Consider the following 57,467-nt stretch of genomic DNA (forward strand, 5'->3'; position numbering starts at 1 on the left):
GGTTGAAGGCACCGGTCTTGAAAACCGGCGACGCGAAAGCGTTCTAGAGTTCGAATCTCTACTCTTCCGCCAAATTCAAATAAACCCGCGCATGTCGCGGGTTTGTTGTTTTCAGCGTTTGGCAAAATGTCATTGCTTCGTTAAGCCTGCTGAATCCAAAAGAAAAACAGCGCCTATTGGCGCTGTTTTTTGTCTGTAGTTTATCCCTCAAATCTTACTGAAGCTTTATGTTGTTAGCCCTTGTAGATTTTCGGGTTGAACACATCGCGCAGCCAGTCACCCAGCAAGTTAATCACCAGCACCAGCAGTACCAAGCACACGCCGGGGAAGGCGGTGATCCACCACGAGCCCGAGAAGATGTAGTTAAAGCCAACGCTGATCAGCGAGCCCAGCGACGGTTGGTCAACCGGCATCCCTAAGCCCAAGAACGACAGCGCCGCTTCACTCATGATGGCGTTTGCCACCTGCACAGTGGAGATCACCAGAATCGGCGACAAGCAGTTTGGCAGAATATGGCGGAACATGATGCGCGGGGCGCGAAAGCCCATTACCTTGGCCGCTTCCACGTACTCTTTTTTCTTCTCCGCCAACACCGAGGCGCGCACCGTACGGGCATATTGCGGCCATTCGGCCACTCCGATAATCACCACCAGCATCACAATGGCGTATTTAGAGAAAAACTCGGAGCCAAAGGTCGCCTGAAAGATTGCCGAGATGATGATGGCCACCATCATGGTGGAGAACGACAACTGCACATCGGCAAAACGCATCAGTAAGTTGTCGATTCGGCCACCGGAGTAACCCGCGGTCAGCCCGATCACCACGCCCAGTAGCATCTGCAGGGCTACGGCAAAAATGCCGATCGCCAGTGAGATGCGTGAGCCGTACAAAATGGTGCTCCAGATGTCACGGCCTTGGTTGTCCGTGCCGAGCCAAAAACGCGGATCGCCACCGTCGAGCCATGATGGCGGCATTTCGGCATCCATCAGGTCAAAACTGGTTGGGTCATACACGTTGTGCGGTGCAATCCAAGGTGCCAGCATCGCCGCCAGCACATACACCAGAAAGACCACGAAACAGAATATCGCCACTTTATCGCGCAGGAAGTAGTACACGATGTCGGAGTTTTTAAAGCGCGCCCAGCGGCTGGTGGTTACGGCCTGAGTCATACTTACCCCTTGGCGGTCAGGTTAACAGTTGGGTTGATGAAGCCGTATAGCAGGTCGACCAGCGTGTTGGTCACCACAAACAGCAGTCCGACAAAAATCACGTAGGCAGTAATCAACGGGGTATCCACGCGGTGTATAGCTTCCAAAAACAGGAAACCGGTTCCCGGCCACTGGAAAACACTTTCGGTCAAAATGGTGTAGGCCACCATGGTACCAATCTGCACACCGCCCACGGTGATCACCGGCAGCATGGTGTTTTTCAGCGCGTGGCGGTAATACACCTGATGATCATTAAGCCCTTTGGCGCGGGCGAATTTGACGTATTCCGATGACAGCTGCTCCAGCATCTCAGAGCGCACCAAGCGGATAAACAGCGGCAGCATGATGGAGGAGAGGGCAATGCTTGGCAGGATCAGGTGTTTAATCCCATCCCACGTAAAGAAGCCCGAATCCCAGCCCAGTACATTGGCGGTTTCCCCGCGGCCATAAGCCGGTAGCCAGCCAAGTTGAATCGAGAACACATACATCAGCATGATGGCGGTCAGGAATACCGGAATGGAGATGCCGATACTACTGGTGGCCATGATGAATTTGGTCAGCATGCTGCGCGGGCGGATCGCCGAGTACACACCAAGTGGGATGGAGACAAAAATAATCAGCAACGTAGCGCCGAAAACCAGCTCCAAGGTGGCGACCAGCTTATCCAGAATCACTTCCAGAGCGGGGCGCTTAAAGAAATAGGAGGTGCCCAGATCGCCATGAATGGCGCCTTGCAGAAAACGGGTGTATTTCACCAAAAAAGGATCATTCAGCCCCATCTGATCGCGCAGGATCTGGCGCTGCGCCTCGGACACTGATTGGCCCACCATTTCACGCAGTGGATCGCCGAGATTGTCTTGGATGGCAAAAGCCACCAGACTGATCACGAACATCACGATCACCGCCTGATAAAAACGTTTGAGCAGAAATGTAAACATACGCGTCCCTTTATATGGCCTGCTTTATCGATGCAGGCTTTTACAGCGAGCGGAGACCTTGCGGCCTCCGCCGTTTCCCTGATGGTCACAGACCCATGCGGGCGGACCTTATTGCTTGATCACCAGATCGCCAAAGTACGGGAAGTTCATCACGTTCATGACAGGCTTGATGTCAGCATTTTTCTTCGCGCCATAGGCCAGATTTTCCCAGTGCAATGGCACAAACGGGGCATCATCGGCCAAAATGGCTTCTACTTTCTGCAGCATGGCTGCGCGCTTGGCCGGATCGGTTTCGTTATTGGCGTCGACCACCAGTTTGTCCGCTTCGGCATTGGCGTAACCGGAGCAGTTGTACTGGCCCATGCCGGTTTTGGCATCTTTGGTGAAGGTCAGGAATTCGAAGAAGTTGGCGCTATCTTCGGTATCTGAGTGCCAGCCAATCATCTGCATATCTGCCGCGCACTTGTCGAACTCCGGCCAGTACTGGGCTACCGGCATGGTCTTCAGATCCACTTTGATGTTGATCTTCGACAGCATGGCGGAGATAGCTTGCGCGATTTTCACGTCGTTCACGTAACGTGCCGATGGGGCGATAAAGGTGACTTTAAAGCCATTTTCATAGCCGGCTTCTTTCATCAGTGCCTTGGCTTTTTCCAGATCGTAACGTGGCGTCAGTGCTTCGTTATGACCGGCATAGCCTTTCGGGCTCAGCTGACCGGCTGGGGTACCGAAGCCTTTGTTGATCTTCTGAACAATCGCTTCTTGGTTGATGGCGTATTCAATCGCTTGACGCACACGCTTGTCTTTCAGCGCTGGGTTGGTGTTTTGGTTCAGCTCGACCACAATGGCGCGGGTACCCGGCAGGGTCACCAGTTGGGTATTTTGACCTTTCTCCACACGCTCCAGATCGTTTGGCGCAACTGGATAGATCACGTCCACATCGCCACCCAGCAGGGCTGCTACACGGGTGGCATCTTCTTTGATAGGCACCAGAGTCAGGTTGTCGACGTTACCCTTGGAGGTTTTATCCCAGTAATTTGGGTTACGGGCATACTCCAGCTTCACACCTTGCTCACGGAATTTCACGGTAAAAGGACCGGTACCAGAAACGTTGGTGGAGGCAAATGACGCGCCGTTTTTGATGATCTCATCTTTTGGCTTACCGTTAGAGGCGGTGCCGCTGTAGAACTTAGAGTCCATCGGGAAGATGTAGGTCGCGGTTTGCAGCACCAGCGGATAAGGCTTGCTGGTGATCAGATCCACGGTGTAATCATCCACCTTCTTGGCTTCGGCGATCGGGTCGAAAATTGCTTTGTAGTCAGGGGAGTTTTTCAGACGGTTAACTGTCCACACCACATCATCGGCGGTAAAGTCGTTACCGGAGTGGAATTTCACCCCTTTGCGCAGGTGGAAGCGCATGGTTTTATCGTCGATACGCTCATATTTTTCGGCCAGACGCGGGTCGAATTGCAGCTCCTGATTCCAGCGGATCAGCGGATCGAACACCAGATGCGACATTTCCAATGTCTGATTCGACAGCTGCTCTTGCGGGTCCAGTGAGGTTGGATCGGAGGCTACGGCCACCTTGATGTCAGCGGCGGCAACGTTAAAGGCCATTCCGGCTGCCAGCAGCGCCAGCGCAATTTTGGATAATCCTTTTTTCATCTTGTTCTCCATGCTTTTGTGTGTCTCTTGCGGTTTCAGCTTGCGATATCCAGTCCCTCACGGGACATTCCCTTGAACTCCGGCATCAGCGAGATCAGCTTGCGGCTGTACTCATGCTCGGCATTGGTAAACAGTTTTTCGGTTTCCGCCACTTCGACCAGATGACCGTGGCGCATCACGCCGATGCGGTCGCACATTTGGCGGATCACCGGCAGGTCATGGCTGATGAACAACATGGTCAGCCCCAACTCTTGTTGTAAATCTTTCAGCAGGTTCAGGATTTGCGCCTGTACTGACACATCCAGCGCCGAGGTCGGCTCATCACAGATCAGAAAACGTGGACGGGTAGCCAAGGCGCGGGCAATCGAGATCCGCTGGCGTTGACCGCCAGAAAACTCATGCGGGTATTTCACTCCGGCATTGCGGCCTAAGCCCACGTGATCGAGCAAATCCCCCACAATCTGCTCAATTTGGCGCTCAGAGCTGGCCAAACGGTGAAAGCGAATTGGCTCGGCGATGATGTCACGCACCTTCATGCGAGGGTTCATCGAAGAGTAGGGGTTTTGGAACACCATCTGCATCTGGCGGCGCAATGGGCGGCGTTGTTGCTCATTTTTCAGCGCGGTCAGATCAATGCCTTCAAAGACGATGCGGCCATTATCAGGCGGATATAATCCGGTCACCGCGCGGGCGATAGTGGATTTACCTGACCCGGATTCGCCCACCAGACCAAACGTTTCCCCTTCGAAAATCTCGAAGCTGATATCACTACAGGCCTGTACATATTCACGCCGCGATGGGAAAAACGAATCTTTGGTGACGAATTTCAGATTCACGTGCTCAACGCGCAGCAGGGCGCCTTCATAAGCGCGCTGATCTTGGCTTTGGCCAAGCCAGTGGGTTTTCAGATCAATGTGCGTGTCTGGCGTACCGGCATCTTCGATATACGAAACCAGTGGGAAGCGTACCAGTTTGACGTCAGAGCGCGGCACCGCCGAAATCAGGCTACGTGTATACGGGTGTGATGGCGTGCCCAGCACTTGGGTAGTCGTGCCGAATTCCACCAGATCGCCGCGGTACATTACCGCCACTTTATCGGTGATATTGGCCACCACGCCCATGTCGTGGGTTACCAGCATACAGCCGACTTGCCGCTCTTTGCACAAGCGGCGGATCAGTTGCAGAATTTGATCCTGAATCGACACATCCAGCGCCGTGGTTGGCTCATCGGCAATAATCAGCTCTGGATCGCCGGACAGCGCGATTGCAATCACCACCCGCTGGCGCATCCCGCCGGAGAATTGGTGTGGATACTGCTTGATACGCAGCTCTGGCTGCGGAATACCCACCGCTTGCATCAGCTCCAGTGCTTTGGCCAGCGCTTGCTGATGATTGAGCGAGGTATTAGCTAATATGGTTTCCACCAGTTGCTGCTCTACCGTGAACAGCGGATTGAGCGATGTCATCGGGTCTTGAAAGATAAAACCGATGTGCGAGCCGCGGATCGCCTGCATCTCTTTTTGCGTTTTGCCAGAAATCAGCTCGCCGTTCAGGTAGATATCCCCCCGAGCAATGTGGCCGGGTGGGCTGAGCAAATCGATAACAGCGTTACCAATGGTGGATTTACCGGCGCCGGATTCTCCGACTACGCCGACGATTTCCCCTTTTTCAATGGAGAATGAGAGATCCTTAACAGCGGCGTGTACCCCGTAGCGGGACGGGTACTCGATCCGCAGGTTCTTTACTTCGAGCAAGGACATGGTTACCTCTGCGGGGGACATCCGTCCCTGACAAATTCATCCGTAAACTGACCACAGATGCCGGTTATTAGCAGGCTTTAACAGGCTCACTTCCTGTGAAAGACAAACCAGCGATCCGCGCGGGTTTTTTGCATTTTTTTGGAATAACCCGCCTGTAACGTAAACTGTTTGCCGTAGGCTGTAAATGATGCTCCGATACAATTCATCAACAGTTAGTGTGATTTAACTCACTTCACCTAGTCGAAAATGTGATTCACAGCAGCATGAATAGTTAAAAACACCAATAAAATTCTGTTTACCAAAGATGTGATTCAACATTTAATCAACAAGCAGCAGCTCGCGTTTTTTTACTGCTAGAGGAATTTGTTGCACTAACAGTGAATTTTTATGCATACCAGATCTTCGGTAGCACAATCCTCGATAGAACAAATAATCAACAGAAAAATACGGGGAAGATGAAAGCAGAGGGCAAGCTGAACAAAAGATGAATAGTTCCCTCATTTCCGATTAAGTCGTAAAGGGGTTTACTCTGATAATCCGAACAGGCTCGCGGTATTGTTTTGCGTAGTAAATTGCGCTGTGTGGGCTTTTTTGCGGTCAATCAACGGCAGTGTCAGTGACTCTGATACACTGCCGACAGTCCAACACTCTAGCTACGTAGACAGGTTGTGTTATGAACAGGATTGGGCGGTGGTGTGCCGTCACTTTGACAGTGCTAATGATGACGGGGTTTGTGGCCAGCCAAACCGGTGCCGATCCGCTCCCCGAGTTAGAGCTGGATGATGACGTGCAGGATACGGCGCTGGCGGCAACCCAAGCCGGACTGATTCAGCCATATAGCCTGTTATTACAGCAGGTTGAGCGAGATCTGAATGGCCGGATCATCGAAGTGGAGTTGGATGAAGATGACGGCGTTTGGGAGTACGAGCTAAAACTGCTGGGCGCGACCAACAACGTCATCAAGGTCAAATACAACGCCACCACGCTGAAAATTCTCAAAATTAAAGGCCATGATCTGGATAGCGTACTACGTCATGGCGTGGATTTGAGTCAACTGGACGATTAGCAATATCCGAGTTGCAGAGTATTGTTGCTTATGGCACTCAGTGGCTAATACCACAATCAAACACTCAGTTAAAAACCGTTCAGAATCAGTAAAATAACAATAAATGCACCAGAGCCAACGGACAGCCAGATGAAAGCCCTAATTGTTGAAGATGACACCTTACTGGCGCGCCAGATAGAAACGGCGCTAGAGCAGCAACAGTGGATTTGCGACATTGCCCGCGATGGCATTGACGCCTTATACCGCGCCACCAGTGAAAACTGGGATGTGATTGTACTGGATTTGGGTCTGCCTAAGCTCGATGGGCTGACAGTGCTGCGCAGTTTGCGCCAAGAGGGTAATACCACGCCGGTGATTATTCTCAGTGCCCGTGGCGAGTTGCATCAGCGCATTGAAGGGCTCAATGCGGGGGCGGATGATTACCTGACCAAGCCGTTCGAGATGGTTGAATTATTGGCTCGGCTGTCGGTGCAATTGCGCCGCTCTTCTGGGCAAGCTGCGCCACAATTGCAGGCGGGCGATTTAACGCTGGATTTGAGCGCCGCGCGGGTGTTCTGGCAAGGTCAGCCGATTGAGCTGACATCGCTTGAGTACAAAGTACTCGTGTATCTGATGCAAAACAAAGGTCGGGTGATTTCGCGCACCGAGCTGGTGGAAAGTATCTATCGGCAGGATTTTGATCGCGACTCCAACACGGTAGAAGTGTTTATTGGTCGTATCCGGCGTAAAACTGACAGCCGAATTATTCAAACCGTGCGCGGCTTAGGATATCGGATCAATGCAGATTGATCGCTTTAGCCTGCGTCAGCGGGTACTCGGTGCGACCATGGGCTGGCTGCTACTGGTGTTAGTCAGTGCGGGCATGGTGGTGCCGGAGATTTTGCGCCACTATTTGCAGCAAGAAGCCAGTCAGTCGATGCGATTGTATCTGGATGAGCTCAGTGCGCGGCTGGAAGTGAACAGCCAAGGCGTGCCGGAAGTTAGCGGTTTACTGAGCGACCCGCGTTTTCGTCAGCCTTACAGCGGGTTGTACTGGCAAGTCACATCTCCGGCTGGGGTGCTGCGTTCGCGCTCGTTGTGGGATAGCGGCATGCAGGAAAGCGAAGGGCAGTGGACCGGTCCCAAAGCGCAGCCTCTGCTACGTGTCAGCCGAGAGTTGACCTTACCAGATTACCCGCATCCCTTAACGTTGGTGATCGCCCAAAGCGAAGTGCCGTTACACCAAACTTTGGCGCGGTTAACGCATCTGTTTTGGGGCATTTTAGCCGTTACCGGGATGGGGATCTTGGCCATTATCGGCGTGTTGATTGGTTGGTCGCTCAAACCGTTACGTCGCGTGCAACAGCAACTGATGCAAGTGCGGCAAGGTCATCAAACCCAGTTAGAAGGTGCGTTACCCAAAGAGTTAGCCCCATTAGCGGCGGATCTGAATGCGCTGCTGTTTCACTATGGCGAGCTGCTAAATCGCGCCCGTCATCATACCGGTAATCTAGCCCATGCATTGAAAACGCCGCTGGCGGTGCTGAATAACCAGATAGCGCTGCTGCCACCTGTGGAACAAGCGCAGTTACAAGCTCCTCTTAAACAGCTGCGTGAGCAGATTGAGAGTCATTTGGCGCGTGCACGCATTGCAGGGGCTAGCAATATTTTGGCGGTGCGCTGTCAGCCGGCACTGCGCGTCGATCGCATTGCACTGGCGATGTCGAAAGTGTATGCAGCCCGTGACGTTGAGCTGATTAACGAGCTCGACAGTGAATTGCAGCTGGCGGTATCGGAAGATGATTTTGATGAGATGGCCGGAAACTTGATTGAAAATGGGTTCAAGTGGGCCACCTCGCTGATCCGGGTTCATCTGCAAGTGTCCAACGATACCAGCGCAGAGAGCGCCATGCTGACGCTGCTGATTGACGATGATGGCTGCGGCATTGCCGATGCGGATCGGGAGCGGGTATTGCAGCGTGGCGTGCGTTTGGATGAAACCACCCCGGGGAGCGGATTAGGGCTGAATATCGCTTATGAGATGGCGCTATCGTATCGCGGTGATTTGCGTTTGCAGCCTTCCCCATTGGGCGGTTTACGGGCTGAGTTAACGTTGCCTGCAGTGAGGCGATAATGAGGCGATAAGTTCGTGAATCAGTTCGGCAGTAAGAGCGGTAATCAGAGCCTATCGCGATAGGGATAGGCTCGCGGTTCAGATTATTCCAACATGCCACGCGCCGGATGGCGGTTTTCATTTTTCATCTGCCACAGCATCCAGATACACAATAAGGTGCTGCATGCCGGCAAGGCCATCCAGACGCCATTTACGCCCCACCAACGCGCAAAGACAAACAGGAAACCGCCAATCAGCAGGAGTTTACCGCCAGTTAGGGTAGAGGCTATTACCGGTTTATTGACCGATTGGAAATAGGTCGCGCCCACCAGCAGCAAACCTTCCATCGGTAGCCCCCAGAAATAGCGATAAATCCCGTTAACGGCTTCTTTGGTCAGCCCCGGATTGTCACCGGCAAACATGAAGGCCACATACTGCGGAAACAGATACAGCGCGATCATGCCGCTAATACCTAGCCCTGCCGTAATGCCAAGCCCTAAATTACGAATTTTACGCACCCGCTCTTCAAGACCGGCTCCCGCGTTAAAGCTGGTGATCGGCTGAATGCCCAAGGCAATCCCTTCAAAAATCAGATAGAAAAACGCCTCGGCATAGCTGACGATTCCGTAAGCGGCCACATGCAGCGCACTTCCCACACTCATAAAGGCTTTGTTGTGAAAGGCCAATACTACCGACAGATAGAGATACATCAGCAAGCTCGAGGTACCCAATCGCAATATTTGCAGCAGTAGCGTCAACTTTGGCCGTAGCGCCGCCCATGTCAGGCGTAACTGACTGCGATGCGAGCAAAAGTGCGACAGGCACAAGCCGCCGGTGACCACTTGCGACAGCATGGTTGCCAAACCTACGCCGGCAAGCCCCATTGGAAATACTGCCAAGAACAGGTAATCCATGATCACGTTCAGGGTGCCGCCCAGCACCATGATGTAGGTGACGCGCTTAGGCTGGCCGTCATTACGCAGTAGCGCGGAAAAACTCATCGACAATAACGCGGCGCTACCCAGCATAAAATACCAGCGCAGATACTCCATACCCGCGCTATAAATCTCGCCCTCGGCACCCAGCCAGCGCAGCATATGTCCGCCATACAGCAAGCCCACCGAGCCGATAATCAGCGCAGCTAAAATCACCAGCAGCAGGGCATTACCGACAATCCCACGGGCGCTTTGCAGATCGCCGCGCCCCATATTCAGGGAAACCAGCGAAGACGCGCCCATGCCAATCATCGCGCCCACGGCGTACAGTACCGAGCCGACTGGATAGGCCAGCATCACCCCAGCCAGCCCTTGCTCACCGAGAAAATGGCCGACAAAAATACCGTCAATGGTGACGTAAATGCCGCTGATCACCATCGCAGTAATGGTCGGAATGGTATAGCGCCAGAACAGGCTCAGCAGCGGCGCAGTGGCCAGTGAGGTATCCTGGATTTCGGTTACGGAACTGTTGGTGGTCATGGGGGAACTCATCGAGATAATCGGCGCAAACAATTGCCTACACCGGCAGAGAATAACAAATTCTCATCATAAGTCGCTAAATAAGCGCGTAAAAAAAACGAATTGGTTCAGAATAAAGCGCTGTGGGCTTGCGGTGACAACAAAAAAGTGATCTGTCAGTAAATTAGGAAAAAAGCCGCAGGTAACACGCTGTGATCCACCAAGGCGCACGGTATGATGTCAACACTGTGATATCTCACAGGAAAACCGATTTATTGTTAAACGGATTCAATATTGACCTGACTCTGGGGTAATCACATGTTTGGCCGTCTTACCGCACCGCAGGTTCGACTGTGCAGCGAGCGACTGATTGTGCGACTGGCACAGGAAAAAGATGCGGCGAAAATTGCCGATTACTACACCCTGAATCGGGTGTATCTCAAGCCGTGGGAGCCAGCCAGGGATGAAAGCCATTTTCGCCCTTCGGGCTGGGAGATGCGCCTGTCATTGATCACGCAGTTGCATCGTCAGGGCAATGCGTTTTGTTTTATTTTGCTCGATCCACAAGAAAGCGAAGTGTTGGGGATTGCCAACTACAGTAACGTGGTGCGCGGCGTATTTCACGCGTGCTATCTGGGGTATTCGCTGGGCGAGCTGCATGTGGGCAAGGGGCTGATGTATGAAGCCTTGCGTCAAACCAATCGCTATATTTTTGAACAGCAACATCTGCACCGGATCATGGCCAACTACATGCCGCATAATCAGCGTAGCGGTAACCTTTTGAAACGGCTTGGATTTGAGCGTGAAGGCTTTGCGCGCGATTATCTACTGATTGACGGTCAATGGCAGGATCATGTGCTGACAGCACTGTGCAATCCACGTTGGCGTGCGCCAGAGCGTGCGTGACATGATTTCGCGACAACAAGCAACACTAGGGAACAAGAGAGGGTAACGTGAAAATCCAACTGACGGTAAAAGAAGCTCGGGTTATCGGCTGCTTGCTGGAAAAGCAAATCACCACCCCAGAGCAGTATCCGCTGTCACTGAACAGCCTGACTACCGCCTGCAACCAAAAAACGAACCGTGAGCCGGTGGTGGAGTGGAGCGAAGCCGATGTGCAGGATACGGTGGATACGTTACTGAAAAAACGCTTACTGCGTGATTTGTCCGGTTTTGGTAATCGGGTCGTGAAGTACGAGCACCGTTTTTGTAATTCAGAGTTCGGTAACCTGAAGCTCTCGGCGCAGGAGTTAGCACTGGTGTGCGTATTGTTGCTGCGCGGCCCGCAAACGGCCGGTGAACTGCGTACCCGTACTGCCCGTTTGGCCGAATTTAGTGATGTGCAGCAAGTCGAAGCGGTGTTAGAAAAGCTGGCGGCACGTGATGATGGCCCGTTTGTGATGCGTCTGGCGCGTGAGCCGGGGAAGCGTGAATGTCGCTATGCGCAGTTGTTTTGTACCGATGACTCCTTAACTGCTGACAGTGCAGAATCCACAGCAACGGTTGATACGTTGGGCGATCTGGTACGCGTGGCTGAGCAAGAGAGCCGTATTCAGGCGCTGGAAGATGAAGTGACCGCCCTGCGCGAACAATTGGCCGCGTTAGACGCGCGCTTACGTGCGCTGGAATAAGCCACTGATTTATATCTGATGTATAAAAAGCGCCGCTAAAAACGCACCAATAAAAAAACCACCCCGCAGGGTGGTTTTTTATTCGTGTTATCCAAACCGATGTTCGACTTACATACGGTCGACAGTTTGGATACCCAGCAGATCCAGACCTTGTTTCAGGGTCTTCGCGGTCAGTAACGACAGCTTCAAACGGCTGTTACGCACATCTTGATCATCGCTGTTCAGGATTGGGCACGCTTCGTAGAAGCTAGAGAACAGACCGGCCAGCTCATACAGGTAAGCACACATCAGGTGTGGTTCACCTTCACGCACAACGCTGTATACCGCTTCTTCGAATTGCATCAGCTTGGTCGCCAGTGCTTTTTCGCGGTCATCGGTCAGCACAATCTTACCGGTCAGCTGTGATTCATCCACACCGGCACGCTTGAAGATAGACGCAACACGGGTATAGGCATACTGCATGTAAGGGGCAGTGTTACCCTCAAAGCTCAGCATGTTTTCCCAGTCGAAGATGTAGTCTGTGGTCCGATTTTTGGACAGGTCAGAATACTTCACGGAGCCCATCGCGACAGCGTTAACTACCGCTGCGCGCTCTTCGTCGCTCAGATCTGGGTTCTTGTCAGCAATCAGCTTCTCAGCACGTTCGGTAGCTTCATCCAGCAGTTCAGCCAGTTTCACGGTACCGCCAGAACGGGTCTTGAACGGACGACCGTCTTTACCCAGCATCATACCGAAAGCGCAGTGCTCCAGCGTCATCTCTTCTGGGATATAACCGGCTTTACGTACGATCGCCCAGGCTTGCATCAGGTGCTGATGCTGACGAGAGTCGATGAAGTACAGAACACGGTTCGCTTTGAAGTTGTCCCAACGGTACTTGGCACAGGCGATATCGGTGGTGGTGTACAGGTAGCCGCCATCGCTCTTTTGCACGATAACGCCCATGGCTTCGCCATCTTTGTTCTTGAACTCGTCAAGATACACGACCTGCGCGCCTTCACTTTCTACAGCCAGACCACGTGCTTTCAGATCGTTAACGATCTCAGGCAGCATTGGGTTGTACAGGCTTTCGCCCATCACGTCTTTGCTCTTCAGGCTGACGTTCAGACGATCGTAGATGCGCTGGTTTTGCTCCATGGTGATGTCAACCAGCTTACGCCACATGCTCAGGCAGTATGGGTCGCCACCTTGCAGTTTTACTACGTAGCCACGAGCGCGAACCGCAAACTCTTCGTCTTCGTCGTAGCATTTTTTCGCTTCGCGGTAGAAGCCTTCAGCATCAGACAGGGCTAAGTCAGCATTCTCGTCGTTCTGGATTTTTTCCAGATAAGCAATCAGCATCCCGAACTGCGTACCCCAGTCACCCAGGTGGTTGGCACGGATAACATTGTTACCCAGAAACTCCAGAGTACGCACCACGGCATCACCAATAACGGTGGAACGAATGTGGTGAACGGCCATCTCTTTGGCCACGTTTGGTGCAGAGTAGTCCACCACAATGGTCTGAGCCGGTAAGGTTGGCGATACGTTCAGCTTGCTGTCAGACAGCGCCGCTTCCGCTTGTTCGGCAACCCACTGCGGATTCAGGAAAATGTTGATAAAGCCGGGACCGGCGATTTCGGTTTTGCTGGCGATAGCACCCAGATCCAGATGCTCAAGCACTTTCTCCGCCAGTTGTCGCGGAGCCATGCCCAATCGCTTAGCAGCAGCCATCACGCCATTTGCCTGATAGTCACCGAACTGCGCTTTTGCAGACTGACGAACCATAGCGTCGCAATCTGCAGGAGCACCCGCTGCGATCAGCGCTTGGCTGACCTTGTCGGAAATAAGAGCCTGAATATTCACCTGATTACCTTTAATCTAATTATTGTGCACAGAGACGAATAGCGATGAAATCATGGCCATTGCCAAGCCTTATGCAGAAAGAATAATGCGTGAAACCGTGCACAGAGATAAATGTACTGAGTATCATACCTGTGCGGCAGATTCATGAAAACCCCACAAGCAGCGCGAACGCGCATGTGATGATGTTTTGAGGATAAAAGATGTCAACCCCCATTGCATGGATTAATGAGTTAACAGATCTTTCTGACAGCCTGACTGATTTTGCGGAGGAGATCACTCTTTTTGCGCAACAGCTTGGCATCTCAGTCGAAGATTATCAGGCAGATCATATTGCTGTGCGTTGTAACAGTGTGGCAACCGCCGATCGCTGGCGTAACGGTTTTTTACGTTTTGCTGATTTGTTGTCAGAAAAACAGATTAATGGCCGACCTATCTGCTTGTTTTCCCTGCATGAACCTTTGCAGATTGGCCCGTGGCAGATTGATTGCATCGAACTGCCGTATCCGAGCAACAAGCACTATGCGCGTGAAGGGTGGGAGCATGTCGAGTTGGTGGTGCCAAGTAGCGCGCAAACTATCCCTGAATTAGAGCAGGCGATACAAGAAGCTCTGCCTTCGCTGATGGCGGTGATGGCCGATCCTGCCGCCCATGGCGTGCGCTATAAAGCTAGCTCGCCGCAAGCCGAAGATGAACAATTGGCTAACCCAACCTTGGCATTTAGCCGTGAGCATCTGACGCTGAAAATCCATCCATTATCGATTCGCGCGGTGATTGAAAACAAAAAAACAAGCTTTGTGACAAATTAGTCATCGCTTTTCTGAGTGCTGCTTGCCACCGTATCCACAGTGAATTTTTTTTATTTTTGCCGGTGTCCACAGTCAGGTACCGGCGCAGTTTACTGAGGTAAAAGGCATGCGCTATTCACGATATTTCTCTTGCTCTGCGGTCGTTATGGGAATGCTGGCCCTGAGTGGTTGTGCCAATACAGATATGTATTCCGGCGATGTGTTCTCCGGTCAAGATGCCAAAATGGTGCAAAACATCAGCTACGGCACCATCATTTCGGTGCGTCCGGTGAAAATTCAGGGCGGTCAACAAGGTCCAGGATTGGGCGCGATTGGTGGCGCGGTGATCGGTGGCTTGCTGGGCAGTGAAATTGGTGGTGGCGTAGGTCGCGATCTGGCGACTACCGCCGGCGCACTGGCTGGTGGCGTAATTGGTAATAACGTGGGTAATCTGGCTAATCAGACTAACGGTCTGGAAATGGTGATCCGCAAAAATGATGGCCAGCAAGTGGTAGTGGTACAGCAAGCTGCGCCGGGCTTTGTGCCGGGGGCGCGTGTACAGCTAGTCGGTAACGGCGGTCAGGCTACCGTTTCGCTGATTGGTTCGTCATACCCGTATGGTGCTTAAGTACTGAGCAAACGCCATACTCTCTTTCTGCCAAGAGCAGTCCGTTATGCGGACTGCTCTTTTTTCGTTTAGCACCCTTAACCGGTTTGATGTTGAGCCGCGGGTGATCTTTCGTCTTGTTTAATGCCCAGTTAAGTTTACCCACTTATGATGTTCCGCTCGTCTTCGCTTGCCTTGTTGATCGAGTCGGTTGGCTGGAGAGGAAAGATGAGAAAAAACAGTACATCGACCCCTTTTCGTCAGTTGGTCACCTATACTGAGCAGGTGACGGTTGCATAGTGTTGTATTGATTCTGCCGAGAGTGTCGGGTTAGGCTTATCCTGTGTTGATTAAATATTCAGCAATAGGTGACACAGGGTTTTGTCGGATGTGCTTTGCTGAAAGTGAAGTCAAAACCGTTACCGGATCAGCCCAATTAGGGGCCACAGGTAAAGAATTTCACTGCAAACTACATCACTGGAAATTACAGTGAGTGATGCTATGGAGGTCGTATGGGTATGCGTTTAGGTGTTTTAGCGCTCATGGTAACTGCGCTGGCCGGTTGTGCGAACACCAGTACATTGTCGGGTGATGTGTACTCCAGCAGTCAAGCGAGAACCGCGCAATCAGTTCAGTTCGGTACCATTGTGTCGGTGCGTCCGGTGCGAATTCAGGCAGAAAGCTCGGGTATCGTCGGTGGTTTGGGGGGGGCTGTTGTCGGTGGCTTGCTGGGTAGCACCATTGGTGGCGGTACAGGCCAAGATATCGCGACTGCCGGTGGTGCGATTGCCGGTGCGGCGGTCGGTAAACGTATCGAAGACAGCATGAATCAGGTCGATGGTGTGGAGATGGAGATTCAGCGTGAAGATGGCAGTCGCATCGTCGTCGTACAGCGCGCCAATCCACGTTTTCAGCCGGGCGTGCGCGTCAGAATGGTGGGCAGCAACAGCAATATGACGGTGTCCCCACTGTAAGCGTATGCGCCTAAAGAATTTAGGTGCTGACTAGCAAACAAATCGCAAAAAGCCGCAGTTCATCACGCTATGGCACTAATACCAATGATGGTGGCTTTGGGATGATGAAACTGCGGCTTTTTACTGCGGGCTATTTTGGCCCGCCGAGTGTAGCTATCTGATTTATAAGCTTTGCTCTGTTATAAACCTTGTACAGCGCTTGCCATGCGATCCAGCGCTTCACGCAGTAATGCGCGGCGACAACCAAAGTTTAACCGCACAAAACGGGCATTACCGAAATCAGCTCCCGGAGACAGGCCGACACCCGCTTGTTCAAAAAAGCGATGTGGGTTTTCTACCGGTAGCGCACTGCAATCAATCCATGCAAGATAAGTCGCTTCAGTATGTGCCAGCTGCAAGCCTGGGATCTGCGCAATCCGACTTTCCACCAGATCACGGTTCGCGCGCAAATAGTCTAGCTGTGCCTGTAACCAGGGTTCGCCTTGGGTATAGGCCGCTTCTGCCGCAACATACGCCAGAATATCAACCCCCGGCACAATGCCGGCGCGAGTGCGGACAAATTCGCGACGTAAACGCTCATTCGGGATAATCGCGATTGACGCACCGAGTCCGGCGATATTAAAGGTCTTCGACGGTGCCATCAGCGTAATGCTACGTTGTTCGGTATCGGCATCTAATGAGGCGATCGGAATATGCGGGTGTGCGTCGAGCAGCAGATCGCAGTGGATTTCATCGCTGCAGATAATCAGATTGTGCTCACGGGCAAACTCGGCTTGTGCCAGCAACTCTTCACGGCGATAAATGGTGCCGCCCGGGTTTTGCGGATTGCACAGCAGCAGCAGTTTTTCATTGCCCTGTAGCTGTGCTTTTGCTGCCGCCAGATCCAGAACCCAACGTCCGTTTTGTAGTGTCACCGGTGCGGCTAACTGCTCAATACCAGCAAAGGCGGAAGACTTGGCAAAAGGCGGATAAATGGGGCTTGGTGCAATGGTGCGATCTCCGGCGTGGGTGTAGGCACGTACCGCCAAATTCAGCCCACACACTAGCCCTGGCAAAAAGACCAACCATTCCGGCTGGATGCGCCAGTTATAGCGCTCTTGCATCCTCGTCACAAAGGCATCAATCAACGTCGGTGACGCGCCATAGCCATAACCAAACACACCATGCGCCACGCGCGCTTGTAGTGCGTCAATGACGGCTGGCGGTGAGCGAAAATCGGTGTCCGCCACCCACATTGGCAAAATATTGCGGTTGGCATATTTGTGCCATTTTTCGCTGTCGCTATTGGCGCGCGCGATCTCTTCATCGAAATTAAACAGTGCTGTATGTTCCTGTGTTGCGTACATCGGGGCTCCTTGCCGGTGACCTGAACAAGACCGGAATACTTAGTAGAAAATCACCATACCAGCAGCCTGTTTAAATCGAAACACTATCGAAATAATATCGAACGAATAAAACCGGCTATCCAATCTCACACTGCGCATAAGTGGTCGCACCGAATACTCGTGCGGTAGAACAGTGAGCGGCATGGGCATCTTTTACCGTTATTTTCTGTAGGGATAGTATGCTGCACCTACGAGAAAATAGCGCGGATGCGCGGCTGATCACGCACTGTCTTTTGTATTACTGCCGCTCGGTGAAAACGCTGGTATTCTCAAGGGATAGAGCAAAGGAGAACGTAAGATGCGACGCCTGTTGGAAATCAGTTGTTATAGCGTGAGCTGCGCCATCAAGGCACAGCAAGGGGGCGCAGATCGCGCCGAGCTGTGTGCCGGTCGTCTGGAAGGCGGCACGACGCCCGCCTACGGTTCGCTGGTGGCGGCCAGAGAGTTGCTGAGTATTCCGGTATTTCCGATTTTGCGTCCACGCGGTGGTGATTTTTGTTACTCGCGCCAAGAGTTTGCCGAAATGAAATCGGATTTGGCGCTGATGCGTGAGCTTGGTTTTCCGGGCGTGGTCACCGGCATGTTGACTGAAGACGGTCAGATTGATTTAGCGCGCATGCAAGAGATCATGGCACTGGCCGGGGACATGTCGGTCACTTTCCACCGCGCGTTCGATATGGGCGCCGATCCGATGCTGATGTTGCAACAGCTTACCGATCTGGGGGTCGATCGCATTCTGACTTCTGGTCAGCGTGATACGGCGGAGCAGGGCTTACCGCTACTGGAAAAACTGCTGGCCGCCACCCAAGGCCCGATCATTTTACCGGGTTCTGGTATTCGCCTGAGCAATATGCAGTTGTTCTTGGACGCTGGCGCGACCGAATTGCACAGCTCAGCATCGCACGCTGTGCCCTCTAACATGCGTTACCGTCAGCCCGGCGTGAGCATGAACCGAGATGGTGGGATGGACGAATACGCGCGCGTTGAGGTTGATGCGGCAGTGGTTACTCAGATGAAGGCGCTGATGCGGGATACAGCGCATGATCCGCTTGCGTAATTAAGCTCGCCAGTGCTCGGGCTCCCGGGCCGGTTTGCTCGCCGCGCGGTAACATCATCTGCGCGGTTAAACGCCGTTCACCACCAAACTGCACCGGTAAGCGGTGCAGTCGTCCAGCAGCCAGATCGTCGGCTACCAGATGATCCGGCAGCCATGCAAAGCCCATCCCTTCGAGTAACAGACTGCGCGCTTCGTAAAAGTGGCTGACACTCCAGCGTTGTCCTGCTTTCAGCCAGCCGATTTCCATGGTCGGTTGCTGGGCATTATCCATAATCACAATCTGCAAATGCCCAACCAGATCTTGCTCGGTCAGTGCGCTGAGTTCTGTCAGCGGATGTTGTGGATGACAATATGGATGCAGTGAAATCCCACACAGCGGGGCACTGAGAAAACCGGTCGGGACATGTGGAGTGATCACCAGATCCCAGCCATCACGGATGGCCTCTTGGGTAGCAGTCAGAATAGTTTCTTTTAGGATCACGCGGCTACCACGACTTTGCGGATAAAACTGCGCAATGGCTTGATATAGCGGTGCGCGCGGATAGATAGCTTCTACCGCAACGCGGATCTCCGCTTCCCAGCCTTGATCCAAATTGGCCGCCAGTTCTTCGAGCGCCAAGATCTGGCCGGTCAGCTGACGGCTACGGTGCAGGATAATGCGTCCGGCATCGGTTAAGAATGCTTTGCGTCCACGCACTTCCAGCAATTGCACGCCGAGCATATCCTGCAGTTTGGTTACCGCATGGTTGAGCGACGATTGGCTTTTATTGAGCTTATCGGCCGCTTGGGCGTAGCCGCCGCAATCCACGACGGCTTGAAACATCCGCCACTGCTCAAGGGTAGTTTTGGGTCTGGCTGACATAACTCTCGTTTTACTCCCTGTTCCCTGATAGCGTCCTTGCCGAGCACTGGCGGCGTGCGTGCTGACACGCGATTAGCGGTTTTGGGCAATAATCACCGCGCGAGTAGGCGCAGGATAGCCTTCAATGGTTTTGCTCGGATCCAGTGGGTCGAGGAAATCGGCTAAGGATTCGGTTACCATCCACTCGGTACGGCGCTGCTCATCCAGTGAGGTGATATCCACATCGACTACGCGCACATCGCTAAAGCCGCATTTCTCCAGCCATTTCACCAGCGCGGCGGCTGACGGAATAAAGTACACATTACGCATTTTGGCGTAACGTTCACCCGGCACCAGAACGGTATTTTCATCACCAGGCACCACCAGCGTTTCTAGGATCAGCTCACCTTCACTGTTCAGCTGTGATTTAAGCTGCAGCAGGTGATCGAGCGGTGAGCGGCGGTGATAAAGCACGCCCATCGAAAACACAGTATCGAACGCTTTGAGCTCTGGCAGCTGCTCAATGCCGAGCGGCAGCAGATTTGCCCGTGGATCATTGCCCAGTAGCTTACGTACCGCTTCAAATTGGCACAAAAACAGCGGAGTAGGATCGATACCCACCACCATCTGCGCGCCTTCACCGACCATTCGCCACATGTGATAGCCACTGCCGCAGCCCACATCCAGCACAGTACGTCCAGCTAATGGGCTGATGTGCGGCAGCACGCGATCCCATTTCCAATCAGAGCGCCACTCGGTATCGATGTGGATCCCGTGCAGATGGTACGGGCCTTTACGCCACGGCATCAGCTCTTTGAGGATATGGGTGATGCGCTTTTGCTCGCCTTCACTGATCCCCTCGGCGGTATTAGCCGCAACGGCGGTTTTCAGGTTCAGATCGGTCACCGCCAGATCAGGCAAAAATTCCACAGATTTTTCCCAGCGAGGGAATGAACCGTGATGGTTTTCTTTGCGCCATGTGGCCAGTTGCGCAGGCAACGTTTCTAACCAATGTGCCAGTGGGCTTGCCGCGAGGCGGGCATAAAATGGGTTAAAGTCGATCATTTACGCCTGCTCCGATTTAATGGCCAGCATCGAACCAAAATTGAAACACTGGAACCACACTTCCGCATGTTCAAAACCGGCTTGTTGCAAGCGAGCTTTGTGCGTTTCTACGCTGTCGGTCAGCATCACGTTTTCCAGCGCACTGCGTTTTTGGCTGATTTCCAGTTCGCTATAGCCATTGGCGCGTTTGAAATCTAAGTGCATGTCAAACAGCAGATCGCCAATAGTCTGATCGGCAAACGAAAACTTCTCAGACAATACCAGCGCGCCGCCCGGACGTAAGCCAGCGTAAATGCGATTCAGCAAGGCTTGACGATCATCTGGCGGCAAAAATTGCAATGTAAAGTTCAGCACCACCATCGAGGCATTTTCAATCTTCACCTGACGAATATCACCTTCAATAATATCGACCGGCGTATCGGAGCGGAACGCGTCAATGTGGCGACGGCAACGCTCTATCATGGCTGCCGAGTTGTCCACCGCAATCAGGCGCACGCCTTCGACATCGATATTACGTCGCATCGACAGCGTCGCCGCGCCGAGGGAACAACCGAGATCAAAGGCCTGCGTATTGGGCTGGATAAAGCGCTTCGCCAACATACCGATTGTGGCAATGATATTGGAGTAGCCCGGTACGGAGCGCTGGATCATATCCGGGAAGACTTCGGCTACCCGTTCATCGAAAGAAAAATCGCCCAGTTGGGCAATTGGAGCTGAGAAAATGGTGTCGCGGTTAGACATGACAAACCTGAATATCAAATTAGGACGGCGTATTTTAGAGGATAGATGCAAAGCTGTCTTGTGTCTTACCGCCACAGAGCAGGGCGGTAAGTGTGAGCAAACATGATCAAGCCGCGTGGTTATCGGTTAACGCCGGGCAGATCAGCACGCGTATTACAGATAAAAAATCTGTGACCACGGCAGGTAATAGAGATTACCGATAATCATAATGATTAAGGATGCATAGGTTGCGCCCATGCCGCCTTTGCGCCAACGCAGTTCGCGTTCATGCAAACCGAAATAGTGCAGAATGCGGCCAATCAAAAGCATGGCACCACACAAATGCAGCAGCCAGCCGCTTGCGCCGTTCATTTCCATCACAATCAGTAAGATGATCCCGATAGGAATGTATTCCACCGCATTACCGTGGATCCGGATTGCAGTTTGCAGCTGATAGAACCCGCCATCGCCAAAGGCCACTTTGTACTGAAACCGAAGTTTTACCACATCAAGGGAAAACTTAATCAGTAACAGCGCACCAAGTACCGCATACAGGGCGCTAATCATCCTGATTTGCTCCAAAGATAAACACAGAGAATAAAAAAATATCACTCATCATAGCTTTGTGTGATGAATGTGTCTTGGGCTAAATGGGATACCGCAGCATTTAGTCTCTTATGCGTAAATTGTAACATGGCTCGCGGGTTAAGAAACCACCTCTTGCATATCTCTCAGATAAGTGTGATTGAGCATAAACAGGTTGATTCCTTCGGCGGGCAAGGCCCGACAGAAGTGATCACCTTGCACCCAATTGGCAGAGATCATGCTGGAGATTGATTGGAACTGACGCGACGTATTGATCTGGTCAAAAATAATCCGAATATTCAACCGTCGTGCTATTTGTAAAATCCCGCGCAGCAAAATTTGCTGCTTACGATTGCGCGTTAGCTCGGTATAGAGCGTGCAATCAATTTTGATGTAATCAAGCAATACGCGCTGGAAGGCCACCAGTGAGGCCGGATTACGACCAAACCCACCTAAGGCCAGTTTCAGCCCCATCTTGTGCAGGTTGTACAACACCGCCGTCATGGCATCGCTCGGGTTATCACCATCGATTTGCAGCGTCACCCGATCTGGATTGATTTCATAGGTTTTCAGCAATTCAGCCAGCAGAGGTGGTAACTCCGGATACAGCAAGTAATTACTGATCGGGATACACAGCGCCAGGGGTTGCTGCGGAAACTCAACATGCCATTGTTGCAGCTGTTGCAGGCTTTTGTTCAGCATCCAGTGACTAAGTGGCCGCGTCAGAGAGCTGTTTTCCGCCAGCTGCCACAACTCACGGGTGCTCACTTGACCAAAGCGTGGGTGATACCAGCGTGGGCTGGCTTCCACCATCCGCACTTGTTGAGTACAGGCATCCAAAATCGGTTGGAAGTGCAGCGTGAGGGCTTCTTGCTCCAGATCTTGGCGCAAGGTTTCTGATAGCGCGCGTAACCGCTCGGTTTTGTGCGCTTGCAGTGGACGGGTAAAAGTGACAATCCCGGTTCGGTGTTGCTGGCGTGCTTCGGTCAGTGCCATCTCCGCCGATTGCATCAAGGCTTCTTGCTGACGTTGAGGATTGCTGATCGCCGCGCCGCAGCAAAACAGCACTGAGGTTCGCTGAGGTAAATAGTGACTCATCGCCCGCAGTTTTTCTTGCAGTTGCGAGGCAATTTGCTGCAATTCGGTATCTTTGTGTACCGGCAACAGCAGGGCAAACTCATCATTGCCGGTGCGGAACAGCTGGCTATCCGCCGGACGCACTTTATTTAAACTGTGGGTGGTCAGCCGTAGCACCAGATCGCCGGTTTCAAAGCCAAGACTACCGTTAATCATGCGAAATGATTCAATATCAAACAGCATCAAACCGACCCGCTGGTGGTCGTAATCAATGTGATGCAGCGTATCCAGCAGTTGCGCGCGCTTGGGTAAGCCGGTGACAGGGTCTTGTGTGGCGCGCTGACGCTCGGCGCGTAATTGGCGTGCCAGCAGGTAAAAGCCGGTCAGCGCAATGATCAGCGCGGCAGCCAGTGTTACGCCCAGCAGACGGCTGGCCAGCAGCGTGCTGTCATTACCGGTTAACTGATAGTAGCGATAGACATGGAAAAATTGGTTTATCAGCCGGTCGAGGCTGGTCGCGTGGCGATCGAGAACCTGCTGCACCTGCTGCAAATTGAGTTCACTGAGCGTATCTTGGTTAAAGAGCGGTTCTAGCGTTTTGAAATCGGTGAAATAGTCACGAATAACATGGTCAGCACCGGTTACCTGATCGACGGCTTTGCGCTCTTCGCCTTCCAGCAGCACCGGAAAACGGCTCCACATCACTTCATAGCGCAAGTACAGTTCATCAATGTCGGCTTGACCGGAGCGGTACAGTTTGAGCGCCGATTGCATTTTTTGCTGCTCCATTTGCAGCTGCATCAGCGCCCACGAACTGTTGGAATGGGTGATCTTGAGCGATCCCACTCCCAGCGTGAACAATATGATTGATAGCAGGGCAAAAACAGCAAAGGCCGCTCCCAGCGCCCAGAGCCATTTATTGCTTTTTGACCAGGTCATCCCAACCCTCATTTTAGCCACGGTTAATCCTTAACCGCCCGGATGCTTTTTATCTGCCATGCCATTTGAGCATAGAATAAGGATTTGTGTAATACCGGATATTGATCCAACGGTAAAATTAACCACAACGGTCCTTTATCCCGAATTCGCATTGGTTTGCCGTCTATTTCTGTCGCCAGTATCGGAGCATACGGGGAGAGGTCCGCGGGAGACAGTGTGATTTGGTAACCGTTGATTGCCTGAATTTCGATGCGCTGACTGTAAATACCGGCTTGTGCTAGCACTTGCGACAGCTTTGGCCCAGAAAAGGTATGGCGCTGCTCTGTCCATGGGGTACAGGTGCTGATGCTAAATTGCGGCATCGCGTTGAGCTGTGTCATGGATAATTGCGTCGTCTTTCCTTGCCCATTGGTGAGTTGCAGCACGTGAGATGCGTAGGCGGGCTGAGTGACCGCCAGCGCGCTCAATAGCAGCATGCTACATAAGCAAAAAGAGAAAGTGATCCGGCAACGGAGAGAACTGACGCAGCGGTTGTCCAAAAGAACGATCCTTGTGTTATTTTTTATGATGTACAGAGCACAAATTTGAGTTGACGTTAATTTTAGGCAAAAAAGACACAAATAGAAACAATGCAGTCATTCGCAGGCTTACAATGCAACTTGCATAAATGCGCAATCAGGTTAACTTCTTGTATATCTGAAGGTCTGGCGGAAAATCGGCTCAACAAAATCAATCAATCGATTGTGTTGAGGAGAAAAACGACATCATCGGCGTGGTAAACCTGCTTATGGTGACACGGCGACTTCCGGCAGACAACAAAACAGCAAAAGGGTGACGGATTATGTATCCAAATTCAAATGGTGCGCTCGTTGAACGAGCAAAAGGTGGTATCCAGGCGTATCTGGCACAAGTCTATGGATGGATGACCTGTGGCTTGCTGTTAACTGCGTTTGTGGCGTGGTATGCGGCCAGCTCTCCAGCTGTCCTCAACTTTGTTTTCTCCAGTAACATCACGTTCTTCGGGCTGATTATCGCTCAGTTAGCACTGGTGTTTGTGCTCTCTGGTATGTTGCAGCGCTTAAGTGGCGCAATGGCTACCTCACTGTTCATGCTCTATTCGGCGCTGACCGGCTTGACCTTGTCCAGCATCTTTATCATGTATACCGCAAGCTCCATCGCCTCGACTTTCTTGGTGACTGCCGGTATGTTCGGAGCGATGAGCCTGTATGGTTATACCACCAAGCGTGATTTGAGCGGTTTTGGCAACATGTTGTTCATGGCGCTGATTGGTATCGTTCTGGCGTCACTGGTTAATATGTGGCTCAAGAGTGATACCTTGATGTGGGTGATCACCTACATTGGTGTGGTGCTGTTTGTCGGCTTAACTGCCTATGACACTCAGAAGCTGAAAATGATCGGTGAGCAGTTATCTGTCGACGATAAAGAGAACTTCCGTAAGTACTCCATTGTCGGTGCGCTGACTCTGTATCTGGACTTCATCAACCTGTTCTTAATGCTGCTGCGGATCATGGGCAACCGCCGCTAATACAGATTTTGAACACTCAGCACACATTCAGCATCATTGGCCCCGATTAATCTCGGGGCTTTAGTTTTATTGGATAGTCATTATCCTTTATAATACTCGCCTTTTGTCAAAGGCCATAAGGTCGGTTGGTTTGCCTCGTTTACGGATGCCGATGTCTGTAAACGAGGCAAACTCAGAGTTGGTACGAAAATTAAAAGCGAGTGATTTCGGCGAACATAACAGGCTGTAAAAACCTCACAGCGTCGGCATTGCTTCGTTTTACCAAAAGGATGTAAACCATGCGCACCGTATATTGCGGACAATTAAATCGCACCCACGAAGGGCAAGAAGTGACCCTGTGTGGCTGGGTACACCGCCGTCGTGATTTGGGCGGCCTGATCTTTATCGACATGCGTGACCGTGAAGGTGTTGTGCAGGTTTTCTTCGATCCGGATCATCAGGAAGCATTCCAGCAAGCCTCTGAGCTGCGTAATGAGTTTTGTATTCAGATTAAAGGTATTGTGCGCGCCCGTCCGGACAGCCAGATCAACAAAGATATGGCGACCGGGGAAGTGGAAGTCTTCGCCCAATCCCTGAACATCATCAACCGCGCTGAGCCTCTGCCGCTGGACTTTAACCAGACCAACACCGAAGAGCAGCGTCTGAAGTTCCGCTATCTGGATCTGCGTCGTCCAGAAATGGCTAGCCGCCTGAAAATGCGTGCCAAAGTGACCAGCTTTGTTCGTCGCTTTATGGATGACAATGGCTTCCTCGACATCGAAACTCCGATGCTGACCAAAGCCACACCAGAAGGTGCGCGTGACTACTTGGTGCCAAGCCGTGTGCACAAAGGCAAATTCTATGCGCTGCCACAGTCGCCACAGCTGTTCAAACAGCTGCTGATGATGTCCGGCTTTGACCGTTACTATCAGATCGTGAAGTGCTTCCGCGACGAAGACTTGCGTGCTGATCGTCAGCCAGAATTTACCCAGATCGATGTGGAGACCTCCTTCATGAGCGCCGAGCAGGTGCGTGAAGTGATGGAGCGCATGGTGCGTGAACTGTGGAAAGACGTGAAGGGTGTGGATTTTGCTCCGTTCCCAATCATGACTTGGGCCGAAGCTATGCGCCGTTTCGGCTCTGATAAGCCGGATCTGCGTAACCCACTGGAAATCGTTGATGTTGCTGATCTGGTAAAAGACGTTGATTTTAAAGTCTTCTCAGGCCCAGCCAATGATCCGAAAGGCCGCGTTGCAGCTATCTGCGTACCTAAGGGTGCCGAGATGAGCCGCAAGACCATCGACGAATACACCCAGTTCGTGGGCGTATACGGCGCGAAAGGTATGGCATGGCTGAAAGTGAACGATCGCGCTGCCGGTCTGGAAGGCGTACAAAGCCCAATTGCAAAATTCCTGAACGCTGAAGTGCTGGAAGGCATTCTGAGCCGTACTGGCGCGCAGAGCGGCGATATCGTTCTGTTCGGTGCTGACAGCTGGAAAGTGGTAACTGATGCACTGGGTGCACTGCGTATCAAGCTGGGCCGTGATTTCGGTCTGACAGATCTGCAAGGTTGGGCGCCTCTTTGGGTTATCGACTTCCCAATGTTTGAAGAAGATGACGAGGGTGGTTTGGCTGCTATGCACCATCCATTCACCTCGCCACGTGACATGAGCCCAGCAGAGCTGAAAGCGAACCCACTGATCGCGACAGCGAACGCGTATGACATGGTCATCAACGGCTACGAAGTGGGTGGCGGTTCTGTGCGTATTTACAGCAGCGAAATGCAGCAAACTGTATTTGGCATTCTGGGGATCAACGAACAAGAACAGCGCGAGAAGTTCGGCTTCCTGCTGGATGCGCTGAAGTTCGGTACGCCTCCACATGCGGGTCTGGCTTTCGGTCTGGATCGTCTGGTGATGCTGATCACCGGTACTGACAACATCCGTGATGTTATCGCCTTCCCGAAAACCACAGCTGCCGCCTGTTTGATGACCGAAGCACCAAGCTTTGCCAATCCAGCAGCACTGGCTGAACTCTCTATTGATGTTGTAAAAAACATCAAGGAGTGATCATGAAGTTTAAGCGCCCGGAATCGGTACTGGTAGTCATTTATTGTTCCCAAACCGGACGGGTGCTTATGCTGCAGCGCAAAGACCACCAGGCTTACTGGCAGTCCGTCACCGGAAGCCTAGAGGCTGACGAAACGCCGCAGCAAACTGCACAGCGTGAAATCAGGGAAGAAGTGGGCATCGATATACAGGCCGAAGGATTAACGCTGACCGATGTCCAACGCTGTGTGGAATTTGAGCTTTTTGAGCATTTACGCCACCGTTACGCACCCGGTGTGACCCGCAATCAGGAGCACTGGTTTATTCTGGCTTTGCCAGAAGAGCGTGAGGTGGTCATTTCGGAACATCTTGCCTACCACTGGTTACCAGCCGCTGAGGCGGCCGCACTAACCCGCTCATGGAGCAACCGGCAGGCAATTGAAGAGTTCGTAATTGGGTGCTGACGCTGGTCAATCCGACTGGTATTTGCACCAACATAAGATTAAAGCGGAGATTGTTATGGCAGGTCATAGTAAATGGGCCAACATTAAGCACCGTAAGGCAGCACAAGATGCCAAGCGTGGCAAGATTTTTACCAAGCTGATTCGTGAGCTGGTGGTCGCAGCAAAAATGGGTGGCGGCGATGTTGCTAGCAACCCGCGTCTGCGCGCTGCAGTGGATAAAGCACTGTCCAATAACATGACCCGCGATACGGTCAACCGTGCCATTGCCCGCGGTGTGGGTGGTGACGACGATAGCAACATGGAAACCATCGTATACGAAGGTTACGGTCCAGGCGGCACTGCTGTTATGGTTGAATGTCTGAGTGACAACCGTAACCGTACCGTATCTGAAGTTCGTCACGCGTTCACTAAGAGCGGTGGTAACTTGGGTACTGATGGTTCCGTATCTTACCTGTTTACCAAAAAAGGCGTGATCTCTTACCCAGCTGGTCTGGATGAAGATACCGTGATGGAAGCAGCACTGGAAGCCGGTGCCGATGACGTTGTTGTGAACGATGACGGCTCTATCGACGTATTCACCAGCCCAGAAGATTTCGGTAGCGTGAAAGATGCGCTGGATGCAGCTGGTCTGGAAGCAGAAATGGCAGAAGTATCTCTGATCCCATCCACCAAAGCTGAGTTGGATCTGGAAACTGCACCTAAGTTGCTGCGTCTGATCGACATGCTGGAAGACTGCGACGACGTGCAGGAAGTGTATCACAACGGTGATATTTCCGACGAAGTGGCTGATCAGCTGTAATCAATGTCGATCATTTTGGGGATCGACCCCGGCTCGCGGATCACCGGTTATGGCGTGATCCGCCAGCAGGGCAGGCATCTGGAGTATCTGGGCAGTGGTTGTATTCGCACGGCAGTTGATGATTTACCGAATCGTCTGCGACTGGTGTATGCCGGTGTTTGCGAAATCATTACGCAGTTTCGTCCGGATGTGTTTGCCATCGAACAGGTTTTCATGGCGCGCAATGCCGATTCAGCGTTAAAGCTCGGTCAGGCACGCGGCGCGGCAATCGTTGCTGCGGTTAACCATGATTTGCCGGTGTTCGAATATGCCGCACGGCAGGTTAAACAGACAGTCGTCGGTACAGGTGCTGCCGAGAAAGTTCAGGTGCAGCACATGGTTAAGACGATCCTCAAACTGCCGGGTAGCCCGCAGGCAGATGCGGCGGATGCGCTGGCGATCGCCATGACCCATGCGCAGATTTGTCAGCATGCCATCAAGCAGCGAGATCCGCGCTTGCAAATCACGCAAGGGCGTTTTCGTTAACCCGTCGCGGTAACCTTTATAAAAGGCTGGATATTCATCCAGCCTTTTCGTTATTCTATGCCGTATCGCAGCAACAACAGATAACAAGGGGATAAGCGTGATAGGACGTTTACGTGGCTTGGTTGTGGAAAAACAACCTCCGGAAGTACTGCTGGATGTTAACGGTGTGGGTTATGAAATCCAGCTGCCGATGACCTGCTTCTACGATTTGCCGGATATCGGCCAAGAAGCGATCATCTTTACTCACTTTGTGGTGCGTGAAGATGCCCAGTTGCTGTTCGGTTTCAATAACAAGCAAGAGCGCGCCTTGTTCCGTGAGCTGCTGAAAACCAATGGCGTCGGACCAAAATTGGCGTTGGCCATTTTATCCGGTATGTCTGCCGCGCAGTTTGTTGGCGCAGTAGAGCGCGAAGACATCAGTACACTGGTAAAATTACCGGGTGTGGGCAAGAAAACGGCCGAGCGTTTGATCGTCGAAATGAAAGATCGCTTCAAAGGCATGGCGACCTTCGATCTCTTTACCCCTGCCGATGATTTGGCCGGTGCGGTGGCGCAATCGGCGCAAGTGGTTAAGCAAGCCGATGTGGAAGAAGAAGCCGCGTCAGCACTGGTGGCTTTGGGCTATAAGCCGCAAGAAGCTAGCCGCATGATCAGCAAAGTGGCCACCGAAGGTGCCGATTGCGAAACCCTGATCCGAAATGCTTTGCGTGCGGCGCTCTAAAGTAGCGTGGCAAAACAGATAAACCGATTAACTCCCAGTGACCATCAAACAGCGTACAACAAAGGCTAACGGATGATAGAAGCAGACCGCCTGATTTCCCCTGTGCAGACCGTTCGTGAAGAAGAGGTCATTGACCGTGCGATCCGGCCACGATTACTGAATGAATACGTCGGTCAGGACCATGTACGTGCGCAAATGGAGATTTTCATTCAGGCGGCGCGTATGCGAGCCGATGCGCTGGATCACGTGTTGATTTTTGGTCCTCCAGGGTTGGGCAAAACCACGCTGGCTAACATCATCGCCAACGAAATGGGCGTGAGTATCCGCACGACCTCTGGGCCGGTACTGGAAAAGGCCGGTGATTTGGCGGCCATGCTGACCAACCTCGAGCCGCATGATGTACTGTTCATCGATGAAATCCATCGCCTGTCACCGGCTGTTGAAGAAGTGCTGTATCCAGCGATGGAAGATTATCAGCTGGATATCATGATCGGGGAGGGGCCGGCGGCGCGCTCAATTAAATTAGACTTGCCGCCGTTTACCTTAATTGGTGCCACTACCCGAGCAGGCTCACTGACATCACCGCTACGCGATCGTTTCGGCATTGTGCAGCGTCTGGAGTTTTATAAGGTCGAAGATCTAACCGATATCGTGCGTCGCAGTGCGCGTTGCCTTGGCTTGAATATGCAAGCAGAAGCGGCGCTGGAAGTGGCGCGTCGTTCACGTGGTACACCACGGATTGCAAACCGTCTTTTGCGCCGAGTGCGTGATTTTGCCGAAGTGAAAGGGTGCGGCGATATCGAGCTGGATGTGGCCGGTCGTGCTCTCGATATGCTGGACGTTGACACCGAAGGCTTTGATTTTATGGATCGCAAACTGCTGCTGGCGGTGATTGATAAGTTTATGGGCGGTCCGGTTGGTCTGGATAACCTTGCGGCAGCGATCGGTGAAGAGCGTGATACGATTGAAGATGTGTTGGAGCCGTACCTGATTCAGCAGGGTTTTTTACAGCGCACGCCACGCGGGCGTATTGCAACACAACGTGCTTATCAGCATTTTGGTTTAGAAAAACCAAGCGATCAATAAGTTATACCCAAACGACTTGGCGTTGTAGGTAGGCGGCAAGTCAGTGAATCCCCATGAGCATAGTCAAACTATGTGATTGGGTGAACAATCGTAGCCAATACCGCAGCAGCTTCAAGTAGGAAGAGTATAGAGTTCAATAAGCGTTTCGTTATTCCTTTCCCCTAAAACAAAAGGCCCGGATTATCCGGGCCTTTTGCTATCAATTAACTAATCACTTATTTGTTTTGCATCATAAACAAGTCACTGAATAATTTGGTGTAAGTTTTTGCGAACTTGTTAAATAATGTGGTGCGCATATCTGCTCCGCAGTGATGATGGTCAAATTTTTTAGATTGCGACAGGCTTCATTCTCACTGCCTCAATTTCATGGCGCAAATTATATGCAGGTCGGAATAAAAACAGAAACGACAAAAACTAAGGGATTTGCATTAGATTAAGTAATGTCATGTTGTGACGATGTTCAGATATATCAAACTGTATCAATTTCAATGTGCTTTTTATGTAAAGCGCAATGTTAAATCACGGTGTGTTATTTGCCATGGGCAATATGCATGCCGATGGGTGCTCGATGGGAAAAAAGAATAATTATCATTGCATGCTGTAGAAAAGTGTCATAACGCTGAGTTAATTAAACAATGCATTAACATATTTTGCTTTATTTTATCCGTAATTGAGCTGCATCAATTTTCGTTTGCGAGTATTATTTAATGGTATTGATGGTGATCAATTTTTGCCGTCTCGTCAGCGAAAAAATAGATTGATCTGACAGCAAAAAATATAACTTGAATCACTAAAAAACTTATTCCGTATAAGGGATTAGAGGCGTAATATTTAGTCAGCCTGTCATTTAGGTTGCTGTTATGTGATGACTTCGTTCATAAAATGAGTGCGTAACTTTTTATGAACGCAGAAATTGAATAGTCTGGGGCTCATATATCGTTACACTCCGTGGTGGTAACGATATACAAAACGATCTTGGCAACGGAGTTGAGGGTCGAGAGTCGGAGTCTTCCTGCAAGAAGCAAGGAGTCGTGATGTTAGATGTCGTTGAACTATCAAGATTGCAGTTTGCACTAACTGCAATGTATCACTTCCTGTTTGTTCCACTCACATTGGGCATGTCATTTTTGCTTGCCATAATGGAGTCGGTCTATGTCATGACCAACAAACAGATTTACAAAGATATGACCAAATTCTGGGGCAAGTTGTTTGGTATCAACTTTGCTCTGGGGGTAGCTACCGGTCTGACCATGGAGTTCCAATTCGGGACTAACTGGTCTTATTATTCCCACTATGTAGGGGATATCTTCGGTGCGCCTCTGGCGATTGAAGGCCTGATGGCTTTCTTCCTGGAGTCTACCTTTGTTGGTATGTTCTTCTTTGGCTGGGATCGCCTGTCTAAACGTCAGCACCTGATGGTGACATGGCTGACAGCGATTGGTACCAACATGTCCGCACTGTGGATCTTGGTTGCCAACGGCTGGATGCAGAACCCAGTAGGAGCCGAATTTAACTTTGAAACAATGCGTATGGAGATGGTCAGCTTCGCGGAGCTGGTGATGAACCCTGTTGCGCAGGTTAAATTCGTTCACACTGTGGCTGCCGGTTATGTTGCAGGTTCCATGTTCGTACTGGGTATCAGTGCTTACTACCTGCTGAAAAAACGTGATATTCCATTTGCGCGCCGCTCGTTTGCGATTGCCGCTAGCTTTGGTATGGCCTCTATCCTGTCTGTAATGGTACTGGGTGATGAGTCAGGCTATGAGCTGGGTGATGTGCAGAAAGTGAAGTTGGCGGCTATCGAGTCCGAGTGGGAGACTCAGCCACCTCCAGCATCCTTTACCCTGTTCGGTATTCCGAATCAGGAAGAGATGCGTACCGACTTTGCTATCAAGATCCCGTATGCGCTGGGTCTGATTGCCACGCGCTCGCTGGACACGCCGGTAATTGGTCTGCGCGATCTGCTGAAAGAGCACGAAGTTCGCATTCGTAACGGTATGGTGGCTTACGATCTGCTGCAAAAACTGCGTAATGGCCAAGATACACCGGAAATTCGTGCGCAGTTTGATGCCGCGAAGAAAGATCTGGGTTATGGCCTGCTGCTGACTCGCTATACCAGCGATGTTGCCAACGCGACCGAAGCACAGATCCAACTGGCGGTAAAAGATTCTATTCCGCAAGTGGCGCCTCTGTTCTTCAGCTTCCGTATCATGGTGGGTGTGGGCTTTGTGCTGCTGTTCATCATCGGTATGGCGTTCTTCCAGACTTGCCGTCATAAGATTGAGCAAAAACCATGGCTGCTCAAATTGGCACTGTGGGGTATCCCACTGCCATGGATCGCCATCGAAGCTGGCTGGTTCGTGGCTGAGTACGGTCGTCAACCATGGGCGGTGGGTGAGATCCTGCCTGTCACCTCGGCAGCCTCTGCCATCGGTGCCAGCGATGTGATCTTCTCCATGCTGCTGATCTGTGGTCTGTATACTCTGTTCCTGATTGCAGAAATGTACCTGATGTTCAAGTTTGCCCGTCTGGGCCCAAGCAGCCTGAAAACTGGTCGCTATCACTTCGAACAGACCCGTGCACCAGTCGCAGAAGATGCCAAGGCATAAGCAGGAGCCTGAAACATGATTGATTATGAATTTTTGCGTTTTGTCTGGTGGTTGCTGGTCGGTGTACTGCTGATCGGTTTTGCGATTACCGATGGTTTTGACATGGGGGTAGGGGCTTTGCTGCCTATCCTCGGTAAAACTGACAACGAGCGTCGGGTAATGATTAACACCATTGCCCCACACTGGGATGGTAACCAAGTTTGGTTGATTACCGCGGGTGGTGCGCTGTTTGCTGCATGGCCAATGGTATATGCCGCTGCCTTCTCCGGTTTTTACATCGCCATGATCTTGGTGCTGGCCGCCTTGTTCTTCCGTCCAGTCGGTTTTGACTACCGCTCTAAGATTGAAGATGCGCGCTGGCGTGCAATGTGGGACTGGGGCCTGTTCATCGGTGGTGCTGTTCCGGCACTGGTGTTCGGTGTTGCCTTCGGTAACTTGCTGCAAGGTGTTCCGTTTGAAGTCGACAGCCTGCTGCGTCTGGAATACAAAGGCGGCTTCTTCGGCCTGCTGAATCCGTTTGGCCTGTTGTGTGGCGTGGTCAGCCTGATGATGCTGGTGATGCAAGGTGCAACCTGGCTGCAGATGAAGACCACCGGTGAGCTGCATGTGCGTGCTCGTGCGGCGGCACAAATCACTGCGCTGGTGACTTCAGTATGCTTCGCATTGGCCGGTCTGTGGGTCATGAAGGGCATCGGTGGTTTTGTTATCACCTCGGTGATTGATACCGCGGCACCGTCTAACCCATTACATAAAGAAGTTATGGTGGAAGTGGGCGCGTGGATCAAGAACTTCAATACCTATCCGGTATTGTGGGCTATCCCTGCCGTTGGTGTGGTAATGCCGCTGTTGACGGTACTGGCATCACGCTTTGAGCGTTGTGGTTTTGCGTTCCTGACCTCTTCACTGGGGATCGCGGCGATTATTTTAACCGCGGGTGTGACTATGTTCCCGTTTGTGATGCCATCTAGCATCCTGCCGGCACACAGTCTGACCATGTGGGATGCCACATCTAGCCAGAAGACTCTGGGTATCATGCTGGGTGCTGCAGTGATTTTTGTTCCGATTGTGTTGGGTTACACCGTTTGGTGTTACTACAAGATGTTTGGTCGTCTCGACACCAAATTTATCGAAGAAAACAAAAACTCACTGTACTAATCAGAGCGAGTCGATAACTCAGGCAAGCAGAAGGCTGGTTAGCCCTAGACTGACCAGCCAAGGAGAGCAAAACGATGTGGTATTTTACCTGGATTCTCGGTGTGTTACTGGCCTGCTCATTTGGCATTATCAATGCCCTGTGGCTTGAGCAGTCTGAAACCATGGATCACGACGACTAAGATGCTGGATAAATTATTCCGCTTCACAGACAAGAGCCCGATGCGGGCTCTTGCTTTAATTCTGGCTCTGGTGAGTGCCTTTAGCCTGATTTGGAGCCCGGAGGCTACCGCGCGTAGCAGCCAGCTTTATCTGTGGCAGGCAGTAATTTTCCTCTGGGCCGTGATCAGTGCTTTGGTGCATGGTGTAGGGTTTAAACTCTCAGGCGTGTGGCGCTGGGTGTTTTGTGCCCCCTTGTCATATCCTATTCTTTGCGCTGTTTTATATTATTTTTATATTGCAAGGGGCTGATGGCCCCTTTTCATCATTTTATTTCTTCCGTCACACTTGTCCTGCCCATTCCCAAGAACAAAACACTTGAGTATAGTATCGCCTTGTATACGCCAGAACATCGGAATGTAAGGTGAGCAGTAAAGTATCTCAATGGCCCGTTCGCGTTTATTATGAAGACACGGATGCAGGAGGGGTCGTCTATCATGCACGTTATGTGGCTTTCTTCGAGCGCGCCCGGACCGAAATGCTACGCAGCCTCGGCCAACAGCAGCAGACTCTATTGCAGCACAATGTCGCCTTCGTGGTACGTCGTATGACCGTGGATTATCGATCCCCTGCGCGGCTAGACGATCTGCTTTCAGTCGAAACTGAAATCTCCTCATTCCGAGGGGCGTCCGTAACCTTTAATCAACGAATCATCCATCAGGATGGTCGAGTCCTATGCACCGCCGAGGTTTTGGTGGCGTGTATTGATTTGGCCAAAATGAAACCTGTTGCGCTTCCAGCTGAGTTAGTCGCGGAGTTTACCTGTGTCTGCTGAAATGAACCTTCTTGACCTTTTCTTAAAGGCCAGTTTCATGGTTAAGATCGTAATGATGATCTTGATCGGTTTTTCTATTGCTTCCTGGGCGATCATTATCCAGCGAACTCGGGTCCTGAATGCGGCTACCCGTGCAGCGGATGCTTTTGAGGACCGTTTTTGGTCCGGTATCGATTTGGCGCGTCTGTATCAAGAAACGTCAACTCGCCGCGATGATCTGTCCGGTACGGAACAAATCTTCTACTCAGGTTTCAAAGAGTTTGCTCGTTTACACCGTGCTAATGGCCATGCGCCAGAAGCGGTGATTGAAGGGGCCTCGCGTGCTATGCGCATCTCCATGAATCGTGAACTGGAAAGTTTGGAAAACCACATCCCGTTTTTGGGTACGGTCGCTTCGATCAGTCCGTATATCGGTCTGTTTGGTACCGTGTGGGGGATTATGCACGCCTTTATCGCATTGGGTGCGGTAAAACAAGCCACGTTGCAAATGGTGGCACCGGGTATTGCGGAAGCGCTGATTGCAACGGCAATCGGTCTGTTCGCAGCGATCCCTGCGGTAATGGCGTATAACCGTCTGAACTTGCGTGTGTCCAAGCTGGAACAGAATTACGGTAACTTTACCGATGAATTTACTGCCATTTTACACCGTCAGGCATTTGCCGCTGACGCGAAGCAGTAAGTGAGGAGTGTGACAGCATGGCGTACTCACGGCGTAAGCGCCACGACATGAAGTCTGAAATCAACATCGTACCGTTTCTAGACGTGCTCCTGGTATTGTTGTTGATTTTCATGGCCACCGCACCGATTATCAGTCAAAGCGTACAGGTTGACTTGCCTGACTCTACCGAGTCGAGCAGTGTTGAAACTAAAGATGACCGTCCTCCGGTAATTTTGGAGGTATCTGGTATTGACCAGTACGCAATGTCTATTGATGGTAAGCGGGAAGAAAACCTCAGTGCTGATCAGGTGATGCAAAATGCCCGCCTGAATCTGGGAACCGCCGAGCAGAAAACCACCTTCTTGGTGGGCGGCGCGAAAGAGGTTCCTTATGAGGAAGTCATCAAGGCACTGAATTTATTGCATGAGGCCGGAGTGACATCTGTCGGTCTGATGACTAACCCGATTTAAGAGATAGCCGTACTGATGGATAACAACAACAAGAAAAACAAGCTGACAAAATCGGTTGTTGTCTCCGTTATTTTGCACGTGCTCGTGATTGCTTTACTGATTGTTGGCTCCCTGTATCAGGAGATCCCTGCCGGTGGCGGCGGGGGCGGGGGCGCAATTGATGCAGTGATGGTCGATCCGGGAGCCATGGCACAGCAATATAACCGCCTGCAGCAACAAAATGAGGATGCGCGTAAAGCGGAAAATGAACGCAAGCGCAAACTGCAACAGCAAAAAGAGGAAATGCAGCAGAAACAGCAGGCTGAAGAAGAGCGTTTACGCGAGCTGGAAAAAGAGCGCTTAAAAGCGCAAGAAGAAGCGAAACGCACCGAAGAAGCCCGTCAGCAAGCTGAAGAACAAAAACGCCAAGCGCAAGAAGAAGCGCGCAAGGCCGAAGAAGTTCGCAAGCAAGCTGAAGATGCTAAGAAAAAAGCCGAACAAGCTAAAAAACAGGCTGAAGAAGCCAAGAAACAAGCTGAAGCCGAAGCGTTAGCGGCAAAAGCTAAAGCAGAAGCTGAAGCCAAGAAGCGGGCCGAAGCTGATGCAAAGAAAAAAGCAGAAGCCGAAGCGAAAAAGCAGGCTGAGCAAGCAGCAAAAGCGGCTGAAGAAGCGAAAAAGAAAGCTGAATTAGACGCGAAGAAGAAAGCAGAAGCGGATGCCAAGAAAAAGGCTGAGGCCGACGCCAAGAAAAAAGCCGAAGCAGATGCGAAGAAGAAAGCCGCTGCTGATGCCAAAGCTGCTGCCGCTCGCGAAGCTGCACAAAGTGAAGCGGCGTTAGACGATTTGTTCGGTGGCTTATCCGAAGAGGCCAATGCCCGTGAAGGACAAGCCGGAGGCGGCGGTAGTGCTGGCTCTGGTAAAGCCGGCGCGCCAGGCCCTGAAGGGGACAAGTACGGTGGGTTAATCAAGCAGGCAGTCAGCCGTAATATGTATGACACCAGCTTGTACCGTGGGAAAACCTGCAGTATTAAGATTAACTTTGCACCGGATGGTTTGATTCTGAGTTCGAGTGTGGTTGGCGGGGATCCGTCCTTGTGTCAGGCCGCAGAGCGGGCAATAAAGATCACTCAGAAGTTGCCAAAACCACCTTCTGATGCTGTGTACAATAAATTTAAGAATGCCGTTTTAGAGTTTACCTTCTAAAACGACAGTGCGGATTGTGAACTAGGAGAGACAATGAAGCCGGTCTTAAAATTGTTTGCCGGGTTAATGATGCTGGTGACGGCTGTCGCCAGCGCAGAAGTCCGGATCGTGATTGATCAGGGTGTGGATACCGCGCGTCCGATTGCGGTCGTTCCTTTCAAATGGACCGGCAGTGGTAATCCGCCGGATAACGTCGCTGAAATTGTGGCTGCGGATTTGCGTAACAGCGGTAAGTTTAATCCTATCCCGCCTGCGCGCATGCCACAGCAGCCAACCAGTGCCTCGGAAGTCAATCCAGCACTGTGGTCTACGATGGGTATCGATGCCATTGTGGTGGGACAGGTGCAAGCCGGTGCCGATGGTAACTACCTGATTTCGTACCAGCTGGTCGATACTGCGGGTTCACCGGGTACTGTGCTTGAAAGTAACCAGTATCGCGTGACCAAGCAGTGGATCCGTTATGCCTCTCATACCATCAGTGACATGGTTTTTGAGCGCCTGACTGGCATCAAAGGTGCGTTCCGTACCCGTATTGCGTATGTCGTGCAAACTAACGGCGGTCGCTATCCGTATGAGCTGCGTGTTTCTGACTACGATGGCTTTAACCAGTTTGTTGTGCATCGTTCCCCAGAGCCAATTATGTCTCCGGCGTGGACCAAAGATGGCCGTAAGCTGGCGTATGTCACCTTTGAAAACCGTCGCTCGCAGCTGATGTTGCAGGACCTGAGTACCTCTCAGCGTAAAATCCTGACCTCATTCCCGCGTCACAACGGTGCTCCGTCATTCTCTCCAGACGGCTCTAAGATGGCTTTTGCGCTGTCAAAAGACGGTAGCCTGAAACTGTACGTGATGGACATCGCTTCTGGGCAGATCCGTCGCGTGACTGAAGGTCGCTTTAACGATACTGAGCCTAGCTGGTATCCCGACAGCCAGAGCATTGCCTTTACCTCCGACCGCGGCGGTAGACCACAGATTTATAAATTAAATTTAGCTTCTGGTGCGGTCGAGCGCTTGACTTGGGAAGGTGCTCAGAATCAAAATGGTGAAATATCTCCGGACGGTAAAGCCCTGTATATGGTGAGCTCTACCGGCTCAGGACAACATATTGCAAAACAAGATTTGGATACTGGTTCAGTGGAAGTTCTGACCAATACATTTCTTGATGAAACTCCAAGCGTTTCGCCAAACGGTATCATGCTGATTTATGGCTCAACCCAAGGTCTTGGCAGGGTATTAAATTTAGTGTCAACGGATGGACGTTTCAAAGCGCGTGTTCCGGCTACCGATGGTCAGGTCAAATTCCCGGCATGGTCGCCGTATCTGTGATGATAATGAAGTAAAATAATTAAAGGATACAATAAAATGCAACTGAACAAAGTACTGAAGGGACTGATGTTAGCTCTGCCAGTAATGGCTGTAGCAGCTTGTAGCTCTAACAAGAGCAACGACAACGCAGATCAGATGATCAACTCTGGCGACAGCAATGGCAGCATGTCCGCTGAAGAGCAAGCTCGTATGATGATGCAAGAGCTGCAAAAGAATAACATCGTTTACTTCGGCTTTGACAAATATGACATCCAACCAGAGTTCGCTCAGATGCTGGATGCTCACGCTGCGTTCCTGCGTGACAACCCATCTTACAAAGTTGTTGTAGAAGGTCACGCGGATGAGCGTGGTACTCCAGAATACAACATCGCTCTGGGTGAGCGTCGTGCCAATGCAGTTAAAATGTACCTGCAAGGTCGTGGTGTAAATGCTGACCAAATCTCTATCGTTTCTTACGGTAAAGAGAAGCCAGCAGTTCTGGGCCATACTGAAGACGCGTACGCTAAAAACCGTCGCGCAGTACTGGTTTACTGATAAGGATATCGCATGAACCGTAACTACAGACCGATTATCAGTCTGTCGTTACTGGTACTCGCAGCCGTGTCTGGCACGGCTGCGGCGCAAGCTCCTGTATACGAGGCGGGCTCCGGATCTCTTGAAGATCGGGTGACTCGCCTCGAACGTATGATGGAAGCGCGTAACCAGTTACTGACAGAAACCCAGCAGCAGTTAATGTCTCTGCAAGGCGAGATGGATCAGTTACGTGGTTCGCTTGAGCGCAGTGAATATCAGCTAAATCAGGCGGTTGAACGCCAGCGTCAGCTCTATCAAGAGCTCGATAATGTCTCTGCTCAAAACAAGCAAGCGACTGATACCGCAACCACTGATGCGACCGCGCCAGCCGCAGCAACCGCGCCAGCTGCAAAAGCCGCCGCGCCTGCTAAAGATGTTGTGGTCAGTGATAATGCAGTAGAAAACCAAGCCTATGATGCAGCAGTTCAGTTGGTATTGCGTGATAAGCAATACGATAAAGCGATTACTGCGTTTCAGGACTTTATCGCGAAGTATCCAAAATCGGTTTACCGGCCGAATGCGCATTACTGGTTAGGGCAGTTACTGTTCAGTCAGAAGCGCACCGATGAGGCAGCGGCGCAATTTGCTGCGGTGGTAAAAGATTTTCCAAAGTCACCTAAGCGGGCTGATGCCATGCTTAAGCTGGGTGTGATTGCTCAGGAGAAAGGTGATGTGGCGGGAGCCAAAACGGTGTTCCAGCAGATTATCTCTGCTTATCCAACATCGTCATCAGCCAAAATGGCCAAATCCCGTCTGGCAGCATTGGGTGGTTAAACCTAGCGCTGTAGCTTATCCAATTCAGCTTTAATCAGTTTTTTATAGCCCGTCCACTGGACGGGCTTTTTTTATGCTGAAGTCAGGCCGTTGGCGCGGATAAGTGGCGGTGAGGAGACGGCTGGCAGGGGAGTTGCCGAGGCTGGCATGCGGGCTTATTCAGTTTCCTCATTTTTCTTTATGCTTTTTTCTCATATATATCGAAATTAATGAACTTTTCCATTTCCCATATATTAAGTGATGATAGGTATCAGTAAACTTTATGTAAATAAAAGCAGACTCAGGGTCGCACCTGCGCTTAGGGAAGGAAGTATGAACTGGTTAGTGCTTGGCAACGTTGCCATCTTTGTAATTATTGCGCTGTTTTTGTTCCGCTACCAACGTAGCGGTGTGACGCTATCGCGCACCGTGTTTGTTGGTTTGGTGCTGGGGATTGTGCTGGGCTCGGCATTACACTTTGTCTATGCCCATTCTGAAGGGGTGATCAGCGAGACATTGGGTTGGTTAAACATTGCCGGTAACGGTTATGTGAACTTACTGCAAATGATTGTTATGCCGTTGGTGTTTGTGTCTATTTTATCGGCAGTTACACGTTTGAGTGATGCCAGTTCGTTGGGCAGCATCAGTTTCTCGGTATTGGCGGTATTACTGCTGACTACCGCCGTGGCAGCGGCAATTGGTATCGGCGTAACCGAAGTGTTTGGGTTGTCGGCAGAAGGTCTGACGCAAGGCGCGCGTGAAATTGCGCGTGGCGAGATGATGGTGACCAAAAGCAGTGAGATTGCCAGCCTGACATTCCCGCAGATGTTGGTGTCCTTTATTCCAACCAATCCGTTTGCGGATCTGGCCGGAGCTCGTTCAACGTCGATTATCAGTGTCGTGATCTTTGCCGCCTTCTTAGGTGTGGCTGCACTGAAATTGAAAGCCGAAAAGCCAGAGCATGGCGAGCGTATTGCCGGTGCGATTGATACTCTGCAGACCCTGATTATGCGTCTGGTGCGCATGGTGATCCGCTTGACGCCGTACGGTGTGATGGCGCTGATGACCAAGGTGGTGGCGACATCCAATGTGCATGACATCGTAAATCTGCTGGGCTTTATGGTGGCATCATATGTAGCGATTGGCTTGATGTTCGTGGTGCACGGTGTGTTGCTGGGCGTGTTTGGTGTTAACCCGCTGCACTACTACCGTAAGGTATTACCGGTGCTGACTTTTGCCTTCACATCACGCTCCAGCGCAGCAACCATTCCGTTGAATGTGGAAGCGCAAGTGGACAAGCTGGGTGTACCGCCAACCATCGCTAACTTTGCAGCATCCTTCGGTGCCACCATTGGTCAAAACGGCTGTGCCGGGATTTACCCAGCGATGCTGGCGGTAATGATTGCACCAACCGTGGGTATTAACCCGATGGATCCAAGCTTCCTGATGACACTGATTGCGGTAGTGACTATCAGCTCCTTCGGGGTAGCCGGTGTCGGTGGTGGGGCGACATTCGCCGCTATCATCGTACTGTCGACCATGAATCTGCCGATTGCTCTGGCTGGCTTCCTGATCTCTATAGAGCCGTTGATTGATATGGCGCGTACTGCGCTGAACGTAAATGGTGCGATGACGGCAGGGGTCGTCTCTAGCCGAGCGTTAGGGCAGACAGACATGGCGGTGTTTCGCAGCGCCGATGAAGTCGATGCCTGATGAGATAAGTCAGTGTTGAGTGCGTAACTCAGCGACACATCAGATTGTAAAAATCGCCACCAAAGTGTGGCGATTTTTATTTGTGCGGAATTAATTGCGTTGCAAAGGACTCATAATAGAAAGAGATTTCCATTGTGTGTTTGTTCCTACACCGGTTAAGTGCGTTGGGATAAACCCGTTTCAGATGTGCCTGTTGGGCCAGTAATCAGAAGTAGTAAGAGGTAGTCTATGACCCCGCAAGAAAAAATGATGATTGAGGGTGTGGCCGAGCGATTGCGTGCACATACACTGACCAGTAAAGATCCGCAGGCCGAACAGCTGATTAGCCAAAGTATTGCGACCCAGCCTGATGCCTTGTATCGCCTGACTCAGAGCAATATTTTGCAGGAAGTGGCGTTAAATGAAGCGAAGAATAAAGTCGCGGCTTTAGAGCAGCAATTGGCCGCTTATCAAAACCAAAGCATGTTCGATCGGGTTCGTGGTGCGGCGCCACAACAAGTTGCTCCGCCGGTATCGAGCTATCAACCATCTATGTTTGGTAGCTTTATGAAAACCGCTGCTGCGATGACGACTGGGGTGGTTGCTGGGAATTTGATTTCCGATGCGTTGAGCGGCCTGTTTAGCTCCGGTGAGCGGGAAGGGGCATGGGGCACCGCAGGGGCGGCTCCTGAGGTGGTGGAGAATATCACCAATAACTTTATCGATCCGGCTTCAGCAGCGGGATTAACCTCGGACGATGCGAATGCGTTTTTAGCTAACTCTGATTCGTTAGCACAGATGAGCAATACCGATGGCAGTAACCCGTTTGGGTTGAGTCAGGATATCAATGATCCGTGGAGTGATGCGGGTAACAATGGTGCATTTACGGATAACGGCAACGATAACAGCAATGACAACGGTGATTTTGGTGGCTTCGGTGCCGATGATAATAACGGCGGCGGTTTTTTTGATGACGATGATGATTACAACGGCTTTTTATAAGCGTTACGTTATGCAATGTCTCGACTGACAGTGCGCTGTTACACCGTAAGAATGGTTTCATTGAGAAGAGAATTTATCGCTGAAATATAGTCGGTAAGTGCAGTAGGTATAAGAAAAGCCCGTTACGTATCACGTAACGGGCTTTTTTATGGATTATCGGTCAGATGGTGAAACGGTGTATTACATTACACGTTGCGTATTCTGCCTATTGCGATCCAGTCTTAGTGACTGGCACGTCCTTGACGAGCACTGTAGATCAGGCTGGCAATGACGGAGATGGCTAAAATGGCGCCCACGATACCCAGCGACAGCAGAATTGGCAGCTTGTACCATTCCACAATCAGCATCTTGATACCGATAAAGACTAAGATCACCGCCAAACCATACTTCAGCAGGGCAAAGCGATCGGCGAAGTCTGCCAGCAGGAAGTACATCGCACGTAAGCCCATAATGGCAAAGATGTTAGATGTCAGGACGATAAACGGATCAGTGGTCACGGCAAAGATAGCCGGGATACTGTCGACCGCAAAAATGATGTCACTGATTTCAACCAGCACCAAAGCGAGGAACATCGGGGTGGCAAAACGGATCCCGTTACGCACGGTAAAGAAATGTTCGCCATCGAGTTCGTGGGTGACATTGAAGCGGTTACGGATCCAGCGCAGCAGTGGGTTCTTGTCAAAGTCGCCCTCATCCTCGCTGCTCTTGAGCATCTTCAGGCCGGTCAACACCAAGAAGGCACCGAAGATATACAAGATCCAGTGGAATTGGGTGATCAGCCAGCTACCGGCGAAGATCATACCGGTACGCAGAACGATAGCGCCCAGTACCCCGTACAGCAGCACGCGGCGTTGCAATTCTGCCGGAATGGCAAAGTAACCGAAAATCATCAACCAAACAAAGACGTTATCGACCGCCAGTGCTTTTTCAATGACATAACCGGTTAAAAATTCGAGTGATTTTTGATTGGCCAGTTCACGGCCGAGGTTGGCATCCAGGTAATACCAGATCCCTAAATTGAACAGCAGTGCCACGGCAATCCAGATTAATGACCATGTTGCTGCTTCTTTCAGTGAGACTTTGTGGTTTTTGCCGCCCTTCAGCACCAGTAAGTCAACCAACAATAGGCCGACCACCAGAACAAAGAAGGCAATCCACATCCATCCGTTACCGACAGTTTCCATAGTGATAGTATGCTCCTAAAACAAAAAAACCGAGTCCATAAGGCTCGGTCAATCTATTTTAGAGGGATCGACTTTGCCTTACGGCAAGGTCTCACTTACAACATATCAGCATGCTGCCTGAATGCCGGGTGAAAACACCGTAATGACGACAATTCAGCTTTGAAGTTACTCCCCTTGTACCGCAATTATATTCGATACATATTGATTCTGCTAGGAAAATTACGCACCACCGCACCCACAGCCACAATCAGGTTTGCTGCGTTTACGTAAGTTATAACCCACCAGCAGTACCAGAAAAACAACTGCCAGTGTAACAGGCCAACTCCAGTACAGCGCGCTGATAATTGCAACGGCAATAGCCAGTATTATCAGTAAATATTTCATCTTTAGCCTCTCAATCAGTGCTCAGCGCAAAACATCAAATGATAATAATAGTTATTTCTTTTTGATGCGAGTGCCGATATGGCCTCAGGCGGTATGACCGCACGCTGGGTACGAAGACAATTAAGCGAAGGAAAGGGAAATGTCAGGGATAGGTAAATCAGTTGTCGGTGGTGTTGAGTGTGGTATCGCCGCCCAGTGTGGGCGGCAGTAGTTCGCAATAGTTAGAGTAGCGGGGTGAAGAAATAGAAGAACTTCTCCGCAATGCGATGACGTAATGGGCGCTGCAACCACTGGCCGATATTCAGTTGGGTGGAGCGAGCAATGTAGTCATCTTGCACAAAGCCCAGTTTTTCGCCAAAACTGGTGTCATCAATGGCGATGGTGACTTCAAAGTTAAGCCACATGCTACGAATATCCAGATTAACTGTGCCCACCAAACTGAGATGATCATCAATGAGCAGGCTCTTGGCATGTAGCAGACCGCCTTCAAACTGGTGGAGCCGCACGCCGGCAGCCAACAGCTCATCAAAAAAGGCGCGGCTGGCCCAGCCGACCATCAGGGAATCATTATGTTTCGGGATCACGATATCCACCTGCACCCCCCGCGAAGCGGTAGAGCATAGTGCCAGCATCAGACTGTCGTCAGGGATAAAGTAAGGCGTGGTCATCACGATACGCTTACGTGCTGCGAAAATTGCCGTGGACAGAGCCTGTGGTAGCAAATCTTTCGGAAAACCCGGCCCAGAAGCCAGTACTTGCACGGCATGCGCATTTTCCTGCGTGACGGGAAGGATAGGGCAACTTGGTAGCGATGGCAGGTGGCGCTCGCCGGTTTCCACTTCCCAATCCCACGCAAAAATACAGTTGAGTGCCGATGCTGCTGGCCCTTCAATGCGTACCATCATATCGACCCACTGACCCACGCCGGCATCTTGTTTGAAATAACGCGGGTCGACCATGTTCATGCTGCCGGTATAGGCGATGTCATTATCGATAATGACAATTTTGCGATGTTGGCGCAGATCCATGCGACGTAAGAAAACCCGCAGCGGGTTTACGTGCAAGGCCTCCACTAAGTCGATTTGCGCATGGCGGAACAGCTCAGGGTAACGGCTACGGAAGAAACGTAAACTGCCGACCGAGTCCAGCATCACCCGACATTTGACACCACGTTTCGCCGCTTCAATCAGCGCATTGACCACATGCTCAACTAAACCGCCGTTATTCCAGATGTAAAACACCATGGAGATATGATGTTGGGCGAGATTAATGTCGCGCACAATGGCACTGAGGATGTCATCTGTGGTGGTGAACAGATGTAATTGGTTGCCATTGATGCACGGCGTTTTCAGCCGTCGTCGGCATAAATTAAAGAGTGGCGCTGCCGTATGGCTGGATTTCATATTCACCAGATGATCGCACTGGCTTAAAGAGTTGAACCAGTCTGAGAACGGTTTCCACATGGCTTGTGAACGCGCAGCGCGGCGCGATCCTAGATACAGTTCGCCAAAAAGCAAGTAGGCAATGATGCCGACCAAGGGAACAATATAGATAACCAGCAGCCAAGCCATAGAAACAGCGACAGTTCGGCGCTTCATCAGCACGCGCACCGTTACGGCGGCTACAATCAGCCAATAGCTAAAAATAAGGATCCAATCCACGATATGAGCTATGTCAGAAATATACGTCATCCTGGCCATCTTTATTATCTTTCACTGTTGTAGTTTAAGGACTTTCTGTCATCAGTGGAATTCAGCACTGACGGTAAACTATGTGAAATTGTTAATTCTTCATGTTGATCCGCAAACGACGGAGGTATACTTTCGGCCCCAATTGTGAGGTATTCATGTTTCCTATCGTTTTTCAGCATCCGGATTTTGTGGTTATTAATAAGCCTGCCGGGATCAGTGTGCACCGTGATGACAACCTGCACGGTTTAACCGCTCAAGTGGCTGAGCAACTGGGTGTTTCCCAAGTTTGGTTGGTGCATCGTTTGGATAAAATGACATCAGGTCTTCTTATCTTAGCACTGAATGCCAAGGCTGCGGCTGAATTATCCGGTCTTTTTGCACAACGAAATGTTGAAAAATTTTACATCGCGCTTTCAGATAAGCAACCGCGTCGTAAGCAGGGAAAAATCTGTGGCGATATGGCGCGCTCGCGCCGTGGAACATGGAAATTACTGACCTCGCAACAAAATCCTGCGGTTACCCAATATTTCAGTGCAGGTACTGGCGCAGGCTTGCGTTTATTTCTTCTGCGCCCAGCGACCGGTAAAACGCATCAGATTCGGGTAGCACTAAAGAGTGAAGGTGCGGCGATTTTAGGAGACCCTTTATACGGTAGCGCGGAATATGGGCAAGGGGAGATAGCCGATCGCGGCTACTTGCATGCTTGGCAATTGCGTTTTACCTATCAGGGGATGGAATATCAGGCCAGTGCATTGCCCGAAGCGGGACAATGTTTTGCACTGAGCGGTGTATTACAACAGCTGGCACAATGGGCAGAGCCATGGACGCTTCCTTGGCCGGCTGTGCGGGTTCCCGCCGCCACTGATGATGAGTCAGAGTAACACGACGGGATAACGCCAGTTTCTGGCCGGTCGTCTGATGATCGGCACTGGCGCAATAACAGCGTTATTAATCAGGTAGTATCCTATAATGCGAAAATCTCGAACTGCAACCGTCCGCTGGCGCTTGCTACGCCGGGTGCGTTTGCACCAGCGCAAAAATGATATCCATGCGCGCCGTTACCGACATATCTATCGTTTACGTCGTGAAAGTCATCTGCAGTATCATGCGTCACTGGTGTATTACGTGATACAGCGTGGGTTACCGCGCTATCATCAGTGCGGGCGCTTCCTGAACTGACGCAGTCTTATTTCTCTGTGGTTGCTGATTGATTCACGCCGCCGATCTTAATGTTGGCGGCGTGCTAGTAAAAGGCGTGAGTCAACGCAAATGGCGTGCTTATTGGCAGCTCTCTTTGCTCAAGCGCAACTGGGCCGGGGTTTGTTGTTGTAGCGTATTGACACTGATTTGGTAGGTGACGCCTTGGTTGAGTATTAGCCGGATAGCACTGTCAGCACACATGCGTGTGCGGTAGGCGTCGAGGAACGCGGCTGGAGTTTGCTGTGGCCCGTTATTATTTTGATTATCCTGTACAAAAACCAGTTTGATCTCTGACGCCAATTTACTGGCCATGACCAAGGTATAGCCATTGCCTTGCATCGGCAGATAATTACGTAGGCGATTAACCTGCTGCTCGGCCAGCTGTTCGGCTTGCGAATCACTTTGGTTCATCGCGCAACCGGTCAGACTTAATACGATCCCCAGCGCCGCCAGTGCGGTGACAAACTTCATCCTTGCATCATCCTTTTCTTATCCGTGTATCCGTACCCGTGCTTTCGTGTGATGTGCGCCGTTAGGGTAAAACGTGGCGAAAGGGTTTTACGGTTACCTGACGATAGACTCCCGCAGCCACATAAGGGTCAGCTTCCGCCCATTGTTTGGCCTCTTCCAGTGAGGGGAACTCAGCGATGACTGTCGAGCCGGTAAATCCAGCGTCGCCTGGGTCAACATTATCAATGGCCGGATTGGGGCCAGCAATAACCAAGCGCTGTTGTGCTGCGAGCGCTTGCAAACGCGCTAAATGGGCAGGGCGAGCGTGTAAACGTGCCGCCAGACTATTTGGGTGGTCTTCAGCAAAAATGACATACAACATAGCGCGTAATTCCTTTTTCTGTCGTTAAGTCTTTCTGATAGAAAATCGTAGATATCCGTCTTTATGCTCTCTGCTTTAACGTTGAGATCCGAGCATCGTATACAACACATTAGTTGCAATACATCAGTGTTTCCATATTCGCATGATATGCAAGAAATACAACGTTGAGAGACTCAGCTTGCCTCGGAGATAGCACTTTTTCGCGTGAAGATGGGATGCGCGCTGAGCATTTTGACCGCCAAATAAGCTGACGAAGCTAACTTGCAATCAGAGAATGGGGCAGAAGAGATAGTTCAAGCGTTAAATTGCAGCAGGAAAAATGTTTGTTATAGCCATAAACAAACAAGCAGTGCATAAGCACTGCTTGTCGAAATTTGATGCTAAGTCAGCACTTATTCTAATGCCAGCTGTTTCACTTTAGCTTGGGCTGCAGCACTGATTTTTTCTTTCATGCTACCCACGGTTTTTTCAGGGTGTTTTTGACACTCTTGGATGATCATTGGCGTGATAGAACCCACTACCTGCGCATTTACATAATCGCCGTGCTTGTAATCGGTGTCGTAGTTCGCTACCCAGAATGCCATTGGAGTCTGTGCTTTCGGGTTCAGCAGCAGGAAATCCTTACAGGTCATATCTTGTGGTGCTGGAGTGGTGGTTGTTGGTGCGGTAGCAGCAAAGCTGGCACCTGAGAAACATAATGCAGCGAAAGTTACACCAAGCAGAGTTTTCTTGTTCATTTTCGTACCTCGTGTACGCAGTGGACTTAATAAGAATGGATGACTTTTTCTCATCTCATCTGACTGCTCTAACGGTAATCCCTGAGGGAGTATAGCCGCAACGCTGTAAACGCTAACAAACTGTATTCTTTGTGTATAAAAATGTCAGAGTGTGAGGGATTGGCGCTGGTGGCAATACTTATCGATTTAGACGGCTATAACGCGAGGTTTAGTTACAAGAATGATATGCAAAAAGTGTCGTAAAATTAATGGGCTACAAAACTGAGATCGTGAAACCGTTAGCCGACCGCCGAGTCGTAAACGGTTTCACAAGCACTCAACATGATTGCCGATTTATGGAATAACTTTGCGACTTTATTACGCGACCACGAATTACTTTGATTTCTCGTCAGTTGACTGAGGTGCGGTAGTTGCGGCGTTTTCCGTACCTGACTGACGATTTTTATCGGAATGCTGTGGCGGACGAACAAAACCATGACGTACGCGGGAAGAGCTAGGACGGCTTCGGTGGCAGGCAGGAAGTGGACTCATAAATGCCTCGGCTTATAGTCTGATTTATCAGTAAAATGAGGTTGTCAGTTAACCCAGTATTAACATGAGAGCAGTGTACTCCGGTGGCACAATCTTTTGAATGGGGTAGAGCACAAATTCACGGTAAAAAAGCGTGCTTTTTCGCTGTATCCGAGATGAATGGCAGACTGAGTATGCTGCTTTTTATAGTGCAACTGGTAGAACGAGAAAGTTAGGGAATAAGACCGCGTTGGTGAGTTGTCGATCCTATACAACCGGTGATATCAAAAGAAGAAATTGTTATGAAACCTGCGGGGCTCTTGCGGTAGAAAAAGACGTGTAATGAAGATGCTCTCAATAGGAAAAGCTCAATAAAAAAGCGCAATAAGTGAAGAGCAATAAAAAACACAGATAAAAGAAAAGGGGGATGACTCCCCCTGAATATCATTTGCAATGACACGCGAATATCATAAAACGATGCAGACGGGCTGCATCAAGCGGTGACCCAACACACATATAAAACTAGTTGAGCATGACGTTGCAGTCAACGGAAATTTACATTCCGTTAACGTAAGCGTTAATCTATCATGTGTAAATATCATGAGATAGTATTAATCGGTAGTCTGATATGCTGATTAAATTCTCTTTATGCAGCGTATTGTTATTTTCATCTTCGTAAAAAGACTGCCGTTGTAGGGAGTCCTTATCTTTATTGGGGCGAATGATGTTGAGGCAAAAAAACGCCCACGAGACTTCGTGAGCGTGTCATCAATAGTCGGTGAGCTACGGTTGTCAGCCCGCACTGATAATTACTGGGCAGCGTTTAATAACGTGCCGCATTGAGCAGCATTTGGGTATACGGATGCTGAGGTTGGCGGAACAGCGATTCGGTTGGTCCGGCTTCTACAATCTTGCCATCTTTTAGCACCATCACCTGATGGCACAATGCGCGTACGACATGGAGATCGTGACTGATAAAGAGATAAGCTAATCCGTGACGAGCTTGTAACTGCTTGAGTAGCGCCAAGATTTGCGCTTGTACCGTACGATCAAGTGACGAAGTGGGTTCATCCAAGATCAGCAGTTCAGGGCGCAGGATCAAGGCTCGGGCAATGGCAATCCGTTGGCGCTGGCCGCCGGAGAACTCAAAAGCGTAGCGGTGACGGCTTTCTGGGTCTAACCCAACCTCTTGCATGATGCTGATCACCTGTTGCTCGCTTTCTTGCGCCGATAAACGCGCGTGCAAACGCAACCCTTCCGCAATGATGTCACCGACAGGCATGCGCGGGCTGAGTGACGAGAACGGATCTTGGAAAATCACCTGAATGCGTGAGCGATAGGGCAGCATTTGCTTGCGGTTAAGGCGATTGAGATCGGCATCATCAAAACGGATTTCCCCTTGTGAGGGTAACAGGCGTAGCAATGCTAATCCGCAGGTACTTTTGCCCGAGCCGCTTTCGCCGACCAAGCCAAGGCTTTCGCCCCGATTGACGCTGAAACTGACATCATCCACTGCTTTAACATGGCCAACCGTGCGTTTGAGTAACCCACGCTTAATCGGGAACCAGACTCGTAAGGCTTCCACGTTGAGTAAGGTTTGCGCCGGCGTTGGTGCTGGCACCGGCTCGCCCTTAGGCTCGCTATCGAGCAATTTTTGGGTATAAGGATGCTGCGGCTGGCTGAATAACTGCTGAGTGGGCGCGGTTTCTACCAACTCGCCTTGGCGCATCACGGCCACGCGATCCGCTAGACGGCGCACAATGCCTAAATCATGCGTGATGAACAGCATGGCCATGTTCATTTCGCGTTGCAACTGCTGTAGTAAAGTGAGGATCTGCGCTTGTACCGAGACATCCAATGCCGTGGTCGGTTCGTCGGCAATCAAAAGGTCGGGAGCATTTAGCAGAGCCATGGCGATCATCACCCGCTGGCGTTCGCCACCAGACAGCTGGTGGGGGAATACATCAAGCTTGGTGTGTGGATTACGCAGACCCACTTTCTCTAGCCATTCCAATACCCGCTGCCGTGCAGCGGCGCTGCTCATCGCCTGATGGATAATCAACGACTCACTTAACTGACGGACGACCGTGTGTAGCGGGTTAAGCGATACCATCGGCTCTTGGAAGATCATGCTAATCCGGTTGCCGCGCAGCCCTCGGAGATGATTGGCGGGCGCGGTTAGCAGGTTTTCGCCACGATATACTATCTCGCCGTGTGGATAGCGGATGGTGTCAGGGTGTAAGCCCAAAATCGACAAGGCAGATACCGATTTACCTGAGCCACTTTCACCAACCAGTGCCAGTGTTTCACCGGGCATGATTTGCAGCGAGAGGTCTTTGACTAGTGTGGTAGCGCGTTCACCTTGATGAACCGCTACGCTGAGGTGGCGAATATCAATCAACGGCGCGTTATCGCTCATGTGTGAAGACTTATTCTGATGGTTTGCGGTTTGCTGCGTCATAATTCAATACGCCTTATGCGGATCGTAAGCATCACGCAGGCCTTCACCGATAAAGACCAGCAACGAAAGCAGTACCGAGAGCACCACGAAAGAGGAGATGCCAAGCCACGGCGCTTGTAAGTTGGCTTTACCTTGCGCCAACAATTCACCGAGTGATGGTTCACCCAGAGGCAGACCAAAGCCGAGAAAATCCAGCGAGGTCAGGGTGGTGACGGAGCTGCTTAAAATAAACGGCAAAAAGGTGAGGGTAGCGACCATGGCGTTAGGCAAAATGTGACGCCACATGATGAGCCGGTCAGGGATCCCCATAGCATGCGCTGAACGAATGTAGTCAAAATTACGGGCACGTAAAAACTCTGCGCGGATCACGCCCACCAGACTCATCCACCCGAATAACACGGTGATCCCAAGCAGCCACCAGAAATTCGGCTCAACAATACTGGAAAGAATAATCAGCAAAAATAGCGTTGGCATGCCGGACCATACTTCAATAAACCGTTGGCCGAGCAAATCAATATAGCCGCCGTAATAGCCTTGTAGCGCACCTGCCGCAATACCAATCAGGCTAGAGAAAAAGGTCAGGGCAATCCCGAACAACACTGAGATCCGAAAGCCATAAATAATGCGTGCTAGCACATCTCGCCCTTTGTCGTCAGTACCAAGCCAATTAACGGAGGATGGCGGCGAGGGGGCAGGTCCATCGAGGTTATAGTTGATGGTGTTGTAGCTAAAGCGAATGGGCGGCCACAGCATCCAGCCGTACTGATCGATTTTATCGGCGATGTAGCGGTCACGGTAGTCGGCTTCGGTTTCAAAATCGCCACCGAACGTGGTTTCCGTGTAGTTAAACAACACCGGGCTATAGAGGTGCCCTTGATAATAGACTAACAGCGGTTTGTCATTGGCGATCAACTCGGCACCTAGGCTCAGAATAAACAAGCACATAAAGAGCCACAGTGACCAAAAGCCGCGCTTATTGGCTTTAAAGCGTAACCAGCGCTGTCTGGCGATAGGGTGAGTAAACAGCTTCATCAGCGCGCCTCAAAATCAATACGGGGATCGACCAAGGTGTAGGTGATATCGCTTAAGATCCCCAGCAATAATCCCAGCAGAGTAAAGATATACAAGGTACCGAACATGACCGGATAGTCGCGCTGCATGGTCGCTTCAAAGCCGAGCAGCCCAAGACCTTCCAGCGAGAACATCACTTCTATCAGCATGGAGCCCGTGAAGAACATGCTGATAAAGGCCGCCGGAAAGCCGGCGATAATCAGCAACATGGCATTACGAAAAACGTGCTTATACAGCACTTTGGATTCGGTCAGCCCTTTGGCGCGCGCTGTCACCACATACTGTTTGCGGATCTCATCGAGAAACGAGTTTTTAGTCAGCATGGTGAGCGTGGCAAAGCCGCCGATGACGGTGGCGGTAATGGGTAGCACTAAGTGCCAGAAATAATCTGCGATTTTGCCGTACCAAGGGAGGCTAGCAAAATCGGGGGACACCAGACCGCGCAATGGAAACCAATCAAAGTAACTGCCGCCGGCAAATAACACGATCAATAAGATGGCGAACAAAAAGCCAGGAATAGCGTTGCCGATGATGACTAAGCTACTGGTCCAGATATCAAAACGGCTACCGTGGTATACCGCTTTGCGGATCCCTAGAGGGATTGAGATCAGGTAGATGATCAGGGTGCTCCATAAACCGATCGAGATAGAGACCGGCATGCGATCCACGATCAAGCTGATCACCGAACCACCTTTGAACAGACTGTTGCCAAAGTCAAAACGCAGGTAATCCCACAACATGGTGAAATAGCGTTCATGCAGTGGTTTATCGAAACCAAAGCGGGTTTTAATTTCGGCAATCACTTCTGGATCTAAGCCTCGCGAGCCGCGATAGCTGGTATCGGTTTTACTCACCTGTACTTCAGCGCCGGCTTTGCCATTAAAGCGACCGAGTACATCGGCATCTTGTTGCAGCTCAATGGCGGCAATGGCTTGGTCCACCGGCCCACCGGGGGCGACCTGCACGATAAAGAAATTGACGGTAATGATCGCCCACAACGTGGGGATGATTAACAGCAGTCGCCGTAGTAAGTATGCCGCCATAGGTGATTCCTTATAACGCGTTATTGCCGAGCCTTGGGCAGTTTGGCGGCTTTATTAATGTCCACCCACCAAGTGTCAAAACCGAGTCCGTAAGCTGGGCGAACCGCCGGTTTACCGAATTTGTTCCAGTACGCGACGCGAAAATTGCTCAGGTGCCACTGCGGGATCACGAACATATTCCATTGCAGCACGCGATCGAGCACTTTACCGAGCGCCAGCAGTTTCTCCGGATCGCTTTGTGCGCGGTCAATCTCTTCGGTCAGGGTATCAATCACATGATCGGTCACGCCGGCTAAGTTATAGGTGGAGTCTAAAAACTTAGAGTGCCACGCCAGCTTCAAGTCAGGACTTGGAAATGGCGCAGCGGCATAGCCGCTGGCAATCATGTCGAAATCCCGTTTACGCAGGCGATTGATGTACTGCGAGGTATCCACGACTCGAATGTTCATGGTGATCCCAAGACGCGCTAAGTTTTGTTTTAGCGGCGCCGCAATGCGCTCATTACTGCTGCTGTATGTCAGCAGTTCAAAGATAAACGGCTGTCCGGTTTCTTTATTGACCAGCTTGCGATCGCGGATCTCCCAACCGGCTTGTTCAAGCAATTCCATGGCTTTACGCAGGTTCGGGCGATTATTGCCGGAGCCATCGGTTTTGGAAGGCTGGTATTCATCGGTAAAGACTTCTTCTGGAACCTGCTGGCGGAAGGGCATTAAGACCATCAGCTCTTGCTCGGAAGGCAATCCTTTGGCTTCATAAGGCGTATTTTGGAAGAAGCTGCGCGTCCGGGTGTACTGGTTATAAAACATGGTCTTGTTCAACCATTCAAAATCGAAGGCCAGATTGAGCGCTTCACGGACATTACGGTCTTTGAACAAGGGGTTTTGCGTGTTGAACACCAAGGCTTGCATCCCTTGGGGGATGCTGTGCGGGATATTTTCGCGAATGATGTAGCCTTTGGTGAAATTGGGGCCGGTATAGAGTGTTGCCCAGTATTTGGCGACGTACTCCTGCCGAAAGTCGTATTCACCCGCTTTAAACGCTTCCAGCGCGACGGTGTCGTCACGGTAATAGTCATAGCGGATAGTATCGAAGTTATAGCGTCCACGGTTGACAGGCAGGTTAGCGGCCCAATAATCGGCAACTCGCTGATAGACCACATATTGCCCCATGGCATAGTCAGTAATTTTATACGGGCCACTGCCGACGGGCGGCGTCATGAGCGGTTCGGCTAAATTACGATTTTCCCAGAAGTGCTTGGGCAATATTTGCAGGCCGCCAATCAGGCTAAGCAGCAAGGCGCGATCGGGAGACTTAAGCTCGAAACGAACCGTAAGCGGTGTCAGAGCTTCCACCGTTTTTACGTTTTGGTAGTAGGTCTTAAATTGTGGAACGCCTTGTTGCATGAATTTGTTAAACGAGAACACCACATCGTCTGCGCGAATTGGCTTGCCATCTTGAAAACGGGCATTGGGATTGATGCGCACTTCCATCCAGCTGAAATCATCGGGATAACGGGCGAATTCCGCAATCAGTGGATAATAACTTTGGATTTCATCTGCTGACGAGGTGAAGAGGGTGTCATAAAGCGTTGAGCTATCGCTGGCAGGCACGCCGCGTTGGGCATACGCATTGAAATTATCGAAGGTGCCGATAGCGTGCAACGTGACATTGCCGCCTTTAGGTGCGGCTGGATTGACGTAATCGAAATAGCTAAATTCTGCGGCGTATTTAGGAGAGCCGATGGCAGCGAAGGCATAGCCTTCGTTGATTTGCGCGTGTGCCGTAAATAATGGCGCGGCAGTCATTAAGACTGCCACACAGACCTGCCGAAGACCCATTGGTCACTCCTTTCGTTAGGCTTCTTGTCATGCACGGGTGCACTAAGATTTTATAACGAAAAGAGCGAACGAAATATTAAGTCGCTTCGTTAACGGAAATCACACGGCGTGCCTGACGGTAACGGTTTTTCCAATAACCATCGTTCATGCTGGAAATCATCACACCTGAACTGGTGGAAGCATGTACGAACTTGTTGTTACCAATATAGATACCAACATGACGCCCTGTCGAGCCGGCACGGAATAAAACTAAATCGCCCGGTTCCAGTTGCTTCTTGTTGATGGCGGTGCCGGTGGTTTGCTGGCCGCTGGTGGAGCGAGGCAGCTCAATACCGAATTGTTCTAAGAACGTGCGTTGAACGAAGGCTGAGCAATCAATGCCTTTCTTACTGTTACCGCCTAAACGGTAACGAACGCCACGCCATTCTGAGTATTGATCCAAAATTTTGGTTTTTACGTTGGCATTACGGACTAATTCTTCGAACTCAGCCTGAGATGCTTGTTGCACCTGAGACAACTGGGTGCCGGCGTTCTTGTCAGTACCCTTATGTGCCGTGGTAGTGGTACAAGCCGAAAGTAGAAGCATCAGGGTTGCCATTGGCAGTGTTCTTAGGACCTTTTTAAAGGTCGATGGAGCCTCTGTCATTGGTAACTTTTCCTTTTGTTCATTCCATTGAGTGTTGTAATTAATCAGTCAAACGCATGCCAGACTACGAATTGCCCACTCTCAGGGCAAACTAAAGTTTGCTGAAACGTGCACTGGAACACATTTATACCCTGCTGGCAGCGCGTCAGCGTGATGTTTATTCAGCAAGAAATGCATGAACTGGTCTGCGCAGCGGGCGTAAGGTTACCGAACTTTTCGGTCTATTTCGAGCTTTGTTTATGCAATTTGTTGTGCTTGGCTATTCATTGACCACAAAAGGGACGCGTTGTTGTCATTATGTTTTGTTTTCTGTTAACGAAATAGCCGATGTTTTTCAGCTTGTTACTGAGCTACGGGGTGTCAGCATTTTGCTGCGTGGAATAAAAATTTATTGGTTATAAAAAATTAAAAATAAGCTATTCACAATTGTGCATAAAAAAGCATCTTTGTGGAGGAGGCAATGGCGTGATTACGTTGCTATTCGGGCGAGAAAATGCCGTCTAAACGCAGGTGAACAGGGAGTTTTACGTGGTTCAGCACCAGAAAATAACAAGAAAGAGGCGTGTTGTATTTATCCCTCTATTGAGATGCGGCGCATTA

General features: G+C 51.0%; 56 protein-coding genes. 32 read left to right on the top strand and 24 right to left on the bottom strand.

The genetic code is table 11. From position 1 onward, the window contains the following. The coding region (locus L975_RS18420; protein WP_218185565.1) for a hypothetical protein at positions 1–199 on the top strand (199 nt) is incomplete at its 5' end. Between the two features lie 34 nt (positions 200–233). Here the strand turns inward: L975_RS18420 and L975_RS05430 are convergent. The 4 genes from L975_RS05430 to L975_RS05445 all read right to left on the bottom strand — a co-directional run bounded on the left by L975_RS05430 (position 234) and on the right by L975_RS05445 (position 5,571). Next, positions 234–1,169, bottom strand: coding sequence for an ABC transporter permease (locus L975_RS05430; protein ID WP_039046177.1), 936 nt, complete (start codon positions 1,167–1,169; stop codon positions 234–236). Between the two features lie 2 nt (positions 1,170–1,171). Next, the gene (locus tag L975_RS05435; RefSeq protein ID WP_010861956.1) at positions 1,172–2,146 is read right to left on the bottom strand and encodes an ABC transporter permease; all 975 of its coding nucleotides are present in this window, start codon (positions 2,144–2,146) and stop codon (positions 1,172–1,174) included. Between the two features lie 108 nt (positions 2,147–2,254). Further along, the gene (locus L975_RS05440) at positions 2,255–3,811 is read right to left on the bottom strand and encodes an ABC transporter substrate-binding protein (protein ID WP_039046178.1); all 1,557 of its coding nucleotides are present in this window, start codon (positions 3,809–3,811) and stop codon (positions 2,255–2,257) included. Positions 3,812–3,846: 35 nt separating this feature from the next. Continuing rightward, the gene (locus tag L975_RS05445) at positions 3,847–5,571 is read right to left on the bottom strand and encodes an ABC transporter ATP-binding protein (RefSeq protein ID WP_039046179.1); all 1,725 of its coding nucleotides are present in this window, start codon (positions 5,569–5,571) and stop codon (positions 3,847–3,849) included. Between the two features lie 718 nt (positions 5,572–6,289). Here L975_RS05445 and L975_RS05450 point away from each other — a divergent pair. The 3 genes from L975_RS05450 to L975_RS05460 all read left to right on the top strand — a co-directional run bounded on the left by L975_RS05450 (position 6,290) and on the right by L975_RS05460 (position 8,750). After that, entirely contained in the window at positions 6,290–6,637 is a 348-nt protein-coding gene (locus L975_RS05450) for a PepSY domain-containing protein (protein WP_052181295.1), read from the top strand. Positions 6,638–6,766: 129 nt separating this feature from the next. Continuing rightward, on the top strand, positions 6,767–7,426 hold the full coding sequence (locus L975_RS05455) for a response regulator transcription factor (RefSeq protein ID WP_047707624.1): 660 nt from the start codon (positions 6,767–6,769) through the stop codon (positions 7,424–7,426). Next, a complete protein-coding gene (locus L975_RS05460) occupies positions 7,416–8,750 on the top strand; it encodes an ATP-binding protein (RefSeq protein WP_047707625.1) in 1,335 nt (444 codons plus the stop codon). The genes L975_RS05455 and L975_RS05460 overlap by 11 nt, the downstream gene beginning before the upstream one ends. Positions 8,751–8,833: 83 nt before the next feature. Here L975_RS05460 and L975_RS05465 read toward each other — a convergent pair whose 3' ends face one another. Next, positions 8,834–10,204 carry an MATE family efflux transporter gene (locus L975_RS05465; protein ID WP_218185566.1) on the bottom strand — a complete coding sequence of 457 codons (1,371 nt, stop codon included), beginning with the start codon at positions 10,202–10,204 and terminating at the stop codon, positions 8,834–8,836. A gap of 297 nt (positions 10,205–10,501) precedes the next feature. On the opposite strand from L975_RS05465, the gene rimJ reads away from it, so the two are divergent. After that, positions 10,502–11,089 carry a ribosomal protein S5-alanine N-acetyltransferase gene (rimJ, locus tag L975_RS05470; RefSeq protein ID WP_047707626.1) on the top strand — a complete coding sequence of 196 codons (588 nt, stop codon included), beginning with the start codon at positions 10,502–10,504 and terminating at the stop codon, positions 11,087–11,089. Between the two features lie 47 nt (positions 11,090–11,136). Continuing rightward, positions 11,137–11,814, top strand: a complete 678-nt coding sequence (locus L975_RS05475; protein ID WP_047707628.1) for a YceH family protein — start codon at positions 11,137–11,139, stop codon at positions 11,812–11,814. A gap of 108 nt (positions 11,815–11,922) precedes the next feature. On the opposite strand, the gene argS is transcribed toward L975_RS05475, so the two are convergent. Further along, complete coding sequence (argS, locus tag L975_RS05480; RefSeq protein ID WP_010861947.1) at positions 11,923–13,656, bottom strand: arginine--tRNA ligase; 1,734 nt, start codon at positions 13,654–13,656, stop codon at positions 11,923–11,925. A gap of 200 nt (positions 13,657–13,856) precedes the next feature. On the opposite strand from argS, the gene L975_RS05485 reads away from it, so the two are divergent. From L975_RS05485 to L975_RS05495, 3 genes are all read left to right on the top strand, one after another. Next, positions 13,857–14,462, top strand: a complete 606-nt coding sequence (locus L975_RS05485) for a VOC family protein (RefSeq protein WP_047707631.1) — start codon at positions 13,857–13,859, stop codon at positions 14,460–14,462. Positions 14,463–14,568: 106 nt separating this feature from the next. Next, the gene (locus L975_RS05490; RefSeq protein ID WP_036768519.1) at positions 14,569–15,069 is read left to right on the top strand and encodes a glycine zipper 2TM domain-containing protein; all 501 of its coding nucleotides are present in this window, start codon (positions 14,569–14,571) and stop codon (positions 15,067–15,069) included. Between the two features lie 491 nt (positions 15,070–15,560). Continuing rightward, entirely contained in the window at positions 15,561–16,022 is a 462-nt protein-coding gene (locus tag L975_RS05495) for a glycine zipper 2TM domain-containing protein (protein ID WP_010861944.1), read from the top strand. A 179-nt stretch (positions 16,023–16,201) separates the two neighbouring features. Here the strand turns inward: L975_RS05495 and L975_RS05500 are convergent, their stop codons facing one another. Then, the gene (locus L975_RS05500; protein ID WP_047707632.1) at positions 16,202–17,368 is read right to left on the bottom strand and encodes a MalY/PatB family protein; all 1,167 of its coding nucleotides are present in this window, start codon (positions 17,366–17,368) and stop codon (positions 16,202–16,204) included. A gap of 337 nt (positions 17,369–17,705) precedes the next feature. On the opposite strand from L975_RS05500, the gene cutC reads away from it, so the two are divergent. Further along, positions 17,706–18,464: a copper homeostasis protein CutC gene (gene cutC, locus L975_RS05505; protein ID WP_047707633.1), complete on the top strand. Its 759-nt coding sequence runs from the start codon at positions 17,706–17,708 to the stop codon at positions 18,462–18,464. On the opposite strand, the gene L975_RS05510 is transcribed toward cutC, so the two are convergent. The 6 genes from L975_RS05510 to L975_RS05535 all read right to left on the bottom strand — a co-directional run bounded on the left by L975_RS05510 (position 18,412) and on the right by L975_RS05535 (position 24,071). Further along, positions 18,412–19,326 carry a LysR family transcriptional regulator gene (locus tag L975_RS05510; protein ID WP_036768517.1) on the bottom strand — a complete coding sequence of 305 codons (915 nt, stop codon included), beginning with the start codon at positions 19,324–19,326 and terminating at the stop codon, positions 18,412–18,414. The genes cutC and L975_RS05510 overlap by 53 nt on opposite strands. A gap of 72 nt (positions 19,327–19,398) precedes the next feature. Then, entirely contained in the window at positions 19,399–20,370 is a 972-nt protein-coding gene (gene cmoB, locus L975_RS05515) for a tRNA 5-methoxyuridine(34)/uridine 5-oxyacetic acid(34) synthase CmoB (RefSeq protein WP_047707635.1), read from the bottom strand. Continuing rightward, on the bottom strand, positions 20,371–21,111 hold the full coding sequence (cmoA, locus tag L975_RS05520; protein WP_039046187.1) for a carboxy-S-adenosyl-L-methionine synthase CmoA: 741 nt from the start codon (positions 21,109–21,111) through the stop codon (positions 20,371–20,373). 153 nt (positions 21,112–21,264) lie between these two features. After that, positions 21,265–21,657, bottom strand: a complete 393-nt coding sequence (locus L975_RS05525; RefSeq protein ID WP_010861938.1) for an MAPEG family protein — start codon at positions 21,655–21,657, stop codon at positions 21,265–21,267. Positions 21,658–21,795: 138 nt separating this feature from the next. After that, on the bottom strand, positions 21,796–23,691 hold the full coding sequence (locus L975_RS05530; protein WP_047707637.1) for an EAL domain-containing protein: 1,896 nt from the start codon (positions 23,689–23,691) through the stop codon (positions 21,796–21,798). A 23-nt stretch (positions 23,692–23,714) separates the two neighbouring features. Then, the gene (locus L975_RS05535) at positions 23,715–24,071 is read right to left on the bottom strand and encodes a molybdopterin-binding oxidoreductase (protein ID WP_177326619.1); all 357 of its coding nucleotides are present in this window, start codon (positions 24,069–24,071) and stop codon (positions 23,715–23,717) included. Positions 24,072–24,532: 461 nt separating this feature from the next. Between L975_RS05535 and L975_RS05540 the strand changes: the two genes are divergently transcribed. The 20 genes from L975_RS05540 to L975_RS17210 all read left to right on the top strand — a co-directional run bounded on the left by L975_RS05540 (position 24,533) and on the right by L975_RS17210 (position 43,270). Then, on the top strand, positions 24,533–25,237 hold the full coding sequence (locus L975_RS05540; RefSeq protein WP_010861935.1) for a Bax inhibitor-1/YccA family protein: 705 nt from the start codon (positions 24,533–24,535) through the stop codon (positions 25,235–25,237). Positions 25,238–25,515: 278 nt separating this feature from the next. Beyond that, entirely contained in the window at positions 25,516–27,285 is a 1,770-nt protein-coding gene (gene aspS / locus L975_RS05545; RefSeq protein ID WP_047707638.1) for an aspartate--tRNA ligase, read from the top strand. A gap of 2 nt (positions 27,286–27,287) precedes the next feature. Continuing rightward, entirely contained in the window at positions 27,288–27,728 is a 441-nt protein-coding gene (gene nudB, locus L975_RS05550) for a dihydroneopterin triphosphate diphosphatase (protein ID WP_047707640.1), read from the top strand. 55 nt (positions 27,729–27,783) lie between these two features. Further along, the gene (locus L975_RS05555) at positions 27,784–28,527 is read left to right on the top strand and encodes a YebC/PmpR family DNA-binding transcriptional regulator (RefSeq protein WP_010861932.1); all 744 of its coding nucleotides are present in this window, start codon (positions 27,784–27,786) and stop codon (positions 28,525–28,527) included. 3 nt (positions 28,528–28,530) lie between these two features. Beyond that, positions 28,531–29,052, top strand: coding sequence for a crossover junction endodeoxyribonuclease RuvC (gene ruvC / locus L975_RS05560; protein WP_010861931.1), 522 nt, complete (start codon positions 28,531–28,533; stop codon positions 29,050–29,052). 97 nt (positions 29,053–29,149) lie between these two features. Then, positions 29,150–29,773: a Holliday junction branch migration protein RuvA gene (gene ruvA / locus L975_RS05565; protein ID WP_010861930.1), complete on the top strand. Its 624-nt coding sequence runs from the start codon at positions 29,150–29,152 to the stop codon at positions 29,771–29,773. A gap of 72 nt (positions 29,774–29,845) precedes the next feature. Then, complete coding sequence (ruvB, locus tag L975_RS05570) at positions 29,846–30,859, top strand: Holliday junction branch migration DNA helicase RuvB (RefSeq protein ID WP_010861929.1); 1,014 nt, start codon at positions 29,846–29,848, stop codon at positions 30,857–30,859. 1,034 nt (positions 30,860–31,893) lie between these two features. After that, positions 31,894–33,468, top strand: a complete 1,575-nt coding sequence (gene cydA / locus L975_RS05575; protein WP_010861928.1) for a cytochrome ubiquinol oxidase subunit I — start codon at positions 31,894–31,896, stop codon at positions 33,466–33,468. A 15-nt stretch (positions 33,469–33,483) separates the two neighbouring features. Then, positions 33,484–34,623, top strand: a complete 1,140-nt coding sequence (cydB, locus tag L975_RS05580; RefSeq protein WP_039046192.1) for a cytochrome d ubiquinol oxidase subunit II — start codon at positions 33,484–33,486, stop codon at positions 34,621–34,623. 74 nt (positions 34,624–34,697) lie between these two features. Continuing rightward, entirely contained in the window at positions 34,698–34,802 is a 105-nt protein-coding gene (cydX, locus tag L975_RS17565; RefSeq protein WP_010861926.1) for a cytochrome bd-I oxidase subunit CydX, read from the top strand. A 1-nt stretch (position 34,803) separates the two neighbouring features. Continuing rightward, the gene (locus L975_RS05590) at positions 34,804–35,091 is read left to right on the top strand and encodes a cyd operon YbgE family protein (protein WP_010861925.1); all 288 of its coding nucleotides are present in this window, start codon (positions 34,804–34,806) and stop codon (positions 35,089–35,091) included. Between the two features lie 112 nt (positions 35,092–35,203). After that, entirely contained in the window at positions 35,204–35,614 is a 411-nt protein-coding gene (ybgC, locus tag L975_RS05595; protein WP_010861924.1) for a tol-pal system-associated acyl-CoA thioesterase, read from the top strand. A 1-nt stretch (position 35,615) separates the two neighbouring features. Further along, positions 35,616–36,293: a Tol-Pal system protein TolQ gene (gene tolQ / locus L975_RS05600; RefSeq protein WP_036768516.1), complete on the top strand. Its 678-nt coding sequence runs from the start codon at positions 35,616–35,618 to the stop codon at positions 36,291–36,293. Between the two features lie 17 nt (positions 36,294–36,310). Next, complete coding sequence (gene tolR, locus L975_RS05605) at positions 36,311–36,742, top strand: colicin uptake protein TolR (protein ID WP_010861922.1); 432 nt, start codon at positions 36,311–36,313, stop codon at positions 36,740–36,742. 12 nt (positions 36,743–36,754) lie between these two features. After that, a complete protein-coding gene (tolA, locus tag L975_RS05610; protein WP_369795308.1) occupies positions 36,755–37,924 on the top strand; it encodes a cell envelope integrity protein TolA in 1,170 nt (389 codons plus the stop codon). A gap of 33 nt (positions 37,925–37,957) precedes the next feature. Beyond that, positions 37,958–39,250: a Tol-Pal system beta propeller repeat protein TolB gene (tolB, locus tag L975_RS05615; protein WP_010861920.1), complete on the top strand. Its 1,293-nt coding sequence runs from the start codon at positions 37,958–37,960 to the stop codon at positions 39,248–39,250. Between the two features lie 36 nt (positions 39,251–39,286). Next, entirely contained in the window at positions 39,287–39,784 is a 498-nt protein-coding gene (pal, locus tag L975_RS05620; RefSeq protein WP_010861919.1) for a peptidoglycan-associated lipoprotein Pal, read from the top strand. Positions 39,785–39,796: 12 nt separating this feature from the next. Further along, on the top strand, positions 39,797–40,597 hold the full coding sequence (gene ybgF / locus L975_RS05625) for a tol-pal system protein YbgF (protein ID WP_039046193.1): 801 nt from the start codon (positions 39,797–39,799) through the stop codon (positions 40,595–40,597). 312 nt (positions 40,598–40,909) lie between these two features. Then, the gene (locus L975_RS05630; protein WP_047707644.1) at positions 40,910–42,289 is read left to right on the top strand and encodes an L-cystine transporter; all 1,380 of its coding nucleotides are present in this window, start codon (positions 40,910–40,912) and stop codon (positions 42,287–42,289) included. A 228-nt stretch (positions 42,290–42,517) separates the two neighbouring features. Further along, on the top strand, positions 42,518–43,270 hold the full coding sequence (locus tag L975_RS17210) for a DUF2076 domain-containing protein (protein ID WP_052181297.1): 753 nt from the start codon (positions 42,518–42,520) through the stop codon (positions 43,268–43,270). Between the two features lie 221 nt (positions 43,271–43,491). Here L975_RS17210 and L975_RS05640 read toward each other — a convergent pair whose 3' ends face one another. From L975_RS05640 to cls, 3 genes are all read right to left on the bottom strand, one after another. Further along, positions 43,492–44,454 carry a TerC family protein gene (locus L975_RS05640; RefSeq protein WP_039046194.1) on the bottom strand — a complete coding sequence of 321 codons (963 nt, stop codon included), beginning with the start codon at positions 44,452–44,454 and terminating at the stop codon, positions 43,492–43,494. A gap of 219 nt (positions 44,455–44,673) precedes the next feature. Then, positions 44,674–44,838 carry a hypothetical protein gene (locus L975_RS18090; RefSeq protein WP_156121110.1) on the bottom strand — a complete coding sequence of 55 codons (165 nt, stop codon included), beginning with the start codon at positions 44,836–44,838 and terminating at the stop codon, positions 44,674–44,676. A gap of 221 nt (positions 44,839–45,059) precedes the next feature. Then, a complete protein-coding gene (gene cls / locus L975_RS05645) occupies positions 45,060–46,520 on the bottom strand; it encodes a cardiolipin synthase (protein ID WP_369795309.1) in 1,461 nt (486 codons plus the stop codon). Between the two features lie 164 nt (positions 46,521–46,684). On the opposite strand from cls, the gene L975_RS05650 reads away from it, so the two are divergent. After that, a complete protein-coding gene (locus tag L975_RS05650) occupies positions 46,685–47,410 on the top strand; it encodes a TIGR01621 family pseudouridine synthase (RefSeq protein WP_047707649.1) in 726 nt (241 codons plus the stop codon). Between the two features lie 88 nt (positions 47,411–47,498). Next, the gene (locus tag L975_RS05655) at positions 47,499–47,708 is read left to right on the top strand and encodes a hypothetical protein (protein WP_010861912.1); all 210 of its coding nucleotides are present in this window, start codon (positions 47,499–47,501) and stop codon (positions 47,706–47,708) included. Between the two features lie 99 nt (positions 47,709–47,807). Here the strand turns inward: L975_RS05655 and gspS2 are convergent, their stop codons facing one another. The 8 genes from gspS2 to mepS all read right to left on the bottom strand — a co-directional run bounded on the left by gspS2 (position 47,808) and on the right by mepS (position 56,867). Continuing rightward, positions 47,808–48,200, bottom strand: a complete 393-nt coding sequence (gspS2, locus tag L975_RS05660) for a type II secretion system pilot lipoprotein GspS-beta (protein WP_047707651.1) — start codon at positions 48,198–48,200, stop codon at positions 47,808–47,810. 61 nt (positions 48,201–48,261) lie between these two features. Continuing rightward, positions 48,262–48,561, bottom strand: coding sequence for a YciI family protein (locus L975_RS05665; RefSeq protein ID WP_047707653.1), 300 nt, complete (start codon positions 48,559–48,561; stop codon positions 48,262–48,264). Between the two features lie 392 nt (positions 48,562–48,953). Beyond that, complete coding sequence (locus L975_RS05670; RefSeq protein WP_047707655.1) at positions 48,954–49,298, bottom strand: HdeA/HdeB family chaperone; 345 nt, start codon at positions 49,296–49,298, stop codon at positions 48,954–48,956. A gap of 1,333 nt (positions 49,299–50,631) precedes the next feature. Continuing rightward, on the bottom strand, positions 50,632–52,269 hold the full coding sequence (gene yejF, locus L975_RS05675) for a microcin C ABC transporter ATP-binding protein YejF (RefSeq protein ID WP_369795307.1): 1,638 nt from the start codon (positions 52,267–52,269) through the stop codon (positions 50,632–50,634). 3 nt (positions 52,270–52,272) lie between these two features. Continuing rightward, a complete protein-coding gene (locus L975_RS05680; RefSeq protein WP_047707656.1) occupies positions 52,273–53,301 on the bottom strand; it encodes an ABC transporter permease in 1,029 nt (342 codons plus the stop codon). Then, complete coding sequence (locus tag L975_RS05685) at positions 53,301–54,383, bottom strand: microcin C ABC transporter permease YejB (protein WP_010861906.1); 1,083 nt, start codon at positions 54,381–54,383, stop codon at positions 53,301–53,303. Before L975_RS05685 ends, L975_RS05680 begins: the two co-directional genes overlap by 1 nt. A gap of 20 nt (positions 54,384–54,403) precedes the next feature. Beyond that, positions 54,404–56,221 carry an extracellular solute-binding protein gene (locus tag L975_RS05690; protein ID WP_010861905.1) on the bottom strand — a complete coding sequence of 606 codons (1,818 nt, stop codon included), beginning with the start codon at positions 56,219–56,221 and terminating at the stop codon, positions 54,404–54,406. 76 nt (positions 56,222–56,297) lie between these two features. Next, complete coding sequence (mepS, locus tag L975_RS05695; RefSeq protein WP_036768515.1) at positions 56,298–56,867, bottom strand: bifunctional murein DD-endopeptidase/murein LD-carboxypeptidase; 570 nt, start codon at positions 56,865–56,867, stop codon at positions 56,298–56,300. Between the last annotated feature and the right edge of the window lie 600 nt (positions 56,868–57,467).

Origin of the sequence: Plesiomonas sp. ZOR0011, from assembly GCF_000800945.1 — a bacterium.
GTDB classification, from domain to species: Bacteria; Pseudomonadota; Gammaproteobacteria; order Enterobacterales; family CAMTGL01; genus Plesiomonas; species Plesiomonas shigelloides.

Excerpts from the sequence above, each read along its gene's own strand:
- L975_RS05455 (WP_047707624.1), top strand. The coding sequence starts at position 6,767 with ATGAAAGCCCTAATTGTTGAAGATGACACCTTACTGGCGCGCCAGATA.
- L975_RS05685 (WP_010861906.1), bottom strand. The coding sequence starts at position 54,383 with ATGGCGGCATACTTACTACGGCGACTGCTGTTAATCATCCCCACGTTG.
- cutC (WP_047707633.1), top strand. The coding sequence starts at position 17,706 with ATGCGACGCCTGTTGGAAATCAGTTGTTATAGCGTGAGCTGCGCCATC.
- tolR (WP_010861922.1), top strand. The coding sequence starts at position 36,311 with ATGGCGTACTCACGGCGTAAGCGCCACGACATGAAGTCTGAAATCAAC.
- ybgF (WP_039046193.1), top strand. The coding sequence starts at position 39,797 with ATGAACCGTAACTACAGACCGATTATCAGTCTGTCGTTACTGGTACTC.
- L975_RS05690 (WP_010861905.1), bottom strand. The coding sequence starts at position 56,221 with ATGGGTCTTCGGCAGGTCTGTGTGGCAGTCTTAATGACTGCCGCGCCA.
- L975_RS18090 (WP_156121110.1), bottom strand. The coding sequence starts at position 44,838 with ATGAAATATTTACTGATAATACTGGCTATTGCCGTTGCAATTATCAGC.
- L975_RS05435 (WP_010861956.1), bottom strand. The coding sequence starts at position 2,146 with ATGTTTACATTTCTGCTCAAACGTTTTTATCAGGCGGTGATCGTGATG.
- L975_RS05465 (WP_218185566.1), bottom strand. The coding sequence starts at position 10,204 with ATGACCACCAACAGTTCCGTAACCGAAATCCAGGATACCTCACTGGCC.
- ruvC (WP_010861931.1), top strand. The coding sequence starts at position 28,531 with ATGTCGATCATTTTGGGGATCGACCCCGGCTCGCGGATCACCGGTTAT.
- rimJ (WP_047707626.1), top strand. The coding sequence starts at position 10,502 with ATGTTTGGCCGTCTTACCGCACCGCAGGTTCGACTGTGCAGCGAGCGA.
- pal (WP_010861919.1), top strand. The coding sequence starts at position 39,287 with ATGCAACTGAACAAAGTACTGAAGGGACTGATGTTAGCTCTGCCAGTA.
- L975_RS05530 (WP_047707637.1), bottom strand. The coding sequence starts at position 23,691 with ATGACCTGGTCAAAAAGCAATAAATGGCTCTGGGCGCTGGGAGCGGCC.
- L975_RS05555 (WP_010861932.1), top strand. The coding sequence starts at position 27,784 with ATGGCAGGTCATAGTAAATGGGCCAACATTAAGCACCGTAAGGCAGCA.
- L975_RS17210 (WP_052181297.1), top strand. The coding sequence starts at position 42,518 with ATGACCCCGCAAGAAAAAATGATGATTGAGGGTGTGGCCGAGCGATTG.
- L975_RS05440 (WP_039046178.1), bottom strand. The coding sequence starts at position 3,811 with ATGAAAAAAGGATTATCCAAAATTGCGCTGGCGCTGCTGGCAGCCGGA.
- tolB (WP_010861920.1), top strand. The coding sequence starts at position 37,958 with ATGAAGCCGGTCTTAAAATTGTTTGCCGGGTTAATGATGCTGGTGACG.
- mepS (WP_036768515.1), bottom strand. The coding sequence starts at position 56,867 with ATGACAGAGGCTCCATCGACCTTTAAAAAGGTCCTAAGAACACTGCCA.
- cydX (WP_010861926.1), top strand. The coding sequence starts at position 34,698 with ATGTGGTATTTTACCTGGATTCTCGGTGTGTTACTGGCCTGCTCATTT.
- L975_RS05460 (WP_047707625.1), top strand. The coding sequence starts at position 7,416 with ATGCAGATTGATCGCTTTAGCCTGCGTCAGCGGGTACTCGGTGCGACC.
- L975_RS05430 (WP_039046177.1), bottom strand. The coding sequence starts at position 1,169 with ATGACTCAGGCCGTAACCACCAGCCGCTGGGCGCGCTTTAAAAACTCC.
- L975_RS05680 (WP_047707656.1), bottom strand. The coding sequence starts at position 53,301 with ATGAAGCTGTTTACTCACCCTATCGCCAGACAGCGCTGGTTACGCTTT.
- L975_RS05640 (WP_039046194.1), bottom strand. The coding sequence starts at position 44,454 with ATGGAAACTGTCGGTAACGGATGGATGTGGATTGCCTTCTTTGTTCTG.
- aspS (WP_047707638.1), top strand. The coding sequence starts at position 25,516 with ATGCGCACCGTATATTGCGGACAATTAAATCGCACCCACGAAGGGCAA.
- L975_RS05495 (WP_010861944.1), top strand. The coding sequence starts at position 15,561 with ATGGGTATGCGTTTAGGTGTTTTAGCGCTCATGGTAACTGCGCTGGCC.
- L975_RS05490 (WP_036768519.1), top strand. The coding sequence starts at position 14,569 with ATGCGCTATTCACGATATTTCTCTTGCTCTGCGGTCGTTATGGGAATG.
- L975_RS05450 (WP_052181295.1), top strand. The coding sequence starts at position 6,290 with ATGATGACGGGGTTTGTGGCCAGCCAAACCGGTGCCGATCCGCTCCCC.
- L975_RS05510 (WP_036768517.1), bottom strand. The coding sequence starts at position 19,326 with ATGTCAGCCAGACCCAAAACTACCCTTGAGCAGTGGCGGATGTTTCAA.
- cmoA (WP_039046187.1), bottom strand. The coding sequence starts at position 21,111 with ATGTCTAACCGCGACACCATTTTCTCAGCTCCAATTGCCCAACTGGGC.
- L975_RS05525 (WP_010861938.1), bottom strand. The coding sequence starts at position 21,657 with ATGATTAGCGCCCTGTATGCGGTACTTGGTGCGCTGTTACTGATTAAG.
- cydB (WP_039046192.1), top strand. The coding sequence starts at position 33,484 with ATGATTGATTATGAATTTTTGCGTTTTGTCTGGTGGTTGCTGGTCGGT.
- L975_RS05540 (WP_010861935.1), top strand. The coding sequence starts at position 24,533 with ATGTATCCAAATTCAAATGGTGCGCTCGTTGAACGAGCAAAAGGTGGT.
- L975_RS05650 (WP_047707649.1), top strand. The coding sequence starts at position 46,685 with ATGTTTCCTATCGTTTTTCAGCATCCGGATTTTGTGGTTATTAATAAG.
- L975_RS05500 (WP_047707632.1), bottom strand. The coding sequence starts at position 17,368 with ATGTACGCAACACAGGAACATACAGCACTGTTTAATTTCGATGAAGAG.
- L975_RS05445 (WP_039046179.1), bottom strand. The coding sequence starts at position 5,571 with ATGTCCTTGCTCGAAGTAAAGAACCTGCGGATCGAGTACCCGTCCCGC.
- ruvB (WP_010861929.1), top strand. The coding sequence starts at position 29,846 with ATGATAGAAGCAGACCGCCTGATTTCCCCTGTGCAGACCGTTCGTGAA.
- yejF (WP_369795307.1), bottom strand. The coding sequence starts at position 52,269 with ATGACGCAGCAAACCGCAAACCATCAGAATAAGTCTTCACACATGAGC.
- L975_RS05665 (WP_047707653.1), bottom strand. The coding sequence starts at position 48,561 with ATGTTGTATGTCATTTTTGCTGAAGACCACCCAAATAGTCTGGCGGCA.
- cmoB (WP_047707635.1), bottom strand. The coding sequence starts at position 20,370 with ATGATCGACTTTAACCCATTTTATGCCCGCCTCGCGGCAAGCCCACTG.
- L975_RS05655 (WP_010861912.1), top strand. The coding sequence starts at position 47,499 with ATGCGAAAATCTCGAACTGCAACCGTCCGCTGGCGCTTGCTACGCCGG.
- tolQ (WP_036768516.1), top strand. The coding sequence starts at position 35,616 with ATGAACCTTCTTGACCTTTTCTTAAAGGCCAGTTTCATGGTTAAGATC.
- nudB (WP_047707640.1), top strand. The coding sequence starts at position 27,288 with ATGAAGTTTAAGCGCCCGGAATCGGTACTGGTAGTCATTTATTGTTCC.
- L975_RS05670 (WP_047707655.1), bottom strand. The coding sequence starts at position 49,298 with ATGAACAAGAAAACTCTGCTTGGTGTAACTTTCGCTGCATTATGTTTC.
- L975_RS05630 (WP_047707644.1), top strand. The coding sequence starts at position 40,910 with ATGAACTGGTTAGTGCTTGGCAACGTTGCCATCTTTGTAATTATTGCG.
- L975_RS05485 (WP_047707631.1), top strand. The coding sequence starts at position 13,857 with ATGTCAACCCCCATTGCATGGATTAATGAGTTAACAGATCTTTCTGAC.
- L975_RS05535 (WP_177326619.1), bottom strand. The coding sequence starts at position 24,071 with ATGACACAGCTCAACGCGATGCCGCAATTTAGCATCAGCACCTGTACC.
- gspS2 (WP_047707651.1), bottom strand. The coding sequence starts at position 48,200 with ATGAAGTTTGTCACCGCACTGGCGGCGCTGGGGATCGTATTAAGTCTG.
- cydA (WP_010861928.1), top strand. The coding sequence starts at position 31,894 with ATGTTAGATGTCGTTGAACTATCAAGATTGCAGTTTGCACTAACTGCA.
- L975_RS05590 (WP_010861925.1), top strand. The coding sequence starts at position 34,804 with ATGCTGGATAAATTATTCCGCTTCACAGACAAGAGCCCGATGCGGGCT.